The organism is Mycobacterium sp., from assembly GCF_044370595.1.
GTDB lineage: Bacteria > Actinomycetota > Actinomycetes > Mycobacteriales > Mycobacteriaceae > Mycobacterium.
In genome coordinates, this window is record NZ_JBILVF010000004.1 from 1 (window position 1) to 57,671 (window position 57,671).

The window sequence follows — 57,671 nt, forward strand, 5'->3', positions numbered from 1 at the left end:
CGTTGCCCTGCACGGCCGCGATCACCACCGTGGGCTCGTCAGCGGCGGTGGCCGCGCGGCGGACTCCGGGCGCGGCAACGGCCGTCGCAAGGAGCACCGCGCAGATGCACGCCCCGGACGTCACGAGCGTGCGCGGGTCACCCGCCATGCCGCTGCGCCGGTTAGCGTGAATCCCGATCACCAACGCGCACAGCGAGCTACCGGTCACGGCGACCGCAAATGACACCAAGGGGGCGCCACCCCACTGCGCCAGAACCAGAAATGGCCCGCCAGTCTGACCGAAAGCCGTTACTCCCCAGGGGAATCCGCCGAAAGGAATGCTGGACTTCAACCACTCCTGCATCGACCACAGACAAGCCAGCCACAACGGCCAGCCCGGCAGTCGGGCCACGACCACCGCGAACATGCCGTACACGGCGGGGAACAACGCCTCCATCGCGGCGAGCGCCAGCCACGGTACCGCCCCGACCAGGCCGCTGATCCACGGCAGGAGCGGCAGGTAGAAAGCCAGACCGAACAGCAAGCCGTACCCGAGCCCGCCAGCCAGGGTGGTGGGTTTCGCCACCAGCACCCAGGTCAGCAGGGCCATCGACAGCACGGCCGACCACCACCAGCCGACCGGCGGAAAGCTCACCACCATCAACAGGCCGGCCAGCACGCTCGCGGAGAGCCGTGTCAGCCGGGTGAACAGGTCGGCGCGGTCAGCCATACAGCACAACGCCCCGGTGTACGGTCTGCACGCAACGCGGCAGCGGTCCGGACGGGTCCAGGGTCGGCAGCGCCGGAACCCCGGACCGGGGATCGGTGGACCAGCGCTGCACGGAGTCAGCGGGGACGCTGACGTGGAGATCCCCGGTCTCCCAGACCGCGTAGGAGGCGGGAGCCCCGGGGACCAGCGTGCCGGTGATGCCGTCGCGGACACCGGCGGCGCGCCATGCCCCGCGGGTGGCGGCGGCGAACGCGGCCCGGACCGAGATCGCACTGCCGGCGGTGTGGTGATGGCTGGCCGCGCGCACCCACGACCACGGATCTATCGCGGTCACGGGGGTATCCGAGCCGAAAGCCAGAGGCACGCCTGCCGATGCTAACAACGCAAACGGGTTGAGCCGGGCGGCGCGGCCGGGCCCCAACCGGCGGGCGTACATACCGTCCGGGCCACCCCAGCGGGCGTCGAAGCCGGGCTGCATGCTGGCGATGACCCCCCACTCGCCCAGCTTGGCGGCCTGATCGGCCGACACCATTTCGAGGTGCTCAAGTCGGTGTCCGCACCGGGCGATCGCAGCGGCGCCGAACCGGCCCGCGACGTGTTCAAGTGCATCTACGACGGCGCCCACCGCGGCGTCTCCGATGACGTGGAAACCAGCGGTGATGCCGGCTTCGGTGCAGGCGGTGAGATGTTCGGTGGCCGCTTGCTGGTCCAGATGGCAGGTGCCGGTGCAGGAGCCGTCGTCGGTGTAGGGCTCGGTGAGCCACGCGGTGCGCGATCCCAGCGCACCGTCGACGAACAGATCACCGGCCAGACCGCGGGCGCCGGTGGTGTCGATCAGCGCTCGAGCCTGTGCTGCGGTGGACACCGCCTCACCCCAGTACCCGACGACCTGGACGCCGTGGTCGAGGTCACGGAGTTCCTGCCAGTCCTCGGCACCGCCGATCTGCGGGCCTGCACACTCGTGTACCGCGACGATTCCGGCAGCGGCGGCCGCATCCAGGGCGGCCCGGCGGGCACCGTCGCGCTGCTGCCAGGTGAGCAGCCGACGGGCTTCGGTGCGGACGAGGTGGTGAGCTTCGGCCGATAACGGGCGCTGCGGGTCGTAGCCGGTGACGGCGGGCAGGCCGGGGACCAATTGGCGCAGGCCGGTGGATGCCAACGTCGAATGCACGTCGACTCGGGCGAGATAGGCCGGCAACGCACCGACGGCGGCGTCGACGTCATCGGTGGTGGGGGTCCACGCCCACTGGGTGTCGTCCCAGCCGTGGCCCCACACCGGCTGCCCGGGGTGGGCGGCCACATACTCGCCGAGGAGGCGTAGGAGGTGTTCGGGGCCCGCAGCCTCAGCGAGATCTAAGCCCGTCAGTTGCAGACCCGTGGCGGTCAGGTGTACGTGGCTGTCGACAAACGCTGGGGCGACGAAGGCTCCTGCAAGGTCGATGGTTTCGGCATCGGGAAAGCGCTGCAGTCCGACGTCGTCGCTGCCCAACCAGGCGACGACGTCGTCATGAACCGCGATGGCGGTGGCGTCGGGATGGGAGGGGCTGTGCACGCGCCCATTTCGGAGCAGCGTGGTCACCGGGTCATCACCTCGACCAGTGTGCCGTGCAGTGTGATGGATCGGCGCTAGAGGTCGAACTAGAGGTCGCCGCCGCGGGCGATCGGCGTCCGCGGCCGCGGCCGGTGGGACTGTTCAGAGTCGTCGATGACCTCGCCGTCGATGTAGTCGCCACGTCCGGGTTGAGGTCCGATGATCGGACCGAGGAACTGGTCGACATTGACCGCACCCACCCGGCGCGCGACGCCGCGGGTGAGCATCGTCGTGGCCAGCGGCCGCATCACGCTGCGGGTTGGCGGCGCCAGCATCAGCGAACCGACGGCGGTGCTGACGACGCCCGGCAGCAACACCAGGGCAGACCCGAACCCAACGAGAACACCGTCGGTGACGGCCCCATGCGGGTTGCGCCGAGCCCGGCGCACCGCAGCCACCTGGCCCTTCAGTTGGGAAGCCGCCAGCAACACACCGACCGCGAACGTGGCGGCCACCACCACCAGCGCCCAACCCAGCCCGACTCCCCAGACCAGCAGGGCGAATACCGCCAGTTCGACCAGGGCGTAAAGGGCTGCGTAGCGTACGAACAGTCGCCTCATGACAGAGCAACGACTGGGGATGCCAGCGCGTTCCAACCGCACCTCACGGTTGAGTAACGCCGGGTGTCAGAACGCACGGCATCAGTCGGTGGCGAAGGCCGCTTCGGCGTCGCGTTGCAGGTCGACGTAAGCCTTGTCGCTGACGTCGAAAGCGACCCCCTGGATGGTGCCGCCGGTGAACGTGCCGGGGTTCTTGTACTGCTCGGAGACGTTGTCACCGCTGTCATAGCCGACACACAGACCGTCCCCGGCTAAGGTGAACTTGCCGATCTGGGCGCGCATCGGGCCCTTGGCCACCTCTTTGCCGTCGACGTACAACACGGTGGTGCCCAGCGACTCGCCGTACTCCCCGGCCCGCTCCCGCTTGAACTCCATGCCCAGCGAATGCTTGCCCGGGGTCAACGGCGGGGAGACGAAATCCTGCTCTGGCTTGATCCCCAGGAAGTTGTACACATAATGCAACCGGCCGTCCCTGAGGAACATTGTGTGCCCGCCGAAGCGCGACCCGTGTGCGAAGATCACCCCCTGCGCCTCCGGCTTGACGTCGACATTGGCCACGATCTTGTAAGATCGGCCCCGCACGCTGACCGCCACACCCTCGGGCACCGGCGCGGTATCGGGATAGTAGACGTAGCGGTCCCGCGGCGGCTCCGATTGCGGGCGCGGAGTCCCGGCCTGCTCGACGGCTGAGCGGTCGTCCAGTGGCAGCACGAAGTTGTTCTTGGCCTCCTCGAACCAGGCGTCGATGAGCTCCTTGAGCTTGTCGGGGTTCTGCTCGGCTACGTTGGTCGACTCCGAACGGTCCTCGGCGACGTGGTAGAGCTCCCAGCGGTCCTGATCGAAGTTGCCCTTGTTGCTCAGCGGCGCATGCAACGCCGCGGCTTTCCAGCCGTCCTGCCAGATCCCGCGGGTGCCCAGCATCGCGTAGTACTGCCGCTTGCGGGTGGTCGGGGCGTCCTTAGCGTCGAAGCTGTAACGCATCGACACCCCGTTGAGCGGATACTGCTTGATGCCCTTGTACTCCCCGGGCATCTCCAAGCCCGCGACATCGAGAACCGTCGCCGCCACATCGGTGGCGTGGTGATACTGATCGCGCACCTCGCCGCGGGCCTTGATGCCCTTGGGCCAGGAGATCACCATCGGATCGCACGTGCCGCCGGCGAACTGGGCATAGCGCTTGAACATCTGAAACGGCGTCGAGAACGCCGTCGCCCACCCGGTCGGATAGTGGTTGTAGGTGTCCGGGCCGCCCAGGGTGGCGAGATACTTCATGTTCTCGGACAGCTCATCGGGATAACCGTTGAAGAACTTGTTCTCATTGACCGACCCGTTCGGCGACCCCTCCCCCGAGGCCCCGTTGTCCGCACAGTAGAACACGATCGTGTTCTCCAACTGCCCGGTCTGCTCCAGATAGTCGATGATGCGCCCCACCTGGGCATCGGTGTATTCGGAGAACCCGGCATACACCTCAGCCATGCGGGAGAACAGCTTCTTCTCATCGGCGTTGAGCGAATCCCACGGCCGCACCGCATCATTGGCGGCGGCGACGTCCTCGGGCAGCGGATTGATCGGAGTCATCTTGGTGCCCTCCGGGAAGATGCCCTTGGCGACCATCCGGGGCAACACCCACTCCCGGTAGGCCTCATACCCGTCGTCGAACTTGCCCTTGTACTTGTCGATGTAGTCCTGCGGCGCATGATGTGGCGCGTGGTTGGCCCCCGGGCAGAACCACATGTACCACGGCTTAGACGGGTTGGACGACTTCTGATCCCGCAGCATCCGGATCGCGTTATCGGCAAGATCTTTCGACAGGTGATAGCCCTCCTCGGGCCCATATGCCTGTTCGATGAACCGATTGTCCTCGACCAAGTCGGGAAACCACTGGTTGGTCTCCCCACCGATGAAACCGTAAAACCGGTCAAAACCCTTCTGCAGCGGCCACTCCGACTTGCTGCCGCCACTGGAGACATCCTCCTCGGGCACGTTGTGGTTCTTGCCCAACCAGAAGGTGCTGTAGCCGTTGTCCTGCAAAACCTGCCCCACCGTGGCGCACTGCGCCGGCAACCGGGCCGCCATGCCCGGAAACCCGTTCGAGCCCTCGGTGATTGAACCTGAACGATTCACATGTTGACTGCGGCCGGTCAGGAAACACGATCGGGTCGGCGAGCACAGCGCGGTGGTATGCCACTGGGTGTACATCACCCCGGTGTCGGCCAATTTCTGCATCACCGGCATGTTGATCCGCCCACCGTACGGCGACCACGCCGCCAACCCGGTGTCGTCGTAGAGAATCACCAGAATGTTCGGCGCACCCTCGGGCGCCTTCTTCAACTCGAACGGTTTCCAGTCGGCGACCGAATCCCGGACATCCAACTCGATCGTGCCGTCGAAGCCCTCATTGATCCCGGTGCCGAACCCCGGCGGCCCGTCACCACCACCACCACCGGCGAGACCCCCGTCGCCCTCCTTGGAACATCCCGCAGCCAACGCACCCGCTGCAGCGACACCCGCGCCGGCAGCCAGACCACCCAGGACTTTCCGCCTCGACATCCCCGCGCGAGGGATTTCCCCTCCGGCGGATGACTCAGGCTCACGAGGTTCGGTCATGGTGGCCCTCCTGTTCTCGATGTCGGCCCCCGATGTTGGCCTACGAGCAAACTTACCGCTTGCCGCCGAAGCACCCGGGACTTACCGTGGGTTTGATCCCAGAGCGTTCACCACCGTATAGCCCGCATCGCCTAAAGACACGCAGGACACGCTTTCTGGCAAATTCTCCGATCAGGCCGGACGGATCTCCAGGCCGACGGTCCGGCCTGCCCCGCCCCGAAGTTTGGAGAAGATCGTGAACACCCGGCCGACGATCCCGTAACGCTTGGTGATCGCCCGGTAGACATCGTTGGTCTCAGAGTCATCGAGGACGGTCGCGACGGCCTCAACCGGCTCACCCTTGACTTTTCCGCGCATGTCACACACCGCCAGGGTGACGCGCGGGGTGTTGCGGATCCGCTTGACCTTCCACGCGTTCTTCTCGGTGATCACCAGGGCGCGGTCGCCGTCCCGGGCGATCCAGATGGGCGTCGGCTTTGGGCGGCCGTCCTTGGTGAAGGTGGTCAGCAGTACGTACTGGGCTTTGGACACGTCGTCGAAAGTGGCAGCCATGACCCCACACCCTACGCGCGGTGCGCAAGTCAGCCCCGCGACTCCAAGTCACCTTCGGTTTCCAACAGCACCTGCGCAAGCGCGTCCAGGGTGGTGGACTCAGGGTTGCGCCACATGCCTCGGCCGGCCGCCTCCAGGAGTCGTTCCGCCATGCCGTGCAACGCCCAAGGGTTTGACTCCCCGAGGAACTTGCGGTTCTGCGGATCCAGCACGTACTGCGCGGTGAGTTCCTCATACATCCAGTCCGCCATCACCTGGGCGGTGGCGTCATAGCCGAACAGGTAGTCCACCGTGGCCGCCATCTCGAAGGCGCCTTTGTAGCCGTGCCGCCGCATGGCGGCCATCCAGCGCGGGTTGACCACGCGGGACCGGAACACCCGGGTGGTCTCCTCATTCAGGGTGCGGGTGCGCACCGATTCCGGCCTGGTGTTGTCACCGATATAGGCGGCCGGCGCCTGACCGGTGAGCGCGCGAACCGTGGCGACCATGCCGCCGTGGTACTGGAAATAGTCGTCTGAGTCGGCAATATCGTGTTCGCGGCAGTCCGTGTTTTTGGCGGCAACCATAATTCGCCGGTACTGGCTGCGCATGTCATCGGCGGCAGGTCGGCCGTCGAGCCCGCGCCCGTAAGCGAATCCGCCCCAAGCGGTGTAGACCTCGGCCAAGTCGGCGTCGTCTCGCCAATTACGGCTGTCGATCAGTTGCAACAGGCCCGCACCGTAAGTGCCCGGCTTTGATCCGAAAATCCTTGTTGTGGCGCGACGTTCGTCCCCGGTCTCGGCCAGATCGGCCTGAACGTGGGCGCGGACATAGTTCTGGTCGTCGGGTTCGTCCAGGGCCGCCACCATCCGCACAGCGTCATCCAGCATGACAACGACGTGCGGAAACGCGTCACGGAAGAACCCAGAGATCCGCACGGTGACGTCGATACGTGGCCGGCCGAGTTCAGCCAGCGGGATCACCTCGAGATCGACCACCCGCCGGGAGGCGTCGTCCCACACCGGCCGCACGCCCAGCAGCGCGAACACCTCGGCGATGTCGTCACCGGAGGTCCGCATCGCCGAGGTGCCCCACGCCGACAGTCCCACCGACCGGGGCCACTGGCCGTAGTCTGCGCGGTAGCGCTGCAGCAGCGAATCAGCCATGGCCACGCCGGTTTCCCAGGCCAGCCTTGACGGCATGGCCTTGGGATCGACGGAGTAGAAATTACGTCCGGTGGGAAGCACGTTGATCAGCCCGCGCAGCGGCGAACCCGACGGGCCGGCCGCTATGTAGCGCCCGTCAAGGGCCGCCAGTACCTGGTCGATCTCACGTGCTGTACCGGCCAACCGCGGCACCACCTCCTTCGCGGCGAACCGCAGGATCCGCGCGATCGCCGGCTCCTCAGTGAGCTCATCCACCCGGTCGGGATTCCACCCGGTCGACTGCAGGGCTGCCAGCAAGTCACGGGCACGATGCTCGGCGGCATCGACGGCGGTCCGCTCATCACTGCCGTCCTCGGTCAGGCCGAGCGCCTGACGCAGACCGGGCAGGTGCTGCTCCCCGGCGAACAGTTGGCGGGCCCGCAGGATCGCAAGGACGAGATCCAGTTCGGACTCCCCGACCGGCGCGGCGCCCAGAATATGCAGGCCGTCGCGGATCTGGACGTCCTTGATCTCGCACAGCCAGCCGTCAACGCCCATCAACATGTCGTCGAAGTGGTCATCTTCGGGGCGTTGGGCAAGACCGAGATCATGGTCCATCTTGGCTGCCCGCATCAGGGTCCAGATCTGCTGGCGGACCGCAGGGAGCTTCGCGGGATCCAGCGTCGCCACATTGGCATGTTCGTCGAGCAACTGCTCCAGTCGGGCGACGTCCCCGTAGCTCTCAGCCCGTGCCATCGGGGGGATCAAGTGGTCGACCAGGGTGGCATGCGCGCGACGTTTGGCCTGGGTTCCCTCGCCCGGGTCGTTGACCAGGAACGGGTAGATCAGCGGAAGATCCCCTAACGCGGCATCGGGGGCGCAGTCCGCCGACATCCCCAGCGTCTTACCCGGCAGCCATTCCAGGTTGCCGTGTTTGCCCAAGTGGATGGCGGCGTGTGCGCCGAACTCATGCCGCAGCCACAGGTAGGTGGCCAGATAATGATGACTGGGCGGCAGATCGGGGTCATGATAGATCGCCACTGGATTCGCGCCAAACCCGCGGGGCGGCTGAACGACGATCACCAAGTTCCCGGATTGCATTGCTGCGACGACGATGTCGCCGTCCGGATCCCTGTTCTGATCGACCGAGCTGCGGTCCACGAACAACTCCCCCGGCGGTGGACCCCAGTGGGTGACCATCGCCTCAGCGAGTTCGGTCGGCAGTTCGGCAAACCATTCCCGGTAACGCGCTGCCGGGATGCGGATCGGGTTTTCGGCCAACTGCCCGTCGGTTAGCCAGTCCGGGTCCTGACCGCCGCATTCGATCAGCGCATGCATGAGGGCATCACCATCGGAGGCGTCAAGGCCGGGAACCTCACCGATGTCGTAGCCGTTGCGTCGCAGGGCCTTCAGCAGCGCAATAGCGCTGGCCGGGGTATCCAGGCCGACGGCGTTACCGATCCGGGAGTGTTTAGTGGGATAGGCCGAGAACACCAAGGCGAGGCGCTTTTCGGCGGGGGGAACCCGACGCAGGCGGGCGTGATTGACTGCCAGAGCCGCCACCCTGGCGCAACGTTCCGGGTCTGGAACGTAGGCGATCAGGCCCTCGGAGTCAATCTCCTTGAACGAGAACGGGACTGTGATGATGCGGCCGTCGAACTCCGGAACAGCAACCTGGGTGGCGACGTCCAGGGGACTCAGACCGTCGTCGTTGGCCGACCAGCGGTCCCGGGAACTGGTCAGGCACAGACCCTGCAAGATTGGAATATCGAGGGCTGCAAGGTGTTTGACGTCCCAGCTGTCGTCGTCGCCGCCAGCGCCCACTGCGGCAGGGGTGGCCCCGCCAGCGGCAAGCACGGTGACAACCATGGCGTCAGCGCCGGTGAGGAGCTCCAGCAGTTCGGCCGCGGGATTACGCAGCGAGGTGCAGAAAACCGGCAGCGGCCGTCCGCCGGCGCGTTCGATCGCACAGCACAGTGCCTCGACATAAGCGGTGTTGCCGGCAAGCTGCTGCGCGCGGTAGTAGAGGACGGCGATGGTCGGGGCGGCATGGTCCGGCCGAACCATCGACTCCGCCGGGAAACACGGAGTGCGCGAGGGACACCCGGCCCCCATGGAGCAGCGACGCTGCATCAGACCCCATGTCGGAGTGGTCGCCGGCGGCTCGAAGCCGAAACCGGTCATCAGCACGGTGTCGCTGAGGAAGGCGTGCAACTGCCGCAGATTCTCGACGCCACCCTGCGCCAGGTAGGTGTGAGCCTGCACGGCGATACCGGCAGGCACCGTGGAGCACTGCATCAATTCCGCATCAGGGGCCTGTTCGCCGCTGACCACGATCAGCGGCAGCCCGCTGGCGGCGATGGCGTCAAGCCCGTCTGGCCAGGCGCGGTATCCCCCGAGCAGTCGCACCACCACCAGGTCGGCGCTACCGAGCAGTTCGGGCAGTTCGCCGTCAATCAGGCGCGCCGGATTGGCCGGCCTGAACTCCGCGCCGCTGGAACGCGCAGTTATGAGGTCGGTGTCCGAAGTGGACAGAAGCAGGACGGTGGGTCGCGACGACGCTGAGGGCACCTGTTATTCGTACCTAATCCGGTGGTTGGTGGTCGGGAGTGGGGCCAATCAGTCGCTCGGCGAACAGTGGCGCGACGACCACGATCAGGATTCCCGCCATGATCGCCGGCGCCACCAGCGGCGCCCAGGTCAGCTGCAGCCCCACGGAAGTGGCGAGAACCCCGGCCGCGGTGAACCCCAGCATCCCGAGGACGGTCGGGACCGTCAGCGTCACGGCACGCTCGGCGTATCGAGACACCAGATAAGCCGCCGCCGACAGCCCAGACACCGCAGCCAGCACCGGAATCGGGGCTCCCAGCGCCATTCCGGCAACCGTCAGCAGCACCGCCAGGATCGAGGCGGGGCGAAAGAACAGAGCCGCCACCAGCGCCGCGACTGCGAGCGCCATCGCCGCCAGACCCCAGGGGCCGATCGGCCGCACCCCCGCGGCCACCATCAACACACCGAAGGCGGTAGAGAACAGCCGGGTCAACAGCGGGGTGGCGGGCTGCCGGTTCATCGACGCCGCCGATGGGATCCGACCTTGGCCATGGGCAGCAGCCGCATCGCGACGTCCAGGGTCACCTCCGATGGCCAGGACAGCACCTCCACCCCCACCATCCGCATATCCCGGTACATCGCCGAGCGCTGCAGTGCCCACATACGGGCCACGATGGGCTCCTCGTCGTCGCCCAGCGGACAGCCCTCCAACACATCGACCGCCACGACCACATGTCCGCGCCGGGAAAGGTCCATCATCGCCAGACCGAAGTCGGCTTCCAGCAGCGTGGAGAAGGCGATGACCACGGCTCCGGGTGGTACTGCCGCCCGGGGTGCCAGGGTGCCTGACATGTCGCGGTGGCCGCCACCCGCCCCCAGCGCGGTGTCGAGCACACGGTAAAACTGCCGCTGCCCGATATCGGGACCCAGCCAGCGCGGCCGCGGCCCGCCCAGGCCGACCACTCCCACCCGGTCGCCGCTGCGCAACGCCGACTGCACCACCTGCAGCGCACCCTCGACGGCCCGCTGGGTGGCGACGGTGGCCGGACCGGGCGGTTGGGCGCTCATGTCGACCAGAACCACGACGTCCACGGATCGGTCGGTGAGCCGCTGGGTGACGTGCAGAGTGCCGCGCCGGGCGCTGACCGGCCAGTTCACCGTGCGTAGCTGGTCGCCAGGGACGTAGGGACGGATGTCGGCGTACTCGACGCCGGGCCCGACATGGCGCGTCAGGTGGGTGCCGATGCGGTCGAGCATCTCGGTACGAGGCATCGCCGTCGACGGCGGCGGGATGAGAGGGAAGACGAAGACCTCACTGATTTCGGCGGATCCGGATGCAGCCAGCAGGCCGCCGGGAGCGACGACGTCCACCCGGGCCCGTAGCGGAAAACGTCCCCACCGGTCGGCGGATACCGCGATCGCCTGCCGATGCAGGTCGCCGGACTCGAGCAGTTCGACGCCCATCCCGTCCGGTGCCGTCACCTCCAGCGAGGCCGACCCGGCGTCCGCAGCGGCGCGGAGTTCCACCTCGAGATGCTCGCGCTCACCTTCGAAACAACGCAACACCTCCGGGGCGGCCCGAACCACCATGCTCGACAATGGCCGCTGCCAACCGGCCGAACAGAGCACCCCAAGCAGCGGGGCTGCGAACGCGATCAGTGCCCAGCGGCCGGACATCAGCGCTGCGGCCAGCGCCGCTACTGCACAGATCAGCAGCATTCGCGCCAACTCGGTTGTGCGCGAACTTAATTCGACTTCGACCTGCCGGAAGTCCGCCATGACCCTAACCGTGGCCGGGTGCCCGCGGCACCGGAAGCCGCTGGAGCAGCTGCTCGACCACGTCGGAACCGTGCATGCTGCGCACCCACATCTCCGGGCGCAAGGTGATCCGGTGCCCGAACGCCGGCACCGCGAGTGCTTTGACGTCCTCGGGCAGTACATAGTCGCGTTCGTTGAGAACCGCTCGGGCGCGGGCCAGTTGAACGAGGTCCAATTCGGCACGGGGACTGGCGCCCACCACCACCTGCGGGTGGCTCCGGGTGGCTCCGGCCAGTGAGACCACATAGCGCAGAACATCGTCGTGGACACTGACTTGCTCCACTGCCTGCTGCATCACCAGCAACTGGTCGGCGTCGACGACCTCGCTCACCGTGGCCTCGGCGGTACCGCGCTCCAGTCGGCGGCGCAGCATCGACGTCTCGTCCTGCTCGGAGAGGTATTTCAACGCCACCTTGACCGCGAACCGGTCCAGTTGAGCCTCCGGCAGCGGGTAGGTGCCCTCGAACTCGATCGGGTTGTCGGTGGCGATGACGATGAACGGCTCAGGCAGACGGTGTGTTTCGCCGTCGATGGATACCTGGCCTTCGGCCATCGCCTCAAGGAGGGCGGCCTGCGTCTTGGGTGGGGTGCGGTTGATCTCGTCGGCCATCAGCATGTTGGTGAAAATCGGGCCGCGGCGGAAATCGAATTGAGCCGAGCGCATGTCGTAGATCATTGACCCGAGCAGATCGGCGGGCAGCAAGTCGGGCGTGAATTGCACCCGGGTGAACCGCAAGCCCAGCGCGGCGGCGAAGGACCGGGCGATCAACGTCTTGCCCATACCGGGCAGATCCTCGATGAGCACATGACCGCCGGCCAGCACGGTGGTGAGGATCAGGGTGAGAGCCGCGCGCTTTCCCACGACAGCCCGTTCCACTTCGTTGAGCACGGCGTCACACAGCACGGTGGTCTCAGTTGCTGATGTCGTCATGCTTGCTCCAGTCGCCGGAGGATCTCGTCGAGGGCGCCGCGGCCGGGCCCGGGTTCGCTGCGGCGGGCCGCCGAGACGTTGTGCGGGTCGACCCATTGCCATAGTTCTTCGCCGAAGACCAGGTGCCCGGCGCTGGCCACCGCGGCGGGCTCCTTCTGTTTGGTAGCGATTAGGAAGTCACGGGCAAGCTTAGGCCGCAGATGCCGATCCCAGTCGCCCCTGGTGCCATCGGCCCAGTGGATCAATTCCTCGGTCTGGGCTTTCCACCGTCGGAGGGATTCCAGGGCCTCGTTGACCGGCGGCGCGTCCGCACGGTCGCCGCCACTGCGCGTCAACCGACCGGTCACCTGCAGGGCGAACACCGCCAGGGCGACACCGCCGATCGGCAACGCCCAACGCCAGCCCAACAGCAGGCCCACGATTTCGGCCAGCAGCACTGCCAGGAAACCGCCGGCGAGTAGCCTGCTCACGCGCGCCGCCCGCTACGCAGCTCGGTCAGCACCGCGCGCAGCGCTTGCTCCGCCTCATCCCGGTGGTCCTCGGTCATGGTGTGCCGGCTGAATCGGGCCTCGGCGAAGAGGTCCACCAGGGCGGCGGCGCTTGCGGTGCTGATCGTCCGGTTCCCCACGGCTCTGGCCAGCACCTCCGACGGGGTGTCGGAAGCCTGCGGTACTGCCCCCGGGGCCTCGGCGAGAGCCTGCTCCATCGCTGCGTAGCACGCGATGATGGCCTCCCGCGGTTCCAGCGCCGGGTTGGCCACCTCGGCCAGTCCGCGTTCGGCTGCCAGCGCCAGCGGTTCCGGCACCTGGGATTCGGCGCCCTCGGGGCGGCCGGTCAGCGCGACCGGAGGCAGCGTGGATCGGTTTCGTAGCGCGGTGACCACGGTGGCCACCACCATCATCACCAGCAGGACCGCGGTGGCCCCTAACAGAAGTCGGTAGGTATCGCTGCGTGGTCGCTCCGGTTGTGGTTGCGCAGCAGGTTGGGACGCACTGTCGGGAGTCACGGTGGACGTCGGTGGCGGTGTCGGCAGGGTGTAGTCCGATTCGAGCCGGAACTGGCTGGCGGCCACAAAGATTCCCAGCCACAGGACCACCACCGCGAACACAATCAGCAGCAGCCGCCGATTCATCCGGCCGGGTTCACCGCCGCCGAAGTCGGGCATCTCATAGGGGACGTACTTCGGCGTCGGAGGCCGGCGGGCGAACATCGCAAACGCCATCACCACGAAGGAAACCCCGAGCATGGCGATCACTGCGACCAGCGAGCCGGAATCGTCGGCCGCGGAGGCCTCGGTCGCTGTCCGCGGACCTGGCATCCGCCCTTGCAGCGCAACGCCGCCGGCGATCAGCAGCACGACCACGAGCGCCACCCGCAGCACCGGCCGGGCGCCGCCCTCGACGCGTGTCCTGGTCGTCGTAGCCTCCCCTGTCCCCGTGCTGATCACGACTGCTGATCAGGCGAGTTCTCCACCGGGTGTTCGCCCGGTGACTCCATGGTGGCACGGCGGTGGGCGATGCATCGGCGGGTCGTACCGTGAAGGGGTGACCCGGACTCGTGACCATGACGCCTGCCCGGGCGCTTTGCAGGTGCACCAGGCCGCCGATGGGGCGGTGGCCCGGCTCCGAATTCCCGGCGGGATGCTCCAGCCCACCCAACTCGGGGTCCTCGCCACGGTGGCTGAGGATTTCGGCGCGGGCACGCTGGAATTGACCGCCCGGGGCAATCTCCAGGTTCGGGGGATCACCGAACCGGCGGCGGTGGCCGAGGCGGTGAACATCGCCGGCCTGCTGCCGTCACCGACCCATGAGCGAGTCCGCAACATCGTGGCCTCCCCGCTGTCGGGCCGGGTGGGCGGCCACGCCGACGTCCGTCCCTGGGTTGCCGAACTGGACGTCGCTATCCAGACCGACCCGGAACTGGCCGAGCTGCCGGGCCGGTTCTGGTTCAGCCTCGATGACGGCAGCGCCGACGTTTCCGGCTTGGCCGCCGATGCCGGGGTCCACGTCCTCCCCGATGGTGTGGCACTGCTGCTCGCCGGCCGAGACACCGGTGTCCGGTTGGATCCCGCCGATACCGTCACCGCCCTGATTTCGATAGCTCGACGGTTCCTACGTCTGCGTGGAAAAGCCTGGCGGGTAGCCGAATTGGCCGATCGCCGAAGTCTGCTGGGCGATCTGGCGCCGACGACCCCGCCGGGCGGCGGATTCCCACCGGCCCGGCCTCCGATCGGCTGGATCACCCAGACCCTTGGCGCCGGCGACCGGGTGGCCCTCGGCGCTGCTGTGCCCTTGGGCGTGTTGACCGCGCGACAGGCCCATTTCGTCGCTGCGATCGACGCCCCGGTGGTGGTCACACCCCGGCGTTCGCTGCTGATCTGCGACCTCGATGAGGGGGTTGCCGACGCCTCGCTGCGGGTGCTGGCTCCGCTGGGCTTGGTCTTCGACGGGAATTCCCCGTGGCTGCAGATCAGCGCCTGCGTGGGCAGTCCGGGGTGCGCACGATCGGCGGCCGACGTGCGGGCCGAGGCCAGCAAGGCCGCTGAGTCCGGCGCGCCGACCGGCCCGGTGCACTACGTGGGCTGCGAACGGGCCTGCGGCCGGCCGGCTACCGGGACGGTGCTGCTGGCGACCGCCGCCGGCTACGCACCGCTGGGAACACCAAGCCCGAGAACCCCCCCAAGCCCGAGAACCCCCCCAAGCCCGAGAACCGTAGGGTAAAGCCGTGCTCGACTACATCCGCGACGCCGCCGAGATCTACCGGCAGTCCTTCGCGACGATCCGCGCCGAGGCGAACTTGGACGGATTACCCGCGGATGTCGCGCGGGTGGTGGTCCGGCTGATTCACACCTGCGGACAGGTCGACCTCACCGAGCAGGTGGCCTACACCGACGCCGTCGTGGCCGCCACTGAAGCCGCACTGGTCGCTGGAGCCCCGATCCTGTGCGATTCGTCCATGGTGGCTGCCGGGATCACCGCTGCCCGCCTGCCGGCCGGCAATGACGTGGTGTCGCTGGTCGCCGACCCGCGGGCGGCTGACCTGGCTGCCCGACTCGGCACCACCCGATCGGCGGCGGGTGTGCAACTGTGGGCCGACCGGATGGCGGGTGCGGTCCTGGCCATCGGTAACGCCCCTACTGCGCTGTTCCGGCTGTTGGAACTAATCGACGAGGGGGTGCCCGCGCCGGTATCGGTGCTGGGCGGCCCGGTGGGTTTCGTGGGTTCGGCGCAGTCCAAAGATGAGCTGATCACCAACCCGCGCGGGATGGAATATCTGGTGGTGCGGGGCCGGCGCGGCGGCAGCGCAATGGCCGCTGCCGCGGTCAACGCGATCGCGTGCGCCAACGAATGAGCGGCGGGCGGGAGCGAATGGCGCAGAAGGGCACCCTCTTCGGCGTCGGGCTGGGTCCGGGCGATCCGGAACTCGTGACCGTCAAGGCAGCCCGGATCATTCGCGAGGCCGACGTGGTCGCCTACCACAGTGCACAGCACGGCCGCAGCATCGCTCGCCGCATCGCCGAGCCCTACCTGCGGCCCGGTCAGATCGAAGAGCACCTGATCTACCCGGTCACAACCGGAACCACCGACCACCCCGGCGGTTACGACGGCGCCATGGAGGACTTCTACACCGAAGCCGCAGCGCGGATCGCCGGGCACCTGGACGCCGGCCGCGACGTCGCTCTGCTGGCCGAGGGCGACCCGCTGTTCTACAGCTCCTACATGCACATGCACACCCGGTTGACGCAGCGTTTCCAGGCGGTCATCGTGCCGGGGGTGACGTCGGTCAGCGCGGCATCGGCAGCCACGTCGACACCGCTGGTCACCGGAGACGAGGTTCTCTCGATACTGCCTGGGACGCTGCCGACCGCCGAGTTGGCCCGCCGGCTGGCCGACACCGACGCTGCGGTGATCATGAAGCTTGGCCGCACGTATCCGCAAGTGCGCAAAGCACTTTCGCTGTCGGGCCGGCTTGATGACGCATTCTACGTCGAGCGTGCCAGCACTGACCGGCAGCGGGTGCTGCCTGCTGCCGACGTGGATGAGACGGATGTGCCGTACTTTTCGCTGGCCGTGTTGCCGGGCGACCGGACCAGCCAGACCGCGGCACGCTGTGGCACCGTGGCCGTGGTCGGCCTGGGCCCGGGCGATTACGACTGGATGACCTCGCAGAGCCGCCGGGAACTGGCCGCTGCCACCGACCTGATCGGGTACGGCCCCTATCTGGACCGCGTTGCCCCGCGGCCCGGGCAGCGCCGTCACGCCTCCGACAACGCCGACGAACCTCAACGCGCGCGACTGGCCTGTGAACTGGCCGAGCAGGGGCGCGCGGTCGTCGTGGTGTCCTCCGGTGACCCCGGGGTGTTCGCGATGGCCAGCGCGGTCTTGGAGGAGGCCAAGCAGTGGCCGGGGGTGCAGGTGCGGGTGATTCCGGCGATGACGGCGGCGCAGGCGGTTGCCAGCCGGGTCGGGGCGCCCCTGGGACATGACTATGCAGTGATCTCACTCTCCGACCGGCTCAAACCGTGGGAGGTGATCGCGGCCCGGCTTTCCGCGGCCGCCGCGGCTGACCTGGTCTTGGCCATCTACAACCCGGCCTCGAAAAGCCGGACCTGGCAGGTGGCGGCTATGCGGGATCTTCTGCTCGAGCATCGTGACGCTGGCACACCGGTGGTGATCGGCCGGGACGTATCCGGGCCACAGGAGTTGGTGACGGTGGTCAGGCTTGCCGACATCGACCCGGCGGCGGTGGACATGCGATGCCTGCTCATCGTGGGCTCCTCGCAGACCCAGTGGTACGGAGAAACCGTGTTCACCCCGCGCCGCTATCCCGGCTGAGCACCCAGGCTTCGGCGTCATCGACCGTGCCGACGGTCCGCACCCCAGTCGGCAGGGCGGGTCGCCTGATCATCACGACGTCGATCCCGAGGTCGTGCGCGGCCTGGAGTTTTGGTTGGGTCATCACTCCGCCGCTGTTCTTGGTGACCACCGCCTGAATACCGTTGTTCGCCATGAGCGCACGCTCGTCTTCGTAGCGATAGGGGCCCCGGGACAGCACGAGCTCACAGTTACGCGGCAGGCTGGCCGAATCCGGTGCCGTCACGACCCGGACGAGAAACCAGGCGCTGCTGTGACGGAACGGCGCAACACCGGAGCGTCCCGTGGTCAGAAAGACCCGCGAATACCCTTTGGCGGCAACATGTTCAGCCGCTGCAGTATCAGAGTCCACCTCGAAGGCCCCGATCGCATCCCAGGGCGGGCGGTGCAGAACCAGGTACGGAACCGCAATTTCACCGCACGCCGCCGCGGCATTCGCCGTGATTCCGGCGGCGAAGGGGTGGGTCGCGTCAACGACAGCGTTGATCCGGTTTTCCACCAACCATTTTCGAAGCTCCACGGCTCCCCCGAACCCCCCGATCCGAACCGGGCCGACTGGCAGCGCCGGATCAGGCACCCGGCCGGCCAGTGAGCTGATGATGTCGACCCGCGGGTGCAGTCGCGCCGCGAGGGCGCGGGCTTCGGCGGTGCCGCCGAGCAGCAGCACCCGCATCAGTGCCGATCCCCCCTGCTACGCCCGGTTGAGTACAGGTAGCTGTCGGTAAAACCCTGGGCAGCAAGCACATCTGACACGATGATCACTGCGGTGCGGGTGATTCCGGCCTGTTTGACCTGTTCGGCGACGTCGGCCAACGTTCCTCGCAGGACTGTCTGCTGCGGCCAACTGGCGAACGCCACCACCCCCACCGGGGTGTCCGGGCGGTATCCGGCCGTCAGCAGTTCGGCGACGATTACGTCGATGCGGTGTGCGGCCAGGTGGATCACCAGGGTGCCGGCCCTATCTGCCAGTGCGGTGAGGTCCTCACCCGGGGGCATCGCCGTGGACAGGGTGGCCACCCGCGTCAGCGTCACCGTCTGGGCGACCCCCGGAACGGTGAGTTCCCGCCCCAGAGCGGCCGCCGCCGCGGCGAACGCCGGGACGCCGGGGACGATCTCGTAGTCGATACCGACTGCGTCAAGCCGCCGGCACTGCTCAGCAACCGCGCTGTACAGCGATGGGTCACCGGAATGCAGGCGGGCCACGTCCTGGCCTGCCGCGTGGGCGTTGTCGAGTTCCGCGACAATCTCGTCGAGCGTCAACGGCCCGGTGTCGACGATCCGAGCGCCCGGCGGGCAGAACTGCAGCAAGTCCTCCGGCATGATCGACCCCGCATACAGGCACACCGGGCAGCGTTGCAGCAGACGCTGACCGCGAACGGTGATCAGATCAGCCGCGCCCGGTCCGGCGCCGATGAAGTAGACCGTCACCTCTGCATCCTCACTGCTGGCCGATCACAGTAGCTTCACCGACCACTGGGTGATCGGCATCTGGGGGCGCCAACCGGTGAAGCCGCCCAGCGGCTCACCCTGGTAATGCTGAAATCGGCGAAGATCTCCGCCCAAGCGCGAATACCACTGCACCAGAAGCGCTTCGGACTCCGCGGTGACCGCGTTGGCCACCAGCAGCCCGCCGCCGGCGAGCTGCGCGAGGCACTCCTCGACGAGCCCGCTGACGGTCAGCCCACCGCCGATGAACACGACGTCCGGCCTGACCGCCCCGGCGAAGGAGTCAGGGGCCTCGCCGCGTACCTCCACAGCGACGCCGAAGGCGCGGGCATTGGCCTCGATGCGCTGCTGCCGGTGCGGATCGGTCTCGAAGGCAACGGCGCGGCAGCCCCGAGCGGTGCGGCACCACTGCACGGCGATGCTGCCCGATCCCGACCCGACATCCCAGAGCACCTGACCGGGCCGCGGCGAGAGCGCAGCCATCGTCACCGCACGGATGGTCTGTTTGGTGATCTGACCGTCATGGCGGAACGCTGAATCGGGCAGCGCCACCGAATCATTCTCGTCGGGCAGGTAGCGGATCGCGACGATGTTGAGATCGTCGATGTCCGTCGGCGGCGCGGCCGCCCACGCCGCGGCCGGGCCGGTTCGGATCCGTTCAGCCGGCCCGCCGAGTTGTTCCAGGACGGTGAACTCCGAATCCCCCCGACCGGTGTCGACCAGCACGGCCGCCAACTCGGCCGGGGTGTTGGCGTCGCGGCACAGCACCACTGCCCGGCCACCGCGGCGGACCGCGGTATGCACCGCTGCGGTCACCAGGCTGATCACCTCGATGTCATGGCTCGGCCAGCCCATCCGCGCGCAGGCCAGGCTCACCGACGACACATGCGGCAGCACCCGGACGCGATCCGAGCCGTACAGCCGGATCAGCGTCGCACCGATTCCGTGCTGGAGCGGATCGCCACTGGCCACAACGTGGATGTCGGGACCCTCGTCTCCATCCTCATCATCGGCGTCGTCCTCGTCATCGGCGTCGAGGAGTCGTTCCAGTGCCGGCATCATCGGGGTGGGCCACACCTGCCGCGGCGCGGCGACGGTGTCGTCGAGCAGATCAAGTTGACGGGCGGACCCGTAGATGGCGGTAGCCCTGCGCAATTCGGACCGAGCGTTTGCCGACAGGCCTGCCATCCCATCGGCGCCGATGCCCACCACGATGATTTCTCTCACGGAATCTCTCTCATCGGGGCATCCTCCGCCAGATCGGTTGCGGCAGCAGTCGCATCGCGAAGAACAGCGGCCGCAATGCCCAGGGCACCCAGACGGTGCGCCTGCCCGCCGCCAGGGCCCGGGCTGTCGCTGCGGCGACCTGCGCCGGCGTGCTGGACAGCGGAGCGGGGTCCATCCCCTCGGTCATCCGGCCGATCACGAAGCCCGGGCGCACGATCAGCAGTCGCACCCCGCTGCCGTGCAACGCGTCGGACAGGCCGCTGGCAAAGCCGTCCAGACCCGCTTTGGCCGAGCCGTAGACGTAGTTGGCCCGGCGTACCCGGACCCCGGCCACCGAGGAGAACACCACCAGAGTTCCGTGCCCGGCGCCGCGCATCCGGGCGGCGAGATGGGTCAGCAGGCTCACCTGTGCCACATAGTCGGTGTGCACGATGGCGGTGGCGTGCGCGGCGTCGGTTTGCGCCCGCGACTGATCCCCGAGGATGCCGAACGCCAGCACCGCGACATCGATTCCGTGGAATTCCCCGGTGAGCCGGTCCACCAGTGGTCCGTGCGAGTCCAGGTCGTCGGCGTCGAATTCCACGGCACGCACCGCCGTCGCGCCCGCTGCGCGCACGGCGCCGACCTGCTCATCCAACCCGTCGGCGTTACGGGCGGCGAGCACCACCGTCGCGCCGGGCGCCAGTCGGGTGGCCAGTTCCAGGCCGATCTCGCTGCGACCGCCGAACATCACCACTACCTGACCGGTGGTGTCGGCTGTGTCCTCCACGGCTGGGATTATTCCCTGCGCTACCGTGAGCCCTGATGCCGAACACCACCGCCAGACTGACCAGCGACGCCCTGGAGTTCCTCACCGAACGCCATCTGGCGATGCTCACCACGTTGCGGGCGGACGGTTCCCCGCACGTGGTGGCCGTGGGCTTCACCTTCGACCCTGACACACATATCGCTCGGGTGATCACCAGCGACGGATCCCAGAAGGCGGTCAATGCCGACCGCAGCAAGGTCGGCGTGCTGTCCCAGGTCGACGGAGCACGGTGGTTGTCGCTGGAGGGAATCGCCGGCGTGAACCGCCAACCGGAGGCGATCCGCGACGCCGAATTGCGTTACGCCCAGCGGTATCGCACCCCCAGACCCAATCCGCAACGGGTGGTGATCGAGGTTCTGGTCAAGCGGGTTCTGGGTTCGTCCACGTTGCTCGACCGGTCCTGATCAGTCGACGACGATCAGGTCGTGTGGCCGATTGTTGACCGGCAACGCACCCGTGGCGGTGACGATCACGATGTCCTCGATGCGTGCGCCCCAGCGGCCCGGAAGGTAGATACCCGGTTCCACACTGAAGGCCATGCCTTCGGTCAGGATCTGCTCATTGCCGGCCACGATGTAAGGCTCCTCATGCACTGACAGCCCGATGCCGTGTCCGGTGCGGTGCACGAAATACTCCGCTAAGCCGGCCTCGGCCAGCAGGTCCCGAGCGGCGGCGTCGACTTGTTCAGCGGTGATGCCGGGACGTACCGCGGCGACTGCGGCGGCCTGGGCTCGCTGCAGCACCGCATACTGATCGGCCACATCGACGGGCGGCGCACCGAGGCTGTAGGTGCGGGTGCAGTCGGAGTTGTAGCCGGGCTCCACCGGGCCGCCGATATCGACGACCACGATGTCGCCGCGTTGGAGTTCACGGTCCGAACACTCGTGGTGCGGGTCGGCGCCGTGCGGGCCTGAGCCGACGATGACGAAGGCGGCTTGCGAATGCCCCTCGGCGACAATGGCTTCGGTGATGTCGGCGGCCACTTGGGCTTCGGTGCGTCCCGGCTTGAGGAATTCCGGAACGCGGGCATGCACGCGGTCGATCGCCGCTCCCGCCCGGCGCAGCGCCTCGATCTCGGCGGGGTCCTTCACCATCCGCAGGGCCGCCAGCACGGGGGTTGCCAGCACCGGTGTGCCGCCAAGTCGGTGGGCCAGTGGCAGAAGGTGCAATGCCGGCATGGAGTCGGTCACCGCCACCCGCGCGTGCCCGCCGAGGGCGTCGGCGACCAGGCTGTAGGGGTCCTCGCCGTCCACCCAGTCCGCGATATTGAGCCCGAGCTCGGCGACGGCGGACTCTTTGAGTGCGGCCAGTTCCAGTCGCGGCAGCACGACGGTTGCGCTGCCGATGCCGATTCCCGAGTCGCTGCGCTCCTGCCCTCCGGAAGCCGGCACCACCAGCGCGGTCAGCCGCTCGAAAGTCTCTGCCCGCGAACCGATCAGGTAGCGCATGTCATAGCCGGGCGTGATGATCAGGCCGGCCAGACCGGCCTGCGCCGCGCCAGCCGCTGCGGCATCGAGCCGCTGTGCGTACACCTCGTGGGAGAACCGGGTCGTCATGGCAGCCAGGCTAGCGTGGTGGCTTATGTCCGCACCCGTCCTACTACTTGATGGCGCCAGCATGTGGTTTCGCTCCTATTTCGGCGTGCCAGCCTCGATCATCGGTCCCGACGGCCGACCCGTGAACGCTGTGCGCGGCTTTCTGGACAGCGTTGCGACCCTGATCACCCGGGAGCGTCCCGCACGGTTGGCGGTCTGCTTGGACCTCGACTGGCGCCCGGCCTGGCGAGTGGAGTTGATTCCGTCCTACAAGGCGCACCGCGTCGTCGAGGAGGGCAGCCCACTGGGTGATGGGTCCGAGGCGGTTATTGAGGAGGTGCCCGACGATCTGAGCCCCCAGGTCGACATCATTCTCGAAGTTCTGCAGGCGTTCGGGTTCGCCACCGCGGGCGCGGAAGGGTTCGAGGCCGACGACGTGCTCGCCACGTTGGCCGCCGCGGAGCGACGGGATCCGGTGGTGGTGGTCAGTGGTGACCGGGACCTGCTGCAACTGGTCGCCGACGAACCGGTCGCTGTGCGGGTGCTGTACCTGGGCCGCGGTCTGTCAAAGGCGACGAAGTTCGGGCCGGCCGAGGTTGCCGAGCGGTACGGGGTGCCCGGGCACCGCGCCGGGGCGGCCTACGCCGAGTTGGCGCTGCTTCGCGGTGACCCTTCGGACGGACTGCCCGGCGTCGCCGGGATCGGCGAGAAGTCCGCCGCCACCATGCTGGCCCAGTACGGTTCACTAGCGGCCGTTCTGGCTGCCGCTCACGACCCCAAATCGAAGCTGCCCAAGGCTTTCCGGGCCAAGATCCTGTCGGCTGGGGACTATATCGAGGCAGCCGAGCAGGTGGTCCGGGTCGCCTGCGACGCCCCGGTGCGACTGTCGGGTGACGATCGGCTGCCCCTGCACGCCGCCGACCCCAAGCGGGTCGCCGAGTTGGCTGAGCGATACGGGATCAGTTCACCGGTGGCGAGGCTTCAGAAGGCATTGGACGCGCTGTAGGAACACCTCACCGACGTCCACCACGTCGACGACTGGGCTACCGGCGGACCCACCAACATCGACCGACTCACCTTCGCCTGCCCCGCCCACCACCGCCTGCTCACCCCCGGCGGGTCGAAAACCCGAAAGCTCACCGATGGCACTACTCAATGGATCCCGCCACCCAACCTGCCCCTGAAAGGCGGCACCAATGATTATCACCACCCCAAACGCCTCCACCGGAGGAGGATTAGCGCGGCGTTGTGCGCGGGAGTTTTGGACCCGGAGCTACTTGGGCCGGCCCACCTCGTAGGTGCCCTTGTCGTCCTGGAAGGTCACCGTGACCTGACGTTTGGTGCCGTCGATGCTGACCTCGCAGGTGAAGGTATCGCCCTTCTTGACCGTCGGGTTCTGGCCGTTGTTGCACCTGACGTCGGTGACGTTCTTCGCGCCGTAACCGTTGGCCTCGTCGGTGAGGATCTGCTGCACACCCTGCTGGGCCTTGTTGACGTCCAACTTGGTGCTGACGAAGAAGCCCGGCTTCCAGAACCCCAGCACCAGAACCGCGAGCAACGCCAGCGCGCCCAACGCGGCCATGATGGTGCCGACCAGTCGCGAGGACGCCTTGCCGGCCTCCTCAGCCCCCGGCGGAACGTAGGGAGGGTACTGGCCCGGCGGCGGCGGGTACTGGCCCGGTGGCGGGTACTGGCCATATTGCGGCGGCGCGCCATACGGACCGGGCTGACCGTACTGGCCGGGCTGACCGTAGGCGGCCGGGTTGTAGTCGGCCGGAGCGCCATAGGGCTGAGGTGGGTAACCCGGTGCCATGGGCGGCTGGCCGTACTGCGGGTACTGCTGTGGAGGATAGGCAGGTGGTTGCCAAGCGGGTGCCTCGCTGCCTGCGGGCTGCCAGGGGCCGGCGCCCTCGGCGCCGGGTTGCTCCGGCGGCTGCCAGGGCGGGGTGGCGGGCCGATCGCCGACCGGGTTATCGGGGCCCGAAGCCTGCCACGGGTTGGGCTCAGATCCCTGCGGTCCGCTCATCGTCTCTCCTCGGATGTCGGGGGCTCGCACCCTCAAAACGTCCCCAACAGTAGCGTTTGCATCACCCTACCCGCTGTCAACAGCCACGACGCCGCGCCGGATGTCGTCGATCGCACGTTTCGCGGCCCGCCGCATACCCGCCTCAGGTGCGGCATTTCGGACCTGATCCAGCAGGTCGAGGACCTGTCGGCACCACCGGACGAAGTCACCGGCAGGCAGCGGTGTGCCGTTTCCGGCAACGTCAGAGGCGGCCAGTGCGGCAGCGAGGTTGCCGGTGGTGGCCCACCGGTGGATCGCCGGTACGAAACCCTCGTCGGGTTGGCGGGCCGGATTCAGCTTGTGCCGATGTTCATCGGCACGCAGTGCATCCGCGAGTCGCCGGGTTTCGGCCAGCGCGCGGCGCACGGCCGGAGTCGGCATGTCGATCGCGTGGACCGGGGGCGGACCGTCGGAGCCGCGGGTTTCGAACACCATCGCCGAGAGTACGGCCGCCAGTTCAGCGGCCTGAAGGCCATGCCAGACCCCGCTGCGCAGACATTCAGCAACTAGAAGATCACTCTCGCTGTAGATGCGGGCCAGTAGCCGGCCGTCCTCGGTGACGCGGGGTCCCCCGCCCTGCCCGTCGGCACCGGCAGCCTTACCGGGACCGCTCTTCTGGGAACCGATGAAGCCGCGCTCGGTCAGCAGGCCGACGATCCGGTCGAAGGTGCGGGCCAGCGAATTGGTGGCGGCGCTGACCTTCGAACGAATCTGCTCGTTGTCCCGTTCCACCCGCAGATACCGCTCGGCTACCCGCACCTTGGCTTCCCGGTCGGCCATCCGATGGGCGGGGTGGTGGCGCATCCCCTCGCGCAGCGCAATCAGTTCCGGATCGATGTCGGGCTCGTCCTTGCCGCCGCGCCGGTTGTGCTCGGATGGAACGACCAGACCCTCGGCGGCCGACCGCAGCGCCGAAGCTAGGTCGCGACGAACCTTGGGCTGGCGATGCTCGACTCGTTTGGGCAGCGCCATCGAACCGACCGGAGCGGCCGCACCCGGGTAGTCCGCTGAGGAGATCCTTCCCGCCCAACGGTTTTCGGTGAGTACCAGAGGTCGCGGGTCATCAGAGTCGCGAGCAGGCTCCAGAACCACCGCCAGCCCGCCACGCCGGCCGTTGGTGATACTGATGATGTCGCCACGGCGCAACGCCGCCAGAGCATCGGAGGCCGCTTTCCGGCGATGCAGACGCGATGCCCGTGATTGCGCGCGTTCTCGCTCGCTGATACTGGCCCGAAGCCGTGCGTAATCCAGGACAGCCGGTTCGGTGCTCCCTGCGCGTCGTCGATCCCAGCCCATTTCGGCGGCGATCTCATCGAGCATCTTCTCGCCACGCTCTGCACCGCGCACCAGGCTCACCACAGACCGGTCCGCCTGGTACTGAGCGAAGGACCGCTCCAGCAGTTGGTGAGCGGCCTTCGGACTGAGCTGGCTGACCAGGTTGATCGTCATGTTGTACGACGGCGCGAAGGAACTGCGCAGCGGGAAGGTGCGGGTAGAGGCCAGACCGGCGATCTCGGTTGGCTCGGCAGTGGAGTCATGCGGGTTCCAGATCACCACCGCGTGACCCTCGACGTCGATGCCACGGCGGCCGGCCCGGCCGGTCAACTGGGTGTACTCCCCCGGCGTCAGCGGCAGGTGCTGTTCGCCGTTGAACTTAACCAGTTTCTCCAGAACCACGGTGCGGGCCGGCATATTGATACCCAATGCCAATGTCTCAGTAGCGAATACGGCTCGGATCAGCCCGGCGGTGAAGAGCTCCTCGACGGTATGACGGAAGGTCGGAAGCATCCCGGCATGGTGGGCCGCCAGCCCACGCAATAGGCCCTCCCGCCACTCGTAGTAGTCCAGTACCGACAGGTCCGCCTCGGCAAGATCCCCGCAGCGCCGGTCGATCACTTCGGCAATGCGGGCGCGGTCGGACTCGGTGGTCAGCCGCAGCGGGCTGCGCAGACACTGCTTGACCGCAGCCTCGCAGCCGGCTCTGGAGAAAATGAAGGTGATAGCCGGCAAAAGACCCTCGCGGTCCAGAGTGGCGATGACATCGGGCCGCGCCGGCGGCCGGTACAGACCGGGTCCGCCCGGTCGTCCGCCGTGCCGCCGTCGCGGCTGCCAGTCAGTCAGCCGATCGGCTTCGCGGCGATGAGCGATATGCCGCATCAACTCAGGGTCGACACGGTGTTGTCCGGCCTGGTCACCGGACTTGCCGGCCACCGCGGAATAGTCGAAAAGGTCAAACAACCGTTTGCCGACCAGCACGTGTTGCCATAGCGGAACGGGACGGTGCTCGTCGACCACCACGGTGGTGTCGCCGCGCACGGTCTGGATCCAGCCGCCGAACTCCTCGGCGTTGCTGACCGTCGCCGAGAGGCTGACCAGCCTTACCTCTTCCGGCAGGTGCAGGATCACCTCCTCCCAGACCGCACCGCGCATCCGATCGGCCAGGAAGTGCACTTCGTCCATGACGACGTAGGCCAGGTCACGCAACGTGTCCGACCCGGCGTAAAGCATGTTCCGGAGCACCTCGGTGGTCATGACCACGATCGGAGCGTCACCGTTGACTGACTGGTCTCCGGTCAATAGGCCGATGCGTTCCGGGCCGTAGCGGCGCACCAGGTCGCTGTGTTTCTGATTGCTCAGTGCCTTGATCGGTGTGGTGTAGAAACACTTCTGCCCTGCCTGCAAGGCCAGGTGCACGGCGAACTCGCCGACCACGGTCTTACCCGCTCCGGTGGGGGCGCACACCAGCACCCCGTGGCCTTGTTCGAGGGCTTCGCAAGCCTGTACCTGGAAGGGATCCAGCCGAAAGGTCAGTTGCCCGGCGAAGTCGGCTAACTGGGTGTGGTCAGGTGATGTCGTCATGGTCCGGACCGATACGTACCGGAGCAGAGACCGGAGCAGGCGACTCGATCGGCGCAGCCTGGTCGTCGGGTATGGCGATCTGGGCTTCCCGCTTGGCTTTTCGGCGGTCGTGCAGTCGGGCGATCTGGATCGCGAACTCCAGCAGTACTGTCAGCGCCAACCCAAGCGCCAGCATCGAGAAGGGGTCCGATCCTGGGGTGGCTACCGCAGCGAAGGCGAATACGGCGAAGATGAGCCCCCGTCGCCAGGCCTTGAGTTTCTCGTAGCTGAGCACGCCGACGACATTGAGCATGACCAGCAGCAGCGGAAACTCGAAGCCGACCCCGAACACCAGCAGCAGATTGATCAGGAAGCCGAAGTAGCGGTCGCCGGACAGCGCAGTGACCTGGACGTCGCTGCCGACGGTAAGCAGGAAACCCAACGCCTTGGCCAGTACCACGTATGCCAAGATCGCACCACCGATGAACAGGGTGGCCGCCGATACCACGAACACCCCGGCGAAGCGGCGTTCGTTCTTGTAGAGGCCCGGGGTGATGAAGGCCCACAGCTGGTGGAACCAAATCGGGCAGGCCAGCACGATGCCGGCCGTCAGCCCGACTTTCAACCTCAGCATGAACTGGTCGAAGGGCGCGGTGGCCAGCAGCCGGCAGCTGCCGTCGGCACTGATGTCGGCCCGCGCCGAGGGCGGCAGCGCGCAGTATGGGTGGCGCAGCAATTCGCCCAGACTCTCCGTGCCGAACAGCCCGTGGCTGTACCAGAAGAAACCGAAGATTGTCGTCAGTGTCACCGCGGCCAGCGAGATCAGCAGCCGGGTCCGCAGTTCCCGGACATGCTCGACCAGCGACATGGTGCCGTCGGGGTTGGTCCGGGTGCGGCGCCGTCGCGGGTCGAGGCGGGACAGGAATTTCGGTGTGCGCACGGCGTCTACCTCGCGGCGCCTCAAGCGCCGGATGTGTCGACCCGGCTCAGGCCGGGCGGATGTCGGTCGGGTTCGGCGCCGGCGCCTCAACCCGCTCGGACGTCACCCGGGTGGGTTCGGCGGGAGCAGCAGCAGTCTGCGGCTGCTGAGGGGTGACGGTGGTGTCAGCCTTGTTGTCGGCTTGGAGTTCCTTGACCTCAGATTTGAAGATCCGCATCGACTTACCGAGGGACCTTGCGGCGTCCGGCAGCCGTTTGGACCCGAACAGCAAGACAGCCACCAGGAGCAGGATCACCCAGTGCCACGGTTGTAGAGCACCCAATTCGGTTACCTCCAGACGTTGACATGATGCTACCCGGCCGCCACGCAGGCCTGGGACTCAACTCTCCAGTGCGCGGTAGGCGGCCACCGCCTCGGCGGCGCTCTGCCGCACCCGCTCCACCAACGCCGGTGGACCAAGGACCGCAACATCCCCACCGAACCCGAGAATCTGCCGCACCAGCCACTCCTCGGCCGCGTAGGTCATGGCCACCTCGCTATGTCCGTCGGGCAGTTCGGCCACCATCCGCATCGGGAAATACTCCAGCATCCAGGCGGCCCCCGGCGCGATCCGCAGCGCCGCGGCGGGAAGAGACGGATCGGCGTCGAACAAGGCGGTGTTGGGCGGGCCGGCCATTGCGATGTCCGGCGGGGCGGCCGGTTCGTCAAGCACCGCGGCGTCGAGGATCCGGTCGAACCGGAACAGCCGCACCCCCTCGGCCTCCCGTGACCAGGCCTCGAGGTAGCTCTGATCACCGACGAGCACCACCCGCATCGGGTCCACGACGCGCGTGGACTGGGCGTCACGGGATGCCGAGAAGTACTCGATCTGCAGGGCGCGCTGGTCGCGGACCGCCTGGCGCACAGCAGCGGCAGCGGCGCTCTCGGCAGCGGCGGGGTCGGCGGCCGGATCGTCGGCCTCAGCGGTCCCGGCGGCCGATTCGATTTTGGCGCTGGCACTGCGGGCTGCCGCCGGGTCGACGACTCCGGGGATCTCGGCCAACGCCCGCAAGGCCATCAGCAGGCCGGTTGCTTCGGTCGACGTCAGCCGCAACGGCCGGTCGATACCGGCCGAAAAGGTCACGTTGATCGTGTCGTCTGTCAACTCGAAGTCGATCAGGTCACCGGGGGTGTAGCCCGGCATTCCGCAGATCCACAGTTGGTTGATGTCGGCTTCGAGTTGTTTGCGGGTTACGCCGAGGTCGTTGGCGGCCTTGGAATAGCTCAACTGCGGGTTCGCCTGGAAGTACGGGACCATATTCAGTAGCCGCACCAGGCGGGTAGACGACGGTGTCATGCGCTCAACCCGGCTTGCGCAGTGAGGCGGGCGACGACGTTGTCGCGTAGCGCTGGCGGGGCCAGCACCAGGGCGTCGGCCCCGTAGCCGGCGATTTCCCGGGCCAACCAGTCGAGCGCTCCGTCGTCGATCTCAAGCTCGTCGCCCTCGCGACCCCCGACCGTGCGACGCTGGCTCACCCGGCCCGCCCGGCGCAGCGCCACAGCGCGGCCATCGGCTACCCAGACCCGGACCTTCTCCCCGCCCAGTCCCCTGCCGGTGGCCGCGCCAATCGACTCGGTGACCAGTGCCCGCAGATCCACGCCGTCGGGCCGAGTGATGGCACCCCGTGACCCGGTGGCCCTGACCTCCGACCCGATTCGGGACAGCCGGAAGATCCGGGTCGCATCGCGGTCGCGGTCGTGGCCGACCAGATACCAGCGGCCCTGGGCGGTGACCACTCCCCATGGTTCGACGGTCCGGGTCGTGTACTGCTCGACCGGGCTGGACCGGTGCTCGAACTGAACAGCCTGGCCGGACTCGATGGCCGAGAAGAGCGCCCCCAGTACCGCCTCGGAACCCCGCAAGCCGGCGGGACCCGCACCGGTGGTGATGGCAACCTCGGCGACCGGGTCGATGTCCACACCGGCGGCCCGCAGTTTCAGCAGGGCGTTCTGGGTAGCGGTGATCCGTTCGGGTGATTCCCACAGGGTGGTCGCCACCGCGACGGCCGCGGACTCGGCGGACGTCAGTTCGATGTCGGGAAGGGCGTAGGCGTCCCGCTTGATGCGGTATCCGTCGGTGGTGTCGTGGATTGAAGACCGGCCCGTCTCCAGCGGGATGCCCAGATCGCGCAGATCGCTCTTGTCACGCTCGAAGGTTCGGGCAAAGGCTTCGTCGGTCGGGCAGTCGCCGTAGCCGATGACGATCTGCCGGATCCGCTCAGCGGTGAGGTAACCGCGCGTGGTCAGCAGTGCGATGAACAGGTTCGTCTGCCGCTCAACCTTGCCGATCTTGGTGGGCGCCACGCGCCAACCTTAGGTCACATACTGGCGATCAGACGCTTCACACGCTCGTCGCTGGAGCGGAACGGGTCTTTGCACAAGACGGTGCGCTGGGCCTGATCGTTGAGTTTGAGGTGTACCCAGTCCACGGTGAAGTCGCGACCGGCCTCCTGGGCGGCGGCGATGAATTCACCCCGCAACTTGGCGCGAGTGGTCTGCGGCGGGGTGTCCACCGCAGCCTCGATCTCCTCGTCGGTGGTGACCCTGGCCGCCAGGCCCTTGCGCTGCAGCAGGTCGAAGACACCGCGGCCGCGTTTGATGTCGTGGTAGGCCAAATCCAGCTGGCTGATCTTCGGGTCGGACAGCTCCATGTTGTAGCGGTCCTGGTAGCGCTGAAACAGCTTCTTTTTGATCACCCAGTCGATCTCGGTGTCGACTTTGGCGAAGTCCTGGCTCTCCATGGCGTCGAGCTGGCGTCCCCATAGGTCGACGACCTGGTCGATCTGAGTATTGGGTTCGCGGGACTGAAGGTACTCGCAGGCACGCGCGTAGTACTCGCGCTGGATGTCCAGGGCGCTGGCTTGCCGGCCGCCGGCCAGCCGGACCGGGCGACGGCCGGTCAGGTCGTGGCTGACCTCGCGGATTGCCCGGATCGGGTTGTCCAGGGAGAAGTCCCGGAACGGGACACCGGCCTCGATCATCTCCAGCACCAGCGCGCACGCGCCGACCTTGAGCATGGTCGTCGTCTCGCTCATGTTGGAGTCACCGACGATCACGTGCAGCCGGCGGTACTTCTCGGCATCGGCATGCGGCTCGTCACGGGTGTTGATGATCGGCCGGGATCGTGTCGTCGCGCTGGAGACACCCTCCCAGATGTGCTCGGCCCGCTGGGAGAGGCAGAAGGTGGCCGCCTTCGGCGTCTGCAGTACCTTGCCGGCACCGCAGATCAGCTGCCGGGTAACCAGGAAGGGCAGCAATACGTCGGAAATCCGGGAGAACTCCCCGGCCCGCACGATCAGGTAGTTCTCGTGGCAGCCGTAGGAGTTACCGGCCGAGTCGGTGTTGTTCTTGAACAGATAGATGTCGCCACCGATGCCCTCGTCGGCCAAGCGGTGCTCGGCGTCGACGAGCAGGTCCTCGAGCACCCGCTCGCCGGCCCGGTCATGGGTGACCAACTGGATCAGGTTGTCGCACTCCGCGGTGGCGTATTCCGGATGGCTGCCGACGTCGAGGTACAGCCGCGCGCCGTTGCGCAGGAACACGTTGGAACTGCGTCCCCACGACACGACCCGGCGGAACAGGTAGCGGGCGACCTCGTCGGGGCTGAGCCTGCGGTGCCCATGGAACGTGCAGGTGACACCGAACTCCGTCTCGATGCCCATGATTCTGCGCTGCACGGTTCGAGCCTACTGGGTGCGCGCTGCGGCTGGCACGGAAGCGCGGGTGTCCGACAGCATGCGCGTCCCTCGATCAGCCCTGGGCCAGCAACGTCATCAGGTGGAATGCGGCCGGCATCGAGCAAAGCCGACCTGCTCGGCGTGGTGCATTCCGCCCCGAGCGGTTCTTTCACTAGGCTGGCGTGTGTGACTTCCAACGCCAGAACAATCGGCCGCAGGATTCTGCTTGCGCTGGCCGCGCTGGTCGCTGTCGCGGTTGTGGTCCTGAGCTGGAGCGTTCCGGAGCCGGAGTCCAACGGCGATCCCCGTCGCAGGGTAGAGAACGTCTCTTACATGCAGTACACGCCACAGCAGGCGCCGCCGCCGAACTACGGGGGCCGTTAGTCGCCGGGTTTGGGTTCGGCTTCCGCGGGAGACCCGGCGGCCGGCGGCACCACAACAGCTGGGGGCAGCAGCGCCTCCAGCGCAGCACCGGTGATGCGCCTGAAGGCCCGGCGCGGACGGTTGGCGTCGAGGATCGCCACCTCCAGGGTGGACGGCCCGAGTACCCGTGGTTCGGCTGCCGGGGTGGCATTGCCCGAAGTGCTGCTGATACCCGCCCGCAGTGCGTCGACGGCAATCTGAACGGCCTGCGTCAGTTCGGCATTCTCTGAGTAGGAGTCCTTGAGCGCACCGATGATCGGGTCGGTGGTGCCTCCCATCACGACGAAGTGGGGTTCGTCGGCGATGGACCCGTCGTAGGTGATCCGGTACAACTCCGGCGCTTTGGACTCCCCGTAGTGGGCGACCTCGGCAACACAGAGTTCAACCTCGTAAGGCTTGGCCTGCTCGGTGAAGATGGTGCCGAGTGTCTGGGCGTAGACGTTGGCGAGTTGCCGGCCGCTGACGTCACGACGGTCATAGGCGTAGCCGCGGGTGTCGGCGTACTGGATGCCACCGCGGCGCAGGCTGTCGAACTCGTTGAATCGACCGACCGCGGCGAATCCGACGCGGTCGTAGATCTCGCTGACCTTCTGCAACGAACGCGATGGATTCTCGGCCACGAACAACACGCCGCCGGCGTAGGTCAACGTCACCACACTGCGGCCACGGGCGATTCCTTTACGGGCGATCTCAGACCGCTCCCGCATCGCCTGCTCAGGGGAGATGAAGTACGGAAAACTCACGAGTCAGACCCCATCATGAATTCAGGCCCTCATGAATCAGCTCGGGGCGCTTCGTTGTTCGGCCGCCCACCCGGACCGAACTGATCAGTGCGCGAACGCTTTTCGATTACTTCGCGGGCCAGCGCGGCGACCCGTTCTTCGGTGACCTCCGCGGCGCCGTCGGCCTCGATAGTGACCGCAGTCGGGAAGATGCCGCGAACCAGGTCCGGCCCCCCGGTAGCGGCATCGTCGTCGGCGGCATCATAGAGCGCCTCCACGGCGACCTTCAGGGCCGAATCGGCATCGGTGACAACGGGATACAACTTTTTCATCGATGCTTTGGCGAACAGCGATCCGGAGCCGACCGCCTGGTAGCCCTCCTCTTCGAGGTGCCAACCGCCGGCCGCGTCGAAGGACACGATCCGACCGGCCGCCCCGGCGTCGGCGGCGTCGACGTCATAGCCGACAAGAAGTGGCAGGGCCACGAAACCCTGGAGCGCAGCGCCGAGGTTGCCCCGCACCATGATCGCCAGCCTGTTGACCTTGCCGGCGAAGGTCATCGGCACACCCTCGAGCTTTTCGTAATGCTCGAGTTCCACCGCGTACAGGCGGGCGAACTCGACAGCCAACGCAGCGGTGCCGGCGATGCCGGTGGCAGTGTAGTCGTCGGTGATGTACACCTTCTGCACGTCGCGGCCGGCAATCATGTTGCCCTGGGTTGAACGCCGGTCACCGGCAATCACCACTCCGCCCTGGTAGTTGAGCGCGACGATCGTCGTGCCGTGCGGGAGAGACTCCCCCGCGGTGACGCCGACGGTGGACAGGGTGCCGGTGGGCAGCAACTCAGGGGCCCGCCGGCGAAGGAGTTCGGAGAACGAGGACAGATCGACGGGGTTACCGGCAGCAGTCCGAGTCGAGTTCAGGATTGGGTTGGGGATCAGACGGTCCGGCGAAGGCCAGGTCACTGTCCGCCCTTTTGGACGTAGGCACGCACGAAGTCCTCGGCATTCTCCTCGAGCACGTCATCGATCTCGTCCAGCAGGTCGTCGGTCTCGGCGGCAAGCTTCTCGCGACGCTCCTGCCCACCGTCAGCGTTGCCGGTAAGGTCGTCGTCCTCGCCGCCGCCGCCACGTTTGGTCTGTTCCTGAGCCATCGCTGCCTCCTGCTCCTAATCAGCGGCCCCGTATGTCCGGCCAGCCGCCGGTCTCCACAGTACCGTCCAGGTCACTACTCACCGCCCCGAGACCGACCAACTCCCCGTCAGTTCGTGAGTTGCTCCACCAATTCCACCGCGCTGTCGACGGAGTCCAGCAGCGCCCCGACGTGAGCTTTACTCCCGCGCAGTGGCTCGAGGGTGGGAATCCGGACCAGCGAGTCCCCACCCAGGTCGAAGATCACCGAGTCCCAACTCGCCGCGGCGATGTCGGCGCCGAACCGTCGCAGGCACTCACCCCGGAAATACGCCCGGGTGTCGGTGGGCGGATTGTCGACGGCGTCGAGCACCTGCTGCTCGGTGACCAGCCTCTTCATCGATCCGCGGGCGACCAGCCGGTTGTACAGACCTTTGTCCAACCGAACGTCGGAGTACTGCAGATCCACCAATTGCAACCGGGGGGCGGACCAGCCGAGGTTCTCCCGATTGCGGAAACCCTCCAGCAGTCGGAGCTTGGCCGGCCAATCCAGCAACTCCGCACACTCCATCGGATCGCGCTCCAGCAAATCCAGAACACGCGCCCAGGTCGCCACCACATCCGCGGCGCGCGGATCCGGGTCCCGGCGGTCCAGCAACTTCCCGACCCGGTCCAGATAGATGCGCTGCAGGGCCAGGCCGGTCAACTCGCGGCCGTCGGCCAGCGCCACGGTGGCTCGCAGGGTGGGGTCCCGGCTGACGACGTGCACGGCGTGCACCGGACGCGCCAGTGCCAGGTCGGACAGGTCGAGGCCGTATTCCGGGCCCTCCTCGATGAGGTCGAGCACCAGCGAGGTGGTGCCCACCTTCAGGTAGGTCGACGTCTCGGCGAGGTTCGCGTCGCCGATGATCACGTGCAGCCGGCGGTATTTGTCGGCGTCGGCATGGGGCTCGTCGCGGGTGTTGATGATGCCGCGCTTGAGGGTGGTCTCCAAGCCGACTTCGACCTCGATGTAGTCGGCGCGCTGGGATAACTGAAAGCCCGGCTCATCACCCGACGGGCCGATCCCGACGCGCCCGGAGCCGATGACCACCTGCCGGGACACCATGAACGGGGTGAGTCCGGCGATGACGGCCGAGAAGGGCGTCTGGCGGCTCATCAGGTAGTTCTCATGGGTGCCGTAGGAGGCGCCCTTGCCGTCGACATTGTTCTTGTACAACTGCAGTTTGGCCGCGCCCGGAACACTGGCGACGTGACGGGCAGCGGCTTCCATGACTCGCTCGCCGGCCTTGTCCCAGATCACTGCGTCGAGTGGGTCGGTGACCTCAGGCGCGGAGTACTCGGGATGGGCGTGGTCGACGTAGAGACGGGCGCCGTTGGTCAGAATCATGTTGGCCGCGCCGACCTCATCGGCGTCCACCACCGGTGGCGGGCCCGACGCCCGGCTCAGGTCGAACCCGCGGGCATCTCGTAACGGGGACTCCACCTCATAGTCCCACCGGGTTCGTTTGGCACGCTGGATGCCCGCCGCCGCAGCGTAAGCCAACACAGCCTGCGTCGAGGTCAGGATGGGGTTGGCGCTCGGATCCGACGGCGATGAGATGCCGTATTCCACCTCAGTGCCGATGATCCGTTTCATGGGCTTAAGACTAGCCGTGCGGTCTGACCCCGACGGTGCGCGGCCGTCGCGGCAGCAGCCACTAGGGTGGGCACACGATGAGGCAACGTGCGGCGGACAGCTACACCGCCGACCAGTGGTTCCTCAGCCGCGGCCTGCCCGCAGTGGTGCCCAACTCGTCACGGGTACGGCGGTTGTGGAGCCGCTCGGCTCCGGCGCTGGCTGGGTTCGCGTTGATCGCAGCGAATTCGGTGTTGATTGTTGCCATTTCGGGCCAGCACACCATCGACATCGCCGGCCGGCCGGACCTGCGACAGAGCTTCGTGTTGGGCTTGCTCGCCGTCGCCCTGCCGGTGGCCGCACTGGCGGGGTGGCTGGTGTCACGCATCGAGTCGCCGAGCCGCCGGTCGGTGGCCGCCACAGTGTCCGCGGCGATCATCGTGGCGGGCGGGTTGTTCGGCGGCCCCAGCCAGCGGCCTTTGGTGAACATGGTGATCTTCGGCGTGGCGATGGCCGTGATCCTGGTGTGCACCGCGACCGGGGTCGGTTCGATTCTGGGGTGGGTCGCCGAGCTGACCGTGTCCAACCTGACGGCCACGGCCGGGATGTTCGTCCGGGCACTGCCGGTGGTGTTGCTCACCTTCCTGGTGTTCTTCAACACCTATGTCTGGTTGATGACGTCGTTGATCTCCCGCGGCCGGCTGTGGCTGGGAATGGGATTCCTGTTCCTGGTGGCGGGCAGCTTTCTGGTGTCCTCCACCTTGGACAAGGTCCGACCACTACTCGCCGGCACCGACCGTCCCGCCGGCCCGGACCCGGTCGCCGGTGATGACGCCGCGCTCGCCGGCACTCCGTTCGACGGCATGGCCGACCCCGCCAAAAGCGAACCGCTGTCGGTCGGTGAGCGCGCCAACACGGTGTTCGTGGTGGCGGCCTCCCAGTTGGTCCACGTGCTCACGGTGGCGGCGATGACTGGCGGGGTGTTTTTCGTGCTGGGAATGATCCTGGTGAGTCCGCCGGTGTTGGACGCCTGGACGCGCGGTAACGGCCGCCTCGACGGCGAGTTGTTGGGCATGACGCTGCCGATCCCGGACTCCCTGATTCAGACCACGATGCTGCTGTCGGCGATCACGTTCATGTATCTGGCGGCCAAAGTGGTGACCGACAACCAGTACCGCTCCCAGTTCCTCGACCCGATGGTGGCGGATCTGACGGTGACGCTGCGGGCCCGCGACCGCTACCGGGCTGATACCGCCGGGCGGCGATGATGTCCGCGCGGAGCACCGCCGACCGCCGCGTCCATGACTGGTTCCTGAGCCGTGGGCTGCCGCTGGTGTTGCGGCGGCGGGTGCGGGTGCGCAATCTCATCGAGCGGGCGGCGCCGGTCATCGCGGGTTTCGGCGCGGGGCTCGTCGGCCACGACATCGCGGTATGGCTCACCGAACGGCCGGTGGGAGTCGGGTTCCCCGCAGGTGCGGCGGCGGTCGGGGCGGTGTTGGGGATCTCCGCGCTGGGCCTGCCGGCGTTGCGCCGTCTCGGCGGACGGGTCTGGCACGGCGCCGCGTGGGCGGTCATCGGCTTGTTCGTCGTGGCGTTGCCACTGGTGGCCGCCGATGAGGGCTGGAAGGTAGCCGGGATTCCGGAGGCGCTCGCCGTTGCGGCGGCCGTGGTCGGCTTGACCTACCTCGGTGTTGGCTCGATCGTGTTGTGGGCGTTGAAGTTTGCCGCAATCCAGGTCGGCGCCATGATCACCTTGATGAGCCGCGCGCTTCCGCTGTTGATGCTGACGGTCATGATTTTCTTCACCAACGAGATCTGGCAGTTGATGGCGGCGATGTCCGGTGACCGGTTCTGGTGGACCACCGGATTCCTCGCCGCGGTCGCGGTGGCCTTTATGGTGGCGACCATCCGCGACGAGGTCCGCGCGCTGCGCGAGAGTCGTTCCGCCCGCCACGACAGCGTCGCGATGCTGGCTGGGACACCGTTGGCAACGGCCACCGAACCGGCGCGCACGCCGCTGTCGCGCGGCGAACTGGTCAACGCCGTGGCGGTGATGGTGATGGCGCAGGCCATTCAGGCGGTGTTGTTCACCTTGGGCCTGTTGGTGTTCTTCCTGGCGCTGTCGGCGATCGCGGTGCCCGACGCGCTGACGGTGGCCTGGTCGGGTGAATCGGTGTGCCCATCCGGTGGCGAACCGCCCTGCGGCGCAACTCTGTTCGACGTCCCGGTGGGAATACCGCGGACCTCGCTGTACACCGCGGCTTTCGTCGCCGTACTGTCGGGGCTGTACTTCACGGTCAGCAGCAGCACCGACCCGATGTACCGGCAACGGTTCTTCGATCCGCTGATCGCCGACATCGCGGTCAGCCTCGCCGGCCGGGACGTCTACCGGGAAAGAGAGGCAGCGCATGGTTGAACAGGCCGGCGACGATGTGTTCGGCAAGCGCTACGGCGAAGTGCTGCTGGTGCGATTGGGCGACACCGGCCCGGCCGCGACGGTCTACAACACCTTTCCGCTCAACGACTGCCCAGCCGCCCTGTGGGACGCCCTGGACGCCGACGCGATCGCCAAGGAGAACGGCGCGGTCGCGGCACTGCTCAACGGCCCCCGCTACTGGTTGATGAGCCGCATCGCCAAACGTGCCGGCGAACCGCAGCCCACCCGCAACTTCGGCGGGATCGAGATGATCGAACAAGCTACCGTGCAGTTGGCCCAAACCGGTTCTGGGAACAACCCGGCGCCATACTCGGTGAACACCGTCGACCGCAGGGCGATGTTCACCTTCGACGCCGGCCGACCGGTGTTCGAACTCGTCGACGCGCAGGAGCAGCGTTGGGTGATGCAGACCTACAGCCAGATCGTCGACAAGAACCTGACTCTGGAAGACCTCGCCGGACTCTCGTCGCGGCTGACGCTGCCCGAAGGGTGGCGTTACGAGACCCGGACACTGGCAACCCCTTTGGCGGTCGACACCACCGAACGCCCGGCGCAGGTCCTGCAGGACGAGCTGACCAACAGCTACTCGCTGGTCGAAAGCCGGTAGCGGCGCTACAGATACTGGCCGAGGTTGGACTCGGTGTCGATCGCCCGGCTCGCGCTGGAGCTCTTGCCGGTGACCAGGGTTCGGATGTAGACGATCCGCTCGCCCTTCTTGCCGGAGATCCGCGCCCAGTCGTCGGGATTGGTGGTGTTGGGCAGGTCCTCGTTCTCGGCGAACTCGTCGACGATGGAGTCCAGCAGGTGCTGGATGCGCAGGCCCCGTTGACCGTTCTCCAGCACCGACTTGATGGCGTATTTCTTGGCCCGGTCCACGACGTTCTGGATCATCGCCCCGGAGTTGAAGTCCTTGAAGTACATGACCTCTTTGTCGCCATTGGCGTAGGTGACCTCAAGGAAGCGGTTGTCGTCGATTTCGGCGTACATCCGGTCGACGACCTTCTCGATCATCGCCTTGATGCACAGCCCGCGATCGCCACCGAATTCGGCGAGGTCGTCGCTGTGCACCGGCAGGTTCTCGGTCAGGTACTTGCTGAAGATGTCCTGGGCGGCTTCGGCGTCTGGGCGCTCGATCTTGATCTTGACGTCCAGCCGGCCGGGCCGAAGGATCGCCGGATCGATCATGTCCTCCCTATTGGAGGCGCCGATGACGATGACGTTCTCCAAGCCCTCGACGCCGTCGATCTCGCTGAGTAGCTGCGGGACGACGGTGGTCTCCACATCAGAGCTCACGCCAGTGCCGCGGGTGCGGAAGATCGAGTCCATCTCGTCGAAGAACACAATCACCGGGGTGCCCTCGGATGCCTTCTCCCGGGCCCGCTGGAAGATCAGCCGGATGTGACGTTCGGTTTCGCCGACGAACTTGTTGAGCAGTTCGGGGCCCTTGATGTTGAGGAAGTAGCTCTTGGCTTCGCGGGCGTCGTCGCCGCGGACCTCAGCCATCTTCTTGGCCAGGGAGTTGGCCACCGCCTTGGCGATCAGCGTCTTTCCGCAACCCGGTGGGCCGTAGAGCAGCACACCCTTGGGTGGGCGCAGCGAGTATTCGCGGTAGAGCTCCTTGTGCAGGAACGGTAACTCGACGGCATCGCGGATCTGCTCGATCTGCCGGGTGAGCCCACCGATATCGCCGTAAGACACATCGGGCACCTCTTCGAGGACGAGATCTTCGACCTCGGCTTTCGGGATGCGCTCGAAGGCGTAGCCGGCCTTGGTGTCCACCAGAAGCGAGTCGCCGGGACGCAGCTTGCGGGGCCGATCATCCTCAGCGAAGGCGGCGACGACCTCGGGATCCAAATCCTCGATCGCGACCAGCGGTTCAGCCAGCCAGACGATGCGCTCCTCGTCGGCGTGCCCGATGACCAGGGCCCGGTGGCCGTCCGCGAGGACCTCCCGCAGCGTGCTGATCTCCCCGACCGCCTCGAACGTGCCCGCCTCGACCACGGTGAGGGCCTCGTTGAGCCGCAGCGTCTGACCCTTTTTGAGCCCTTTGACGTCGATGTTGGGCGAGCAGGTCAACCGCATCTTGCGACCGGAGGTGAACACGTCGACCGTGTCGTCCTCATGAGCAGCAAGCATCAACCCGTAGCCGCTCGGCGGCTGACCGAGCCGATCGACCTCCTCGCGCAGCGCCAGCAGCTGTTGACGGGCCTCTTTGAGGGTGTCCATCAACTTGGCGTTACGTGCCGCCAGCGAGTCGATCCTGGCCTCCAACTGCTGCACCTCGCGGGACCGCTGGCCGCCACTGACGCTTTTGAGCTGCTCTCGCAGCAGCGCGGCCTCCCGTCGAAGATCCTCCAACTCGGCGGCATCGCCGTCGCCGTCGTCGTAGGCACCGAAGGATTCAGGTCGATGGGACTCAGTCATAACGGCTCCTTCCCCGCACCGAGCTTGGTGCGGCGGATACCCCAACGCTACCGGCGATTGAACCATCCGGGGCGATCAGAGAATTTCGACACTCTGACATCGCTGTTAACCTTCAAGGGAAGTCCAGGCCGAACGAGAGGGCAGCTGTGACCGTAAAACTCCTCGCCACGTGCATGACGGCGGCCGCTGTCTCTGCCGCCGCGACGGTGGGGTCGGTGGTGTCGGTCGCGCCGACCACTTCTCCTGCCGTCATGCCGGTGGTGTTCGGTACGCCGATGCCGCTGGATCCGGCCGCAGCCGTCCCAACCCCCGACCAACTCACCGGGGTCCTCTATAGCCTGGCGGACCCGAACGTGCCGTTCGCCAACAAGGGCTACCTCGTCGAAGGTGGCATCGGGCGACTGGAGGCCAGGACCGCCGACGCGCTGATGCGCAACGCGGTGGCCAAGGGGCAGGTACCGCTGAGCTTCACTGTCGGTCCCGTCACGCCGCTGGGTCCGGGGGCGGCCAGTGCCACGGTGACCGCTACCGGACCGGCCATGCCGCCCACAACGCAGACCGTCACCTTCGTCAATCAGGGCGCTTGGATGTTGTCCCGCGCCTCGGCGGCAACGGTGCTGTCCATCTTCGGCGGCTGACCGACCGCCGGGGGGCGGCGCCGATGTGGATCGGCTGGCTCGAGTTCGACATCCTGCTCGGCGACGTCCGCACGCTGAAGCAGAAGCGCTCGGTGGTGCGGCCGATCGTGGCGGAGTTGCGGCGCCGGTTCGCCGTATCCGTGGCCGAGACCGGTTCGCTGGATCTGCACCGCCGAGCCGGGATCGGAGTGGCCGTGGTGGCCGCCGACCGGATGCACGCTGTCGATGTGCTCGATGCCGCCGAGCGGCTGGTAGCTGCCCGGCCAGAGATCGAATTACTTTCGGCGCGAAGGGATTTACGTCGCAGCGACGACTAAGCAACCACGACTAGTCCCCGACCGGGTCGGGCAACCCGCCCCGACCCTTTTTGCGCAGCGGCGTAGGTGTCACCGTGCCAGGTGCAAGCCGGCGCGCGGAGATCAGGAATGCGGTGTGGCCGCGCATATTGTGCTGTGGGCGCACCGCCAGGCCCACGACGTTCCAGCCGCGCTGCAGGGTCTCCCAGGACCGCGGCTCGGTCCAGCACTGCTGCTCGCGCAGCGCCTCCACCGCTCTGGACAGCTGTGTGACGGTGGCCACGTAGATGATCAGCACCCCGCCGGGGATCAGGACCCGCGCCACGGCGTCGAGAACTTCCCACGGGGCGAGCATGTCCAGCACCACTCGGTCCACGGCGGCCTCGGGGAGGTCGGTATCCGCGAGGTCGCCGATGAGAAGTTCCCACGTCTCCGGCCGCTGCCCGAAGAAGGTGTCGACGTTGCGTCGGGCATGCTCGGCGTGGTCATCGCGCACCTCGTAGGAGATCACCCGGCCCTGCGGGCCGACCGCGCGCAGTAGCGAGCAGGTCAGTGCACCCGAACCGGCACCGGCCTCCACCACTCGTGCGCCGGGGAAAACGTCGCCTTCATGAATGATCTGGGCGGCGTCCTTGGGGTAGATCACCTGGGCGCCTCGGGGCATGGACATGACGTAGTCGATGAGCAGTGGACGCAACACCAGGAAGGCGTCTCCGTTGGTGGCTTTGACCACGCTGCCCTCCGGGGAGCCGACCACGCTGTCGTGCGCGACGATCCCGCGGTGGGTGTGAAACTCCCCACCGGCCTTGAGGATCATCGTGTAATGCCGGCCTTTGGCGTCGGTCAACTGCACCCGGTCGCCGACCGAGAAGGGACCTGTCCGGCGGGGCGCGTCGCTCCATCGGTCGGGAGGCTGCTCGGTCACAGCCGTTCAGCCTGCCATGCCGCCGGATCAGGCGCCGTTGCACACTCCCGACGACCGGATCACGTCACCGTAGACCTTCATCGTGGCGGTGTTGGCGTTGATCACCCCGGACGGCATCTGCCGGGCGATTTTGTCGCTGATCTGCGTCAGCTGGAACCACAGGTGGTAAAACGAGTCGCCGTTGTAGAGCGGCGAGTACTGGCTTTGGTCGGGATAGTTGGTGATGTAGAGGGTGCGAACCCGCGGTTCCAGGAACCCCGCCGACTGGTCGAGGTTGGCCCGCAGCACATCCCCGGCGCCCTGGACACCCGCCCACGCGTCGAAGTTGGCGTGCAGGGCTCGCTGGAAGCCGAACGCCTGAGCGCTGAGCGTGTCGTATTGGGCGTTGAACCACTGGCAGGCGTCGCGTTCGGCGACGACCATCTGCGGTGTCACGCGGTTCTGCCAGAGGTTGTAAGGGTGGACGGCGTAGTTCGGCGACCAGTTCGACGGGTAGGGCACGAAAACGGGCAACGATGCGATCGCGTCATCGGCCTGGGCTGGTCCGGCCAGGGCCAGGGTCGCTGCGGCGCACCCCACCGTCACGCCGACCCGCCTGAGGGCTCTTCTGAAAACGGCAAGCATCCGCCGATTATCCGAGGCCGACAGCGCTGAGGCGTCCGAATCGGCCAATTGGGGCGCACCCGACACCTGTGCGGCTCAGAGCACCCCGGTCAGCGCTGCCACGGTGATGCCCCCGGCGGCGGCGAACAGATCCTCCGCCAGAGCGATCGGGCGGTCCCGTCCGCCGTTTGCCGCAACCAGCCGGGTTCGGATCTGGTAGCCGCCGATGGTGCCGATCACCGCACCGATCAGACCGGCACCCAGACTGCTCCACCGATATCCCCACGCGGTGCCCAGCACTGCGGCAGCGAAGGCACCGGTGGCCAACCGGACCAGGAACTGCGGTGCCGACTTCCGACTGGGCATCGTGGGCATCTTGTCGCTGATCAGTTCCGCGAGGGCCAGCACGGTCAACACCGCGACGGTGATCCAGTGCCCCATCCAGGACGCCCATGTGCCGTCGAGGTTGATCCACTGCAGCATCGCCGCCCAGGCCACCACCGCCGGCGCGGTGAAGGCACGCAATCCGGCGACCACGCCGATCAGCAGCGCGAGCAACAAGACGAGCGCATGCGTCATGCCGTCCTCCTTGTTCAGATCATCGGGACGCTAGCACGGCACCGGGCCTGCGCAGCGCTCTCAGAACCGGCAGAACCTTACGTCGGAGGCCAGGATCGCCTTGGCCCCGATGCCGGCCAACCGGTCCATGATGGCGTTGACGTCGCGTCGCGGCACCAGTGCCCGCACCGCCACCCATTCCGGATCGGCCAGTGGCGCGATGGTCGGCGACTCCAGACCGGGGGTGATTGCGGTGGCCCGGGCCAGGACGCCGCGAGGGCAGTCGTAATCCAGCATCAGGTACTGCTGGCCGAACACCACCCCCTGGACGCGGGCGGCCAACTGGTCGCGGGCGGCCCGGCTACCGTCCGGGCCCTGTCCGCCGTCACGTTCGATGAGGACCGCTTCGGAGTCGCACAGCGGATCGCCGAAAGCGGCCAGATCGTGCATGGCCAGGGTTCGCCCGGATCCGACGACGTCGGCGATCGCATCGGCGACGCCGAGTTGAACCGAGATCTCCACCGCCCCGTCGAGCCGAATGACGGTGGCCTCGATTCCTCTGCCGGACAGATCTTTTCGGACCAGGTTCGGGTAGGCGGTGGCGATCCGCTTACCGGCCAGGTCGGCCACGGTCCAGGTCCGGCCCGCGGGTGCGGCGTAGCGGAAACTGGATGAGCCGAAGCCCAGCGCCAACCGCTCACGGACCGCGGCCCCCGACTCGGCGGCGAGGTCACGGCCGGTGATACCGAGGTCGAGATCACCGGATCCCACGTAGATGGCGATGTCCTTGGGCCGCAGGAAGAAAAACTCGACACCGTTGACCGGGTCGATGACGGTGAGGTCCTTGGGATCGGTGCGACGCCGGTAGCCGGCTTCGGAGAGGATCTCCGCGGCGGACTCTGCCAGTGCCCCCTTGTTGGGCACCGCGATTCGCAGCATCGGCCGGCCCCTACAGCTTCCGGTAGACGTCGTCGAGGCACAGCCCGCGGGAAATCATCAGAACCTGGGTCCAGTACAGCAACTGGCTGATCTCCTCGGCGAGTGCATCATCAGGCTCATGCTCGGCTGCCAGCCAGACCTCACCGGCTTCTTCGAGGATTTTCTTGCCCAGGGTGTGCACCCCGGCGTCCAGTGCGGCCACCGTGGCACTGCCCGCCGGGCGGCTGCGCGCCCGTTCGCCCAGTTCAGCGAACAGTTCCTCGAAGGTCTTCACGGGCCGGAATTGTCCCACGGCACCCCCACCGCCGTCACGGCGGTTTCCCGCTACCGCCGGAGCCGACCTACGCTGTCAGGCCCTTCTCCAGAACTATCTGCAGCTGATCGAGCATCCGGTCGGCGCGTGCGCTGTCGCTGCGGCCCAGTTGGAAGGCCATCCCCAGGACCGCGCCCATCAGCATGTCGGTGAGCCCGTCCGGCGACCCGGTGAGCTCACCCCGGTGCTGGGCGGCTCCAACCGCGGCGCGGATGAAGCGCTCGATGAGAGCAGCGGCCTCGTTGTCTTCGGCCGGCAGATGCCCGACATCCACGGCGGCCTGGACCATGAAGGCGGCCAGCGACGGGTCGACGCCCTCGCCGCGGATGCCGACTCGGACGAAGGTGAGAACCTGTCCGGCCAGGGTGGGTGCCTCAGAAGCGGTGTGGATGGCGTCCAGAACGGCGTTGCTCACCCGGCCAACCACGGCGGTGTACAACGCCGATTTACTGTGGAAGTAGTTGTTGATGGCCGGCCGAGTCAGGCCGATCTCCACCGCGATGGCCTGGAAGGTGGCGGCTTCGTAGCCGAATTCTGCGAACACCTTCTGGGCGGCACGCAGGATCCGCTCCCGAGTCACCGCTGAGTCACTCGCCGGGGGGCGTCCCCGGCGGCGCCGCACCGGAGCCCACGAGGTATCGGTCATTGCGGATCTCCTGGCGAATCAAGAAAGCGATGTCGCCGCGGGGTTCCCGAAACCGGCCCAGTCCAAACCGGCCCAGTCCAAACCGGCCCAGTCCAAACCGGCCCAGTCCAAACCGGCCCAGTCCAAACCGGCCCAGTCCAAACCGGCCCAGTCCAAACCGGCCGGCTCAGGGCCGCAGGACACTCAGGCCCGCGCCGACCTGCTCTCCGCGAGTTCGCCCTGCATGTCCTCCAGTGCCACACCCTTGGTCTCCCGGACCCAGGTCCACACGAATGCGAAGGACAGCATCGCGCACAGTGCATAGAAGCCGTAGGCAGCGCCGAGGTGGTTGCGCAACTCGGGGAAGGTCACGGTGATCAGCCAGTTCGCCGCCCACTGGCCGGCCGCGGCCAGTCCCAGCGCGGCGGCGCGGATTCGGTTGGGGAACATCTCGCCGAGCAGCACCCACACCACCGGACCCCACGACATCCCGAACGCGACGACGAACAGATTCGCCGCGATCAAAGCGATCGGACCCTCCGCGCCGCTCAACTGCGGGGTGCCGTCGACCTGGGGGGCCGTTCCGAAAATGAAGGCCATGGTCGCCAGGGTGACGGCCATTCCGGCCGAGCCGACCAGCAGCAGCGGTTTGCGGCCTACTTTGTCGATCAACGCAATGGCCACCAGCGTGGTGGCGATGTTCACGATCGAGGTGATGACGGTGATGAGGAAGGACTGGCTCTCGTCGAATCCGACCGCCTCCCACAGCACGTTGGAGTAGTAGAAGATCACGTTGATACCGACGAACTGCTGGAATATCGACAGGCCCAGGCCCACCCACACGATGCCGTAGAGACCGCCGCCGGGCTTGCGCAGATCACGCCAGGAGGGTTTGGTTTCGCCGGCCAGCGTGCTCTGGATCCGGTCGATGGTGATATCGAGGTTCTTCTCCCCCAACAGCAGGGTGAGCACCTTGCGCGCCTCCGGAATACGATGGCGGGCAACCAGATAGCGCGGCGACTCCGGGATGGTGTAGGCAAGGGCGCCGTAGACCACGGCCGGGATCACCATCATCAGGAACATCCATCGCCAGGCCTCCAACCCAAGCCATAGCTCCTTGCCGGCGCCGCCGGCGAGATGCGCCAGCAGATAATCGATGGCCAATGACACGAAGATGCCGGTCACGATCGCCAACTGCTGCAAGGAACCGAGTCGGCCGCGGATCCGAGCCGGGGAGGTTTCGGCGATGTAGGCCGGCGCGATCACCGAGGCGACCCCGACGCCGATCCCGCCGACGATCCGGAACAGCACGATCATCTCGATATTGGCCGCGAGTCCGGTTCCGATCGCGCTGATGAAGAACAGCACCGCGGCGATTTTCATCACCGCCAGCCGGCCGATCCGGTCGGCGAGCCGCCCGGCGGTCATGGCTCCGGCGGCCGCACCGAGCAGGGCGGAGGCAACGGCGAAACCCAGGGAGGCGTTGTTGATGCCGAAGTGGCTCTGGATCGAGGAGACAGCGCCGTTGATCACCGCGCTGTCGTAGCCGAACAGAAAACCGCCCAGCGCGGCCACCGAGGCGATGCGGACCGCACCGCGGCCGGTACCGACGTCGTCGTCGTCGAATACCGATGGTGCATCGCTCGTGGGTCCCTGGCCGGCCATCTGGCGTCCTTTCCTCAGCGTGGACGGAACTGTCCCAGCAATCACGATGGCACACCGTGGGGCCGCCGACACCCATATCGGCCACCGCGGTGAGGGGCCGCGACCCGCTTTCGGGATCAGGCCGGGATCAGGCCGGGCTCACGCCAGCATGTCGGGATCCACCAGATCCTGGTAAATCCGCCGGAGATCGCCGAGATCGATGCGGGCCAGCGATGGCACGTGCCGGCGGCGCGGACCGCCTGGAACGTCGACATCGTTGGGTACGACCAGGACGGGGCATCCGGCGCCCTCCGCCGAGGCCGCACCGGTGACGGAGTCTTCGATGGCCAGGCAGTGCATCGGCTCCAGGCCCAGCAGCGCGGCTGCCTGCCGGTACGGGTCAGGGGCGGGCTTTCCGCGGGGCACTTCGTCGCCGCAGACAGAGACGGTGAAGTAGTGCCGGCCGATGCTGTTCAGGGCCCGTTCGGTCAGCGCCCGGCGGGTATTGGTCACCAGCGCCATCGGCATATCCGCCGCTGCCAACTCCTCGAGAAGTTCCCGGGCGCCCTCGCACCACGGCAGCCCCCCGTCGAACAGCTCGCCGGTGACCTCATGCATCCAGTCAGCGACAACTGCCATCTCGTGCGGGTCCGGCGGCAGACCAAGATCGGCGAAGACGAGCCCGATGACGCTTTCCGCCGAACCGCCGACGGTGGCGGCACGCACCTCCGGTGTCATGACCCCGCCGAACCTCGCGTACAGCTCCTGCATGGAGATGTCCCAGAGCTTCTCGGAGTCGACCAGGGTGCCATCCATATCGAACAGCACGGCTTTCATGCGGTGGTCAATCCTCCGGGTTGTAGCCGAGGTTAGGGCCCAGCCAGCGCTCGGCTTCGGCCAGCGTCCAGCCCTTGCGCCGCGCGTAGTCGGCGACCTGATCCTGGGCCAGCCGGCCGACGACGAAGTACTGCGACTGCGGGTGCGAGTAGTACCAGCCGCTGACGGCGGCACCCGGCCACATCGCCATGGACTCGGTCAGCTCGATGCCGGTCCTGCGGGTGACGTCCAGCAACGCGAAGAGCGTCTCCTTCTCGGTGTGTTCCGGGCAGGCCGGGTAGCCGGGTGCAGGCCGGATGCCCACGTACCGCTCACCAATCAGCGCCTCGTTGTCGAGATGCTCATCGGGCTGGTACGCCCAGAACTCGGTGCGCACCCGTTGGTGCATCCGCTCGGCGAACGCCTCGGCCAGCCGATCTGCGAGGGACTCCAGCAAGATTGCGTTGTAGTCGTCGTGGTCTGCCTTGAACTCCGCGATCTTGTGGTGGCTGCCCAGTCCCGTGGTGACGGCGAAGGCGCCGACGTGGTCGGCCAGACCGGTTTCCTTGGGCGCGATGAAGTCGCCCATCGACCGGTTCGGGATGCCGTTACGGTGCTCGCCCTGCTGGCGCAGGTTGTGCAGCGTCGTCAGGACCTCAGTGCGAGTTTCATCGGTGTAGACCTCGATGTCGTCTCCGGCGGCGTTTGCCGGGAAGAAGCCGATCACCCCGTTGGCGGTCAGCCACTTCTCCTTGATCAGGGTGTCGAGCATCGTCTGGGCGTCGGCGTACAGCTTTCGGGCGGTCTCGCCGGTGGCCGGGTTGTTGAGGATGTCGGGGAAGCGCCCCTTCATCTCCCAGGCGTTGAAGAACGGCTGCCAGTCGATGTACTCGCGCAGCTCGGCGATGTCGTAGTCGAGAAACTCCCGCACACCGACGCCGACGGCGGGCACCGGCGGGGTGTACCCGTCCCAGTCGATCGGCGTCCGGTTCGCCCGGGCCTTCTCCAGCGTCAGCGTCGGCCGCTCGTTTTTCTGCGCGTGCCGTTCCCGCAGCGACGCGTAGTCGGCCGCGGTCGCCTCCAACAGCCCGGGACGTTGCCTATCGTCGAGCAGCGCTGCGGCGACCGGCACCGAGCGGGACGCATCTTTGACCCACACCACCGGACCGCTGCGCCGCGGCGCGATTTTCACCGCCGTGTGGGCACGCGAGGTGGTCGCGCCGCCGATCAGCAGTGGGATCTGAAGTCCCCGCCGTTCCATCTCGACGGCGACGTTGACCATCTCGTCCAGCGACGGGGTGATCAAGCCGGATAGCCCGATGATGTCGGCGTCGTACTCTTCGGCTGCAGCCAGAATTTTCTCGCCGGGCACCATAACCCCGAGGTCGATCACCTCGAAGTTGTTGCACTGCAGCACAACCCCGACGATGTTCTTGCCGATGTCGTGCACGTCGCCTTTGACCGTCGCCATGATGATCGTGCCGTTGGTGTCCTTGCCGGTGACGCCCGGCTCTAGACCATCGCCCGTCGCTGCGTTCGCCTGCGCCTTCTCCGCCTCGATGTAGGGCAGCAGGTAGGCGACGGCCTTCTTCATCACCCGCGCGGACTTCACCACCTGGGGCAGGAACATCTTGCCCGCGCCGAACAGATCGCCGACGACGTTCATGCCATCCATCAACGGGCCCTCGATCACCTCGATCGGCCGTCCCCCCGCCGCGGCGATCTCGGCCCGCAACTCCTCGGTGTCCTCGTCGACGTGGGCGTCGATCCCCTTGACCAGGGCGTGGGTGATCCGCTCCCGGACCGGCAGGCTGCGCCACTGCGCCGCGGCCGGATCCTCCGCCTTCTCCACCGTGTTGAACTTCTCGGCGATCTCCAACAACCGCTCGGCGGCGTCCGCGCGCCGGTTCAGCACGACGTCCTCGATACGTTCCCGCAATTCGGGATCGATGGAGTCGTAGGGCACCAGTGCGCCGGCGTTGACGATGCCCATGTCCAGTCCGGCCTTGATGGCGTGGAACAGGAACACCGCATGCATGGCCTCGCGGACGGGGTTGTTGCCGCGAAAGGAGAACGACACGTTGGAGATGCCGCCGGAGATGTGCACCCCGGGCAGATTCTCCTTGATCCAGGCGCAGGCCTCGATGAAGTCGATGCCGTAGGCCGCGTGCTCCTCGATACCGGTTGCGAGCGCGAAGCAGTTCGGGTCGAAGATGATGTCTTCGGCGGGAAAGCCGACCTGCTCGGTGAGGATGCGGTAGGCGCGGCCGCAGATTTCTTTGCGCCGCTCGAGGTTGTCCGCCTGACCCTTCTCGTCAAACGCCATCACCACGACCGCGGCGCCGTAATTGCGGCACAACCGGGCCTCGCGGATGAACTTCTCCGCGCCCTCCTTCAGCGAGATCGAGTTGACGATCGGCTTGCCCTGCACGTTCTTCAGGCCAGTCTCGATGACCTCCCACTTGGAGGAGTCGATCATCACCGGGACGCGGCTGATGTCCGGTTCGGCCGCGATCAGCTTGGTGAACCGGTCCATCGCGGCGATGCCGTCGATCATGCCCTCGTCCATGTTGATGTCGATCACCTGAGCGCCGACCTCGACCTGTTGCAGTGCCACCGACAGGGCGGTGTCGTAGTCCTCGGCTTTGATCAGGTTGCGGAACCGGGCAGAGCCGGTGATGTTGGTGCGCTCACCGATGTTCACGAACAGCGACTCGTCGGTGATGTTGAGCGGTTCCAGCCCGGACAGCCGGGTGGCCACCGCGATGTTCGGCACCGGGCGCGGCGGCACGGCCTCGACGGTCTTGGCGATTTCGGCGATGTGCGCCGGGGTGGTTCCACAGCACCCGCCGACCAGGTTGACCAAACCGTCCTTGGCGAACTCGGCGAGGTAGCTCGCTTGGCGCTCCGGAGACTCGTCGTACTCGCCGAAGGCATTCGGCAGGCCGGCGTTGGGGTAGCAGGAGACGAAGGTGTCGGCGATCCGCGACAACTCGGCGATGTAGGGCCGCATCTCAGGCGCCCCCAGCGCGCAGTTCAGGCCCACCGCGATCGGCTCGGCGTGTCTGATCGAGTTCCAGAACGCTTCGGTGACCTGACCGGACAATGTCCGCCCCGACGCGTCGGTGATGGTGCCGGAGATGATCACCGGCCACCGCCGTCCGCGTTCTTCGAACAGCGTCTCGATGGCGAACACCGCTGCTTTGGCGTTGAGCGTGTCGAAGATCGTCTCGACGATGAGGATGTCGGCGCCACCATCGACCAGACCGTTGGCAGCTTCGAGGTAGGCCGCCACGAGTTGGTCGTAGGAGACGTTGCGGGCACCCGGGTCGTTGACATCCGGTGAGATCGACGCGGTCCGTGTCGTCGGTCCGATCGCGCCCGCGACGTAGCGGGGGCTCCCGGACCCTTCAGCAGTGCTGAACTCGTCACAGGCCTTGCGGGCCAGTGCGGCACCGGCGTAGTTCAGTTCGTAGCCGAACTCCTGCATGCCGTAGTCGGCGAGCGAGACTGCGTTGGCGTTGAACGTGTTGGTTTCCAGGATCTCCGCGCCGGCCTCGAGGTACTCCCGGTGGATCCCCTCGATGATGTGCGGCTGGGTCAGGGTGAGCAGGTCGTTGTTGCCGATGAGGTCGCTGGGCCAGTCCTTGAAACGCTCACCCCGGTAGCCGGACTCATCCGGCCGGTCGCGCTGGATCGCGGTGCCCATCGCGCCGTCGATCACCATGATCCGCCGACGCAGAGTGGCCGTCAGTTCGTCGGTGCAGTCAGGCCGGAGATTGGGCCCTGGGCGATCGTTGTGTGGGGCGCTCAAAATCTGATCCTTCCTGAAGCGGAAGGCGTCCTTAACTCTGCCGAGCGTGGCGGATTCCGGGAAGCCCGAACCCGTTGCAACGCCTCTCGACCCTTGAACTATACGCCGTCGGTCACTGCGACCCGCCGGCCGTTCGCGCTGGTGATGGATCCGGCTCATCGCGGTTCAGCAGGGCTTAGGCTGGATGCGTGACGTCGCGGGACTGGATCGGTGGCGGTGGCGGTGGCGGCAACGCGGACCGCGGCCTGCCCGAACTCCACAACACCGTGATCGTCGCGGCCTTCGAGGGCTGGAATGACGCCGGCGATGCAGCCAGTGACGCCCTGGAACACCTTGACGAAATCTGGGGTGCCAGACCGCTGCTGGAGATCGACGACGAGTCCTATTACGACTATCAGGTGAACCGCCCGGTGATTCGGCAAGTCGACGGCGTGACGCGGGAACTGGTGTGGCCCTCGATGCAGATCTCCCATTGCCGCCCGCCCGGCAGCGACCGCGACATCGTGCTGATGCACGGGGTCGAACCCAACATGCGGTGGCGCAGCTTCTGCGCGGAATTGCTCGCGATCGCCGACAAACTCAACGTCGACACCGTCGTCATTCTCGGGGCGCTGCTGGCCGACACCCCGCACACCCGCCCCGTGCCGGTGTCCGGGGCGGCATACTCCCCGGAGTCGGCCAAGTTCTTCGGCCTACAGGAGTCCCGATACGAGGGTCCCACCGGTATCGCCGGAGTGTTCCAGGACGCCTGTGTGGCCGCCGGGATCCCCGCGGTGACGTTCTGGGCGGCGGTCCCGCACTACGTCTCCCAGCCGCCCAATCCGAAGGCCACCGTCGCGTTGCTGCGGCGCGTGGAAGATGTGCTCGACATCGAGGTGCCGTTGGCCGATCTGCCGGCCCAAGCCGAGGAATGGGAACAGGCGGTCACCGAGATGACCGCGGAAGACGATGAGATCGCCGACTACGTCGCCAGCCTTGAAGCCCGCGGGGACGCCGAGATCGACGTCAACGAAGCGATGTCGAAGGTGGACGGCGACACTTTGGCCGCAGAGTTCGAGCGCTACCTGCGCCGACGCGGACGCTAGCGGCGGAGCGCTGGCAACGAGGCGTTACCTCTGCGCTAACGTGCTGTCAGGGGCACCCACCGAATCGAGGTAGTCATCGTGAAACTCGCTCTCAGCGACGCCGACGCCGCCTTCCGCGACGAACTGCGCGAATTCTTCACCACCAAATTTCCGGCTGATATCCGGGAACGGGCCCGTAACGAAGCCCTGAACTATCCCGATGACGCCGTCACCTCGATGCGGATCCTGAACGAAGCCGGACTGGCGGTGCCGAACTGGCCGGTCGAATGGGGCGGCAAAGACTGGACTCCGCTGCAGCGCCAGATCTGGGCTGAGGAACTGCGGATGGCTTGCGTCCCGGAACCGCTGGCCTTCAACGCCAGCATGGTCGGCCCGGTGATCGCGCAGTTCGGCTCCCAGGAACTCAAGGAGCGCTTCCTACCTGCGACCGCCAACCTGGATATCTGGTGGTGCCAGGGCTTCTCAGAACCCGAGGCCGGATCTGATCTGGCGTCGTTGCGCACCACCGCGATCCGCGACGGTGACCACTATGTCATCAACGGCCAGAAGACCTGGACGACGCTGGGCCAGTTCGCCGACTGGATTTTCCTGCTGGCCCGTACCGACCCGAATGCGCCGAAGAAACAGGCGGGCATCTCCTTCATCCTCGCCGAAATGAACACCCCCGGTATCACGGTGCGCCCGATCAAGCTGATCGACGGGAGCTACGAAGTCAACGAGGTCTGGTTCGAGGATGTCCGGGTTCCGGCGGACCTGCTTGTCGGCGAGGAGAACGCGGGATGGAGCTACGCCAAGTTCCTGCTGTCCAACGAGCGCACCGGCATCGCGCGGGTGGGCACCACCAAGGTGTGGCTGACCGAGGTCAAAGAGCGCGCGGCCAAAACCCCGCTGGGCAGCAGCACCCTCATGGAGGATCCGCTGTTCGCCGCCCGGGTGGCCGAGGTCGAGAACGAACTACTGGCCCTGGAGCTGACCCAGCTGCGGGTCAGCGGCGATGAGGCCAGCGGCAAGCCGAACCCAGCATCGTCGATTCTCAAACTGCGCGGCACCCAGCTACAGCAGGCCGTCACCGACCTGCTGGTGGAGGTCGCCGGGCCGGACGCACTGCCGTTCGAGGCCGGCGACACCATCGACTCCCCAGACTGGGCGCAGCACGCCGCCCCCCGCTACCTCAACTTCCGCAAGACCTCGATCTACGGCGGCAGCAATGAAGTGCAACGCACCATCATCGCCTCGACGATCTTGGGCCTGTAAGGAGATATTCGGTGAACTTCGACCTGACCGAAGAGCAGCAGCTGCTCGCCGACACCACCCGTGATGTCCTCGCCCGCGCCTACGACACCGAGAAACGCAACAAGGTTGTCGACGCCTCTCTCGATTCCGGACCCGGCTGGAGCGAAGACGTGTGGGGTCAGCTTGCCGAAATCGGCATCCTCGGCCTCGGCTTGGAATCCCCCGGGGACCCCGATGCGTCCGGCCCCATCGAGGTGATGGTGGTGATGACCGAGTTCGGCCGGAGGCTGGCCCCCGAGCCGGTCGCGGCGGCGGCGTTGATCCCCGGCGCGGTGATCGCCGAGCACGGGTCAGCCGAGCAGCGCGGCCTGCTCGACGAGGTGGCGAGCGGCGATCGGCTGCTGGCCTTCGCGCACACCGAACCAGGTCGGCGCGGTGCCAGCCAGCTGACCACCCGGGCCACCGACGAGGGCGGATCGTGGACCCTCTCGGGCCGCAAGAACCCGGTGCTGGCCGGTGACAGTGCCGACATCCTGCTGGTCAGTGCCGCACTGCCGGCCGGCGGTCCAGGACTTTTCCTGGTGGACGCCGGCAATGACGGCACAGCGGTCACCCGGCACGGCTACCGCACGTTCGACGGTCAGCGCGGGGCCGAGATCACCCTGAACGACACCCCGGCTCAACCACTCGGTGCCGGTGGGGACGCCAGCGACGACATCGAGGCGGCGGTCATCAGGTTCCAATCGGCGCTGTGCGCCGAGGCAGTCGGGGTTATGGACGAATCACTCCGTCTGACAACGGATTACCTCAAGACCCGCAAGCAGTTCGGGGTTCCACTGAAAACCTTCCAAACCCTGACCCAGCGCGCCGCGGATATGTACGTGTCGCTGGAACTGGCCCGCAGCATGAGTTACTACCTGGCGATGTCTATCGCCGACGGCCGGTTCGACCCGGTAGTGGCCTCCCGCGCCAAGTTGCAGATCGCCCGCTCCGGCAAGCACATCGCCGAGGAGTCAATCCAGTTGCACGGCGGAATCGGTGTCACCGCCGAGTACCCGATCGCGCACTACGCCGCGCGACTGACCGCCATCGAGCAGACCTTCGGCTCGGCCACCGACCAACTGCGCTACCTGGTCAGTCAGGTGGGCAGCTACGGGACGGCAGTGCTTTGAGCAGCAACCGGGACAGGTCGAGTCAGCCGACGTTCACCAGTTTCGGCGGCTGCCAGGTGCCGTCGAGTGCCTCGGGTTTGGGCCAGTACACCCGCATGAAGACTTGGAACGGTCCCGGCGGCGCGGGCAGCCAGTTGGCCTGCTTATCGGACTCCGGCGGACTGTTCTGGATGTAGAGCGTCATGCTGCCGTCGGGATTCCTCACCAGGTCGGGCAGCATCGGTGAGTTGATGACGTAGCGGTTGATGGGGTTGTCCACCAGCAGCGACTCCGGCAGCTTGTACATGGTCACCGACCAGAAGGCGTTCGCCGGCGGCAACTGACCGTCCGGAAACGTCAGGGTGTACCTGTTGGTACCGGTGAGCGGGGCACCGTCGGAGTCGGTGGACAGCACCGGGTAGATGGCCTCTTGCTTAGAGTTCCCGTAGATACCGATCACAGCCGCCGCCATCCGGTACAGGTAGTTGCCCTTGAGGTCCTCCTTCGCCCCGAACAGGTCCCCCGACTTCACCTCGCCGGTGTCGATCTTGTCCTTCTTGAAGGTGGCGAACTCGGTCCAGGCATCGGCCATGCCGGCCTTGAACGCCTCAGCCATCTCCGGGGAAAGGCTCTCGGACTTGAACTTTCCGTCACCGGTGAGGCCGATCGACGCGAACCGCGCCCGTAGTTCCCTCTCGGAATCCATGACGGGGGCGTACTTCAATTGGAAGTCGAGCAGGTCGAAGAACCGCAACGAGGTCTTCTGGTCCTCCGGCGACAGCGGGGTGGGCCACTCGATGGCCGGCGCCTCGGCCGCGGTGCCCCTATTGAGGAAGCTGGACAGCGACTCGGCTTTATACCCGGTCTGAATCTTCTTGACGCTCTCCAGATCGTCCGGACCGAACAACTGGGTCCGATAGGCCACCAGGGCGAAATCGGTGTCGGACTTGATGACCTCTTTGATCCCGTCCGGCTTGGGCCCGCTCCAGTTGGGCCCCGCGAGCAGAAACAGGCCGCCTTCGGTGCCGGTGGCGCGACTTCCGACATAGGCGAAGTTGGCGGTGTAACCGTCGATGAACTGCAGCGAGTAGTAGCGGTCGGAGTCGATCGGCGGGACGAACAGCACCAGCGGCTCCGCACGCAGGTCCGCGCCCAGCATCGAGTAGGGGGTGTCTGAGTTCGGGCTCTGGACCGCGGTGTCGGCCGGGGTGAAAACCCTTGCCACACTGTGTACCTGGTTCCACGGACCCTTGTACTCTGGGCTCGATGGGTCGATGAAATAAGAGTATTGGATCCGGTAGCTGTCGACCATCGGGAAGCCGTAGATGTAGGCCTCCTTGGCGATCTCGCGGGCCTGGTCGGGGGTGACCGGACCGCCGGGACGCGATGGAACCGACGTGACCCCAGTCTGTTCGGCCTGATTGGCCGAGGTAGCGCAGCCAGTCAGGGCAGCGACGAGAAGGGCTACGACCAGGACAATCCACTTACGCATGGTTCAACCTAACCCATGGGGCGATCGACACTCATCTAACGAATGCCCAGTAGGGCGTCCAGTGCGGCCCCCACCAATCCCGGCGCGGCTGCATCGCGTCCGCCGTATTCCAGCGCATCGTCGACCCAGCCGTCTACGGCGGCAAGGGCTTTCGGAGTGTCGAGATCATCGGCAAGATAGCGGCGGACTCGGGCGACCAGATCACCTGCATCCGGAGCGGAGGCCAGAGCCGTTGCCGAACGCCACCGCCGCAGCCGCGCAACAGCCTCGGTGAGCAACCCGTCGCTCCAGAACCGGTCGGCACGGTAGTGCCCGGCCAACAGGCCCAGCCGGATTGCCGCGGGATCGATGCCCTGGGCCCGCAACGCCGAGACGAGCACCAGATTGCCGCGACTTTTGGACATCTTGTGGCCGTCCCAACCGATCATGCCGGCGTGCACATAGTGCCGGGCGAAGCGGCGCTGACCGGTGGCGCATTCAGCGTGCGCGGCGGAGAACTCGTGGTGCGGGAAGATAAGGTCGCTGCCCCCGCCTTGGACATCGAATCCAAAACCGATGCGGCTCAGCGCGATTGCGGCGCACTCGATGTGCCAACCTGGACGCCCGGCCCCGAACGGAGAGGGCCAGCTTGGCTCCCCTGTGCGGTGAGTCCGCCAGAGCAGTGCGTCTAGCGGGTCGGTCTTCCCGGGGCGCTGCGGGTCTCCCCCGCGCTCGGCGAACAACCGCAGCATGGTGGCACGGTCATAGTTGGACTCGTACCCGAACTGGATACCGGCGTCGGCCCGGAAGTACACGTCCGGGTTAACCGGGTCGTCGACGATGTAGGCCGCACCGGATGCCAGCAGTTTCTCCACCATCTCGATGACCTCGTCGATTGCCTCGGTGGCGGCGACG

Annotated in this window: 52 protein-coding genes and 1 pseudogene (1 of these 53 running past the window's edge); 14 read left to right on the forward strand and 39 right to left on the reverse strand. The window is 66.9% G+C overall.

Annotated elements, in window-relative coordinates; genetic code table 11:
• The 11 genes and pseudogenes from ADBZ5N_RS01060 to ADBZ5N_RS01110 all read right to left on the reverse strand — a co-directional run.
• Positions 1 to 709, reverse strand: a pseudogene (locus ADBZ5N_RS01060) (apolipoprotein N-acyltransferase); the annotation flags it as partial.
• Entirely contained in the window at positions 702 to 2,288 is a 1,587-nt protein-coding gene (locus ADBZ5N_RS01065) for an amidohydrolase (RefSeq protein ID WP_526255634.1), read from the reverse strand. The gene ADBZ5N_RS01065 and the pseudogene ADBZ5N_RS01060, both read right to left, overlap by 8 nt.
• A 59-nt stretch (positions 2,289 to 2,347) precedes the next feature.
• A complete protein-coding gene (locus ADBZ5N_RS01070; RefSeq protein ID WP_526255635.1) occupies positions 2,348 to 2,860 on the reverse strand; it encodes an FxsA family protein in 513 nt (170 codons plus the stop codon).
• Positions 2,861 to 2,941: 81 nt separating this feature from the next.
• Positions 2,942 to 5,467, reverse strand: coding sequence for an arylsulfatase (locus ADBZ5N_RS01075; protein ID WP_526255636.1), 2,526 nt, complete (start codon positions 5,465 to 5,467; stop codon positions 2,942 to 2,944).
• 171 nt (positions 5,468 to 5,638) lie between these two features.
• Complete coding sequence (locus ADBZ5N_RS01080; RefSeq protein WP_526255637.1) at positions 5,639 to 6,019, reverse strand: PPOX class F420-dependent oxidoreductase; 381 nt, start codon at positions 6,017 to 6,019, stop codon at positions 5,639 to 5,641.
• 29 nt (positions 6,020 to 6,048) lie between these two features.
• Positions 6,049 to 9,714, reverse strand: coding sequence for a cobaltochelatase subunit CobN (cobN, locus tag ADBZ5N_RS01085; protein ID WP_526255638.1), 3,666 nt, complete (start codon positions 9,712 to 9,714; stop codon positions 6,049 to 6,051).
• 13 nt (positions 9,715 to 9,727) lie between these two features.
• Positions 9,728 to 10,213, reverse strand: a complete 486-nt coding sequence (locus ADBZ5N_RS01090; RefSeq protein ID WP_526255639.1) for a hypothetical protein — start codon at positions 10,211 to 10,213, stop codon at positions 9,728 to 9,730.
• Positions 10,210 to 11,472 (reverse strand): DUF58 domain-containing protein, encoded by a 1,263-nt coding sequence (locus ADBZ5N_RS01095; RefSeq protein ID WP_526255640.1) that lies wholly within the window; start codon positions 11,470 to 11,472, stop codon positions 10,210 to 10,212. The genes ADBZ5N_RS01090 and ADBZ5N_RS01095 overlap by 4 nt, the downstream gene beginning before the upstream one ends.
• A 4-nt stretch (positions 11,473 to 11,476) precedes the next feature.
• Complete coding sequence (locus ADBZ5N_RS01100) at positions 11,477 to 12,442, reverse strand: AAA family ATPase (RefSeq protein ID WP_526255641.1); 966 nt, start codon at positions 12,440 to 12,442, stop codon at positions 11,477 to 11,479.
• On the reverse strand, positions 12,439 to 12,912 hold the full coding sequence (locus ADBZ5N_RS01105; protein ID WP_526255642.1) for a hypothetical protein: 474 nt from the start codon (positions 12,910 to 12,912) through the stop codon (positions 12,439 to 12,441). Before ADBZ5N_RS01105 ends, ADBZ5N_RS01100 begins: the two co-directional genes overlap by 4 nt.
• Positions 12,909 to 13,889 carry a DUF4129 domain-containing protein gene (locus ADBZ5N_RS01110; RefSeq protein WP_526255643.1) on the reverse strand — a complete coding sequence of 327 codons (981 nt, stop codon included), beginning with the start codon at positions 13,887 to 13,889 and terminating at the stop codon, positions 12,909 to 12,911. The genes ADBZ5N_RS01105 and ADBZ5N_RS01110 overlap by 4 nt, the downstream gene beginning before the upstream one ends.
• 97 nt (positions 13,890 to 13,986) lie before the next feature.
• Here ADBZ5N_RS01110 and cobG point away from each other — a divergent pair, with 97 nt between their 5' ends.
• From cobG to ADBZ5N_RS01125, 3 genes are read left to right on the forward strand one after another with little or no spacing between them, the layout of a single operon-like run.
• On the forward strand, positions 13,987 to 15,162 hold the full coding sequence (cobG, locus tag ADBZ5N_RS01115) for a precorrin-3B synthase (RefSeq protein WP_526255644.1): 1,176 nt from the start codon (positions 13,987 to 13,989) through the stop codon (positions 15,160 to 15,162).
• A 4-nt stretch (positions 15,163 to 15,166) separates the two neighbouring features.
• Positions 15,167 to 15,793 carry a precorrin-8X methylmutase gene (locus tag ADBZ5N_RS01120; RefSeq protein WP_526255645.1) on the forward strand — a complete coding sequence of 209 codons (627 nt, stop codon included), beginning with the start codon at positions 15,167 to 15,169 and terminating at the stop codon, positions 15,791 to 15,793.
• 17 nt (positions 15,794 to 15,810) lie between these two features.
• The gene (locus ADBZ5N_RS01125; RefSeq protein WP_526255646.1) at positions 15,811 to 17,277 is read left to right on the forward strand and encodes a precorrin-2 C(20)-methyltransferase; all 1,467 of its coding nucleotides are present in this window, start codon (positions 15,811 to 15,813) and stop codon (positions 17,275 to 17,277) included.
• Here the strand turns inward: ADBZ5N_RS01125 and ADBZ5N_RS01130 are convergent.
• From ADBZ5N_RS01130 to dprE2, 4 genes are read right to left on the reverse strand one after another with little or no spacing between them, the layout of a single operon-like run.
• The gene (locus ADBZ5N_RS01130) at positions 17,252 to 17,989 is read right to left on the reverse strand and encodes a cobalt-precorrin-6A reductase (RefSeq protein ID WP_526255647.1); all 738 of its coding nucleotides are present in this window, start codon (positions 17,987 to 17,989) and stop codon (positions 17,252 to 17,254) included. The genes ADBZ5N_RS01125 and ADBZ5N_RS01130 overlap by 26 nt on opposite strands.
• Entirely contained in the window at positions 17,989 to 18,744 is a 756-nt protein-coding gene (gene cobM, locus ADBZ5N_RS01135) for a precorrin-4 C(11)-methyltransferase (RefSeq protein WP_526255648.1), read from the reverse strand. Before cobM ends, ADBZ5N_RS01130 begins: the two co-directional genes overlap by 1 nt.
• 24 nt (positions 18,745 to 18,768) lie before the next feature.
• Positions 18,769 to 19,989 carry a precorrin-6y C5,15-methyltransferase (decarboxylating) subunit CbiE gene (gene cbiE, locus ADBZ5N_RS01140; RefSeq protein ID WP_526255649.1) on the reverse strand — a complete coding sequence of 407 codons (1,221 nt, stop codon included), beginning with the start codon at positions 19,987 to 19,989 and terminating at the stop codon, positions 18,769 to 18,771.
• A 10-nt stretch (positions 19,990 to 19,999) separates the two neighbouring features.
• Positions 20,000 to 20,758 (reverse strand): decaprenylphospho-beta-D-erythro-pentofuranosid-2-ulose 2-reductase, encoded by a 759-nt coding sequence (gene dprE2, locus ADBZ5N_RS01145; RefSeq protein ID WP_526255650.1) that lies wholly within the window; start codon positions 20,756 to 20,758, stop codon positions 20,000 to 20,002.
• A 35-nt stretch (positions 20,759 to 20,793) separates the two neighbouring features.
• On the opposite strand from dprE2, the gene ADBZ5N_RS01150 reads away from it, so the two are divergent.
• A complete protein-coding gene (locus tag ADBZ5N_RS01150) occupies positions 20,794 to 21,201 on the forward strand; it encodes a F420-dependent biliverdin reductase (protein ID WP_526255651.1) in 408 nt (135 codons plus the stop codon).
• Here the strand turns inward: ADBZ5N_RS01150 and ADBZ5N_RS01155 are convergent, their stop codons facing one another.
• A complete protein-coding gene (locus ADBZ5N_RS01155) occupies positions 21,202 to 22,353 on the reverse strand; it encodes a M24 family metallopeptidase (protein WP_526255652.1) in 1,152 nt (383 codons plus the stop codon).
• 25 nt (positions 22,354 to 22,378) lie between these two features.
• Here ADBZ5N_RS01155 and ADBZ5N_RS01160 point away from each other — a divergent pair, with 25 nt between their 5' ends.
• Positions 22,379 to 23,338 (forward strand): 5'-3' exonuclease, encoded by a 960-nt coding sequence (locus ADBZ5N_RS01160; RefSeq protein ID WP_526255653.1) that lies wholly within the window; start codon positions 22,379 to 22,381, stop codon positions 23,336 to 23,338.
• 267 nt (positions 23,339 to 23,605) lie between these two features.
• On the opposite strand, the gene ADBZ5N_RS01165 is transcribed toward ADBZ5N_RS01160, so the two are convergent.
• The 7 genes from ADBZ5N_RS01165 to pafA form a co-directional block, all read right to left on the reverse strand.
• Positions 23,606 to 24,358, reverse strand: a complete 753-nt coding sequence (locus tag ADBZ5N_RS01165; protein WP_526255654.1) for a DUF4333 domain-containing protein — start codon at positions 24,356 to 24,358, stop codon at positions 23,606 to 23,608.
• Between the two features lie 66 nt (positions 24,359 to 24,424).
• Entirely contained in the window at positions 24,425 to 27,256 is a 2,832-nt protein-coding gene (locus ADBZ5N_RS01170; protein ID WP_526255655.1) for a DEAD/DEAH box helicase, read from the reverse strand.
• Positions 27,240 to 28,103 (reverse strand): twin-arginine translocase subunit TatC, encoded by an 864-nt coding sequence (tatC, locus tag ADBZ5N_RS01175; protein ID WP_526255690.1) that lies wholly within the window; start codon positions 28,101 to 28,103, stop codon positions 27,240 to 27,242. The genes ADBZ5N_RS01170 and tatC overlap by 17 nt, the downstream gene beginning before the upstream one ends.
• Positions 28,104 to 28,221: 118 nt before the next feature.
• Positions 28,222 to 28,497: a Sec-independent protein translocase subunit TatA gene (tatA, locus tag ADBZ5N_RS01180; protein ID WP_526255656.1), complete on the reverse strand. Its 276-nt coding sequence runs from the start codon at positions 28,495 to 28,497 to the stop codon at positions 28,222 to 28,224.
• A gap of 57 nt (positions 28,498 to 28,554) precedes the next feature.
• The gene (locus ADBZ5N_RS01185) at positions 28,555 to 29,511 is read right to left on the reverse strand and encodes a helix-turn-helix transcriptional regulator (RefSeq protein ID WP_526255657.1); all 957 of its coding nucleotides are present in this window, start codon (positions 29,509 to 29,511) and stop codon (positions 28,555 to 28,557) included.
• On the reverse strand, positions 29,508 to 30,518 hold the full coding sequence (locus ADBZ5N_RS01190; RefSeq protein ID WP_526255658.1) for a helix-turn-helix transcriptional regulator: 1,011 nt from the start codon (positions 30,516 to 30,518) through the stop codon (positions 29,508 to 29,510). The genes ADBZ5N_RS01185 and ADBZ5N_RS01190 overlap by 4 nt, the downstream gene beginning before the upstream one ends.
• A 14-nt stretch (positions 30,519 to 30,532) precedes the next feature.
• A complete protein-coding gene (gene pafA / locus ADBZ5N_RS01195; protein WP_526255659.1) occupies positions 30,533 to 31,891 on the reverse strand; it encodes a Pup--protein ligase in 1,359 nt (452 codons plus the stop codon).
• Positions 31,892 to 32,077: 186 nt separating this feature from the next.
• Between pafA and ADBZ5N_RS01200 the strand changes: the two genes are divergently transcribed.
• Complete coding sequence (locus ADBZ5N_RS01200; protein WP_526255660.1) at positions 32,078 to 32,275, forward strand: hypothetical protein; 198 nt, start codon at positions 32,078 to 32,080, stop codon at positions 32,273 to 32,275.
• On the opposite strand, the gene prcA is transcribed toward ADBZ5N_RS01200, so the two are convergent.
• From prcA to dop, 4 genes are all read right to left on the reverse strand, one after another.
• Complete coding sequence (gene prcA, locus ADBZ5N_RS01205; RefSeq protein ID WP_526255661.1) at positions 32,272 to 33,057, reverse strand: proteasome subunit alpha; 786 nt, start codon at positions 33,055 to 33,057, stop codon at positions 32,272 to 32,274. The two genes, ADBZ5N_RS01200 and prcA, sit on opposite strands and share 4 nt — an antisense overlap.
• A gap of 29 nt (positions 33,058 to 33,086) precedes the next feature.
• A complete protein-coding gene (gene prcB / locus ADBZ5N_RS01210) occupies positions 33,087 to 34,001 on the reverse strand; it encodes a proteasome subunit beta (protein WP_526255662.1) in 915 nt (304 codons plus the stop codon).
• Complete coding sequence (locus tag ADBZ5N_RS01215; RefSeq protein ID WP_526255663.1) at positions 33,998 to 34,189, reverse strand: ubiquitin-like protein Pup; 192 nt, start codon at positions 34,187 to 34,189, stop codon at positions 33,998 to 34,000. The genes prcB and ADBZ5N_RS01215 overlap by 4 nt, the downstream gene beginning before the upstream one ends.
• Positions 34,190 to 34,296: 107 nt before the next feature.
• Positions 34,297 to 35,805, reverse strand: coding sequence for a depupylase/deamidase Dop (gene dop / locus ADBZ5N_RS01220; RefSeq protein ID WP_526255664.1), 1,509 nt, complete (start codon positions 35,803 to 35,805; stop codon positions 34,297 to 34,299).
• 77 nt (positions 35,806 to 35,882) lie between these two features.
• Between dop and ADBZ5N_RS01225 the strand changes: the two genes are divergently transcribed.
• Genes ADBZ5N_RS01225 through ADBZ5N_RS01235 form a run of 3 tightly spaced genes read left to right on the forward strand, consistent with a single transcriptional unit; the run spans position 35,883 to position 38,828 of the window.
• A complete protein-coding gene (locus tag ADBZ5N_RS01225; RefSeq protein ID WP_526255665.1) occupies positions 35,883 to 37,052 on the forward strand; it encodes a hypothetical protein in 1,170 nt (389 codons plus the stop codon).
• Positions 37,049 to 38,200 (forward strand): hypothetical protein, encoded by a 1,152-nt coding sequence (locus ADBZ5N_RS01230; protein WP_526255666.1) that lies wholly within the window; start codon positions 37,049 to 37,051, stop codon positions 38,198 to 38,200. The genes ADBZ5N_RS01225 and ADBZ5N_RS01230 overlap by 4 nt, the downstream gene beginning before the upstream one ends.
• Positions 38,193 to 38,828: a hypothetical protein gene (locus ADBZ5N_RS01235; protein ID WP_526255667.1), complete on the forward strand. Its 636-nt coding sequence runs from the start codon at positions 38,193 to 38,195 to the stop codon at positions 38,826 to 38,828. The genes ADBZ5N_RS01230 and ADBZ5N_RS01235 overlap by 8 nt, the downstream gene beginning before the upstream one ends.
• A gap of 5 nt (positions 38,829 to 38,833) precedes the next feature.
• Here the strand turns inward: ADBZ5N_RS01235 and arc are convergent, their stop codons facing one another.
• Positions 38,834 to 40,645, reverse strand: a complete 1,812-nt coding sequence (gene arc / locus ADBZ5N_RS01240) for a proteasome ATPase (RefSeq protein WP_526255668.1) — start codon at positions 40,643 to 40,645, stop codon at positions 38,834 to 38,836.
• A gap of 146 nt (positions 40,646 to 40,791) precedes the next feature.
• Here arc and ADBZ5N_RS01245 point away from each other — a divergent pair, with 146 nt between their 5' ends.
• The gene (locus ADBZ5N_RS01245; protein ID WP_526255669.1) at positions 40,792 to 41,283 is read left to right on the forward strand and encodes an MTB12 family secreted protein; all 492 of its coding nucleotides are present in this window, start codon (positions 40,792 to 40,794) and stop codon (positions 41,281 to 41,283) included.
• A gap of 23 nt (positions 41,284 to 41,306) precedes the next feature.
• Positions 41,307 to 41,600, forward strand: a complete 294-nt coding sequence (locus tag ADBZ5N_RS01250; RefSeq protein WP_526255670.1) for a DUF503 domain-containing protein — start codon at positions 41,307 to 41,309, stop codon at positions 41,598 to 41,600.
• 10 nt (positions 41,601 to 41,610) lie between these two features.
• Here the strand turns inward: ADBZ5N_RS01250 and ADBZ5N_RS01255 are convergent, their stop codons facing one another.
• The 9 genes from ADBZ5N_RS01255 to metH all read right to left on the reverse strand — a co-directional run bounded on the left by ADBZ5N_RS01255 (position 41,611) and on the right by metH (position 51,816).
• Positions 41,611 to 42,504 carry a class I SAM-dependent methyltransferase gene (locus ADBZ5N_RS01255; protein ID WP_526255671.1) on the reverse strand — a complete coding sequence of 298 codons (894 nt, stop codon included), beginning with the start codon at positions 42,502 to 42,504 and terminating at the stop codon, positions 41,611 to 41,613.
• Between the two features lie 27 nt (positions 42,505 to 42,531).
• Positions 42,532 to 43,128: a hypothetical protein gene (locus tag ADBZ5N_RS01260; RefSeq protein ID WP_526255672.1), complete on the reverse strand. Its 597-nt coding sequence runs from the start codon at positions 43,126 to 43,128 to the stop codon at positions 42,532 to 42,534.
• A gap of 75 nt (positions 43,129 to 43,203) precedes the next feature.
• The gene (locus ADBZ5N_RS01265) at positions 43,204 to 43,686 is read right to left on the reverse strand and encodes a DUF4126 family protein (protein ID WP_526255673.1); all 483 of its coding nucleotides are present in this window, start codon (positions 43,684 to 43,686) and stop codon (positions 43,204 to 43,206) included.
• Positions 43,687 to 43,746: 60 nt separating this feature from the next.
• Positions 43,747 to 44,604 carry an ATP phosphoribosyltransferase gene (gene hisG / locus ADBZ5N_RS01270; RefSeq protein ID WP_526255674.1) on the reverse strand — a complete coding sequence of 286 codons (858 nt, stop codon included), beginning with the start codon at positions 44,602 to 44,604 and terminating at the stop codon, positions 43,747 to 43,749.
• A gap of 10 nt (positions 44,605 to 44,614) precedes the next feature.
• Complete coding sequence (locus ADBZ5N_RS01275) at positions 44,615 to 44,896, reverse strand: phosphoribosyl-ATP diphosphatase (RefSeq protein ID WP_526255675.1); 282 nt, start codon at positions 44,894 to 44,896, stop codon at positions 44,615 to 44,617.
• 49 nt (positions 44,897 to 44,945) lie between these two features.
• A complete protein-coding gene (locus ADBZ5N_RS01280) occupies positions 44,946 to 45,563 on the reverse strand; it encodes a TetR/AcrR family transcriptional regulator (protein WP_526255676.1) in 618 nt (205 codons plus the stop codon).
• Positions 45,564 to 45,746: 183 nt separating this feature from the next.
• Entirely contained in the window at positions 45,747 to 47,207 is a 1,461-nt protein-coding gene (locus ADBZ5N_RS01285) for a sugar porter family MFS transporter (RefSeq protein WP_526255677.1), read from the reverse strand.
• Positions 47,208 to 47,345: 138 nt separating this feature from the next.
• On the reverse strand, positions 47,346 to 48,023 hold the full coding sequence (locus tag ADBZ5N_RS01290; protein WP_526255678.1) for an HAD family hydrolase: 678 nt from the start codon (positions 48,021 to 48,023) through the stop codon (positions 47,346 to 47,348).
• 7 nt (positions 48,024 to 48,030) lie between these two features.
• Entirely contained in the window at positions 48,031 to 51,816 is a 3,786-nt protein-coding gene (metH, locus tag ADBZ5N_RS01295; protein ID WP_526255679.1) for a methionine synthase, read from the reverse strand.
• Positions 51,817 to 52,022: 206 nt separating this feature from the next.
• On the opposite strand from metH, the gene ADBZ5N_RS01300 reads away from it, so the two are divergent.
• From ADBZ5N_RS01300 to ADBZ5N_RS01310, 3 genes are all read left to right on the forward strand, one after another.
• Positions 52,023 to 52,901 carry a PAC2 family protein gene (locus ADBZ5N_RS01300; RefSeq protein ID WP_526255691.1) on the forward strand — a complete coding sequence of 293 codons (879 nt, stop codon included), beginning with the start codon at positions 52,023 to 52,025 and terminating at the stop codon, positions 52,899 to 52,901.
• Positions 52,902 to 52,979: 78 nt separating this feature from the next.
• Complete coding sequence (locus ADBZ5N_RS01305; protein WP_526255680.1) at positions 52,980 to 54,155, forward strand: acyl-CoA dehydrogenase family protein; 1,176 nt, start codon at positions 52,980 to 52,982, stop codon at positions 54,153 to 54,155.
• A gap of 11 nt (positions 54,156 to 54,166) precedes the next feature.
• Entirely contained in the window at positions 54,167 to 55,306 is a 1,140-nt protein-coding gene (locus tag ADBZ5N_RS01310; RefSeq protein ID WP_526255681.1) for an acyl-CoA dehydrogenase family protein, read from the forward strand.
• Positions 55,307 to 55,328: 22 nt separating this feature from the next.
• Here ADBZ5N_RS01310 and ADBZ5N_RS01315 read toward each other — a convergent pair whose 3' ends face one another.
• Entirely contained in the window at positions 55,329 to 56,777 is a 1,449-nt protein-coding gene (locus ADBZ5N_RS01315; protein WP_526255682.1) for a DUF1254 domain-containing protein, read from the reverse strand.
• A 35-nt stretch (positions 56,778 to 56,812) separates the two neighbouring features.
• Positions 56,813 to 57,671, reverse strand: partial view of a cysteine--1-D-myo-inosityl 2-amino-2-deoxy-alpha-D-glucopyranoside ligase gene (mshC, locus tag ADBZ5N_RS01320; RefSeq protein ID WP_526255683.1) — the 3' portion only. The gene runs 377 nt beyond the window's last position; only the last 859 of its 1,236 coding nucleotides appear in the window; its start codon lies off the right edge, out of view; it ends in the stop codon at positions 56,813 to 56,815.

Excerpts from the sequence above, each read along its gene's own strand:
- ADBZ5N_RS01070 (WP_526255635.1), bottom strand. The coding sequence starts at position 2,860 with ATGAGGCGACTGTTCGTACGCTACGCAGCCCTTTACGCCCTGGTCGAA.
- ADBZ5N_RS01075 (WP_526255636.1), bottom strand. The coding sequence starts at position 5,467 with ATGACCGAACCTCGTGAGCCTGAGTCATCCGCCGGAGGGGAAATCCCT.
- ADBZ5N_RS01080 (WP_526255637.1), bottom strand. The coding sequence starts at position 6,019 with ATGGCTGCCACTTTCGACGACGTGTCCAAAGCCCAGTACGTACTGCTG.
- ADBZ5N_RS01090 (WP_526255639.1), bottom strand. The coding sequence starts at position 10,213 with ATGAACCGGCAGCCCGCCACCCCGCTGTTGACCCGGCTGTTCTCTACC.
- ADBZ5N_RS01095 (WP_526255640.1), bottom strand. The coding sequence starts at position 11,472 with ATGGCGGACTTCCGGCAGGTCGAAGTCGAATTAAGTTCGCGCACAACC.
- ADBZ5N_RS01100 (WP_526255641.1), bottom strand. The coding sequence starts at position 12,442 with ATGACGACATCAGCAACTGAGACCACCGTGCTGTGTGACGCCGTGCTC.
- ADBZ5N_RS01125 (WP_526255646.1), top strand. The coding sequence starts at position 15,811 with ATGGCGCAGAAGGGCACCCTCTTCGGCGTCGGGCTGGGTCCGGGCGAT.
- ADBZ5N_RS01130 (WP_526255647.1), bottom strand. The coding sequence starts at position 17,989 with ATGCGGGTGCTGCTGCTCGGCGGCACCGCCGAAGCCCGCGCCCTCGCG.
- ADBZ5N_RS01150 (WP_526255651.1), top strand. The coding sequence starts at position 20,794 with ATGCCGAACACCACCGCCAGACTGACCAGCGACGCCCTGGAGTTCCTC.
- ADBZ5N_RS01155 (WP_526255652.1), bottom strand. The coding sequence starts at position 22,353 with ATGACGACCCGGTTCTCCCACGAGGTGTACGCACAGCGGCTCGATGCC.
- ADBZ5N_RS01160 (WP_526255653.1), top strand. The coding sequence starts at position 22,379 with ATGTCCGCACCCGTCCTACTACTTGATGGCGCCAGCATGTGGTTTCGC.
- ADBZ5N_RS01165 (WP_526255654.1), bottom strand. The coding sequence starts at position 24,358 with ATGAGCGGACCGCAGGGATCTGAGCCCAACCCGTGGCAGGCTTCGGGC.
- ADBZ5N_RS01170 (WP_526255655.1), bottom strand. The coding sequence starts at position 27,256 with ATGACGACATCACCTGACCACACCCAGTTAGCCGACTTCGCCGGGCAA.
- tatC (WP_526255690.1), bottom strand. The coding sequence starts at position 28,103 with ATGTCGCTGGTCGAGCATGTCCGGGAACTGCGGACCCGGCTGCTGATC.
- ADBZ5N_RS01185 (WP_526255657.1), bottom strand. The coding sequence starts at position 29,511 with ATGACACCGTCGTCTACCCGCCTGGTGCGGCTACTGAATATGGTCCCG.
- ADBZ5N_RS01215 (WP_526255663.1), bottom strand. The coding sequence starts at position 34,189 with ATGGCTCAGGAACAGACCAAACGTGGCGGCGGCGGCGAGGACGACGAC.
- dop (WP_526255664.1), bottom strand. The coding sequence starts at position 35,805 with ATGAAACGGATCATCGGCACTGAGGTGGAATACGGCATCTCATCGCCG.
- ADBZ5N_RS01225 (WP_526255665.1), top strand. The coding sequence starts at position 35,883 with ATGAGGCAACGTGCGGCGGACAGCTACACCGCCGACCAGTGGTTCCTC.
- ADBZ5N_RS01230 (WP_526255666.1), top strand. The coding sequence starts at position 37,049 with ATGATGTCCGCGCGGAGCACCGCCGACCGCCGCGTCCATGACTGGTTC.
- ADBZ5N_RS01235 (WP_526255667.1), top strand. The coding sequence starts at position 38,193 with ATGGTTGAACAGGCCGGCGACGATGTGTTCGGCAAGCGCTACGGCGAA.
- arc (WP_526255668.1), bottom strand. The coding sequence starts at position 40,645 with ATGACTGAGTCCCATCGACCTGAATCCTTCGGTGCCTACGACGACGGC.
- ADBZ5N_RS01250 (WP_526255670.1), top strand. The coding sequence starts at position 41,307 with ATGTGGATCGGCTGGCTCGAGTTCGACATCCTGCTCGGCGACGTCCGC.
- ADBZ5N_RS01260 (WP_526255672.1), bottom strand. The coding sequence starts at position 43,128 with ATGCTTGCCGTTTTCAGAAGAGCCCTCAGGCGGGTCGGCGTGACGGTG.
- ADBZ5N_RS01265 (WP_526255673.1), bottom strand. The coding sequence starts at position 43,686 with ATGACGCATGCGCTCGTCTTGTTGCTCGCGCTGCTGATCGGCGTGGTC.
- hisG (WP_526255674.1), bottom strand. The coding sequence starts at position 44,604 with ATGCTGCGAATCGCGGTGCCCAACAAGGGGGCACTGGCAGAGTCCGCC.
- ADBZ5N_RS01280 (WP_526255676.1), bottom strand. The coding sequence starts at position 45,563 with ATGACCGATACCTCGTGGGCTCCGGTGCGGCGCCGCCGGGGACGCCCC.
- ADBZ5N_RS01285 (WP_526255677.1), bottom strand. The coding sequence starts at position 47,207 with ATGGCCGGCCAGGGACCCACGAGCGATGCACCATCGGTATTCGACGAC.
- ADBZ5N_RS01290 (WP_526255678.1), bottom strand. The coding sequence starts at position 48,023 with ATGAAAGCCGTGCTGTTCGATATGGATGGCACCCTGGTCGACTCCGAG.
- ADBZ5N_RS01315 (WP_526255682.1), bottom strand. The coding sequence starts at position 56,777 with ATGCGTAAGTGGATTGTCCTGGTCGTAGCCCTTCTCGTCGCTGCCCTG.